This is a genomic window from Bacillus sp. FSL R9-9530 (assembly GCF_038008145.1).
In the GTDB taxonomy this organism is placed as follows: Bacteria; Bacillota; Bacilli; order Bacillales; family Bacillaceae_G; genus Bacillus_A; species Bacillus_A mycoides.
In genome coordinates this window covers 2,249,188-2,306,858 of the sequence record NZ_JBBOYO010000001.1, presented here as the reverse complement: position 1 = coordinate 2,306,858, position 57,671 = coordinate 2,249,188, and the positions used below count along the sequence as shown (strand labels likewise).

60 protein-coding genes and 2 pseudogenes (2 of these 62 only partly in view) are annotated in these 57,671 nt (G+C 35.7%); 53 read left to right on the top strand and 9 right to left on the bottom strand.

Annotation, left to right across the window (positions count from 1 at the left end; all coding sequences use genetic code 11):
- The 31 genes and pseudogenes from flgC to MKX66_RS11275 all read left to right on the top strand — a co-directional run.
- Nucleotides 1-408, top strand: partial view of a flagellar basal body rod protein FlgC gene (gene flgC / locus MKX66_RS11425; RefSeq protein ID WP_002030933.1) — the 3' portion only. Its footprint begins 6 nt before the window's first position; 408 of the gene's 414 nt are visible here — the last part of the coding sequence; its start codon lies beyond the left edge, outside the window; its stop codon occupies nt 406-408.
- 17 nt (nt 409-425) lie between these two features.
- Entirely contained in the window at nt 426-725 is a 300-nt protein-coding gene (fliE, locus tag MKX66_RS11420) for a flagellar hook-basal body complex protein FliE (RefSeq protein ID WP_215587558.1), read from the top strand.
- A 22-nt stretch (nt 726-747) separates the two neighbouring features.
- The gene (gene fliF, locus MKX66_RS11415; protein ID WP_002086489.1) at nt 748-2,322 is read left to right on the top strand and encodes a flagellar basal-body MS-ring/collar protein FliF; all 1,575 of its coding nucleotides are present in this window, start codon (nt 748-750) and stop codon (nt 2,320-2,322) included.
- A 13-nt stretch (nt 2,323-2,335) separates the two neighbouring features.
- A complete protein-coding gene (fliG, locus tag MKX66_RS11410; RefSeq protein WP_002030936.1) occupies nt 2,336-3,340 on the top strand; it encodes a flagellar motor switch protein FliG in 1,005 nt (334 codons plus the stop codon).
- Nucleotides 3,327-4,013, top strand: coding sequence for a FliH/SctL family protein (locus tag MKX66_RS11405; RefSeq protein WP_033706611.1), 687 nt, complete (start codon nt 3,327-3,329; stop codon nt 4,011-4,013). Before fliG ends, MKX66_RS11405 begins: the two co-directional genes overlap by 14 nt.
- Nucleotides 4,010-5,314, top strand: coding sequence for a flagellar protein export ATPase FliI (gene fliI / locus MKX66_RS11400; protein WP_002086485.1), 1,305 nt, complete (start codon nt 4,010-4,012; stop codon nt 5,312-5,314). The genes MKX66_RS11405 and fliI overlap by 4 nt, the downstream gene beginning before the upstream one ends.
- A 122-nt stretch (nt 5,315-5,436) precedes the next feature.
- Nucleotides 5,437-5,847 carry a cytoplasmic protein gene (locus MKX66_RS11395; protein WP_193652546.1) on the top strand — a complete coding sequence of 137 codons (411 nt, stop codon included), beginning with the start codon at nt 5,437-5,439 and terminating at the stop codon, nt 5,845-5,847.
- Between the two features lie 10 nt (nt 5,848-5,857).
- Complete coding sequence (locus MKX66_RS11390) at nt 5,858-6,967, top strand: flagellar hook-length control protein FliK (protein WP_215591081.1); 1,110 nt, start codon at nt 5,858-5,860, stop codon at nt 6,965-6,967.
- 3 nt (nt 6,968-6,970) lie between these two features.
- Nucleotides 6,971-7,549 carry a flagellar hook assembly protein FlgD gene (locus tag MKX66_RS11385; protein ID WP_002012033.1) on the top strand — a complete coding sequence of 193 codons (579 nt, stop codon included), beginning with the start codon at nt 6,971-6,973 and terminating at the stop codon, nt 7,547-7,549.
- A 16-nt stretch (nt 7,550-7,565) separates the two neighbouring features.
- Nucleotides 7,566-8,789: a flagellar hook protein FlgE gene (locus tag MKX66_RS11380; protein ID WP_215591082.1), complete on the top strand. Its 1,224-nt coding sequence runs from the start codon at nt 7,566-7,568 to the stop codon at nt 8,787-8,789.
- A 49-nt stretch (nt 8,790-8,838) separates the two neighbouring features.
- Nucleotides 8,839-9,174, top strand: coding sequence for a DUF3964 family protein (locus MKX66_RS11375; RefSeq protein ID WP_002012031.1), 336 nt, complete (start codon nt 8,839-8,841; stop codon nt 9,172-9,174).
- Nucleotides 9,175-9,538: 364 nt separating this feature from the next.
- Nucleotides 9,539-10,024: a hypothetical protein gene (locus MKX66_RS11370; protein WP_012260675.1), complete on the top strand. Its 486-nt coding sequence runs from the start codon at nt 9,539-9,541 to the stop codon at nt 10,022-10,024.
- Between the two features lie 141 nt (nt 10,025-10,165).
- Complete coding sequence (locus tag MKX66_RS11365) at nt 10,166-11,074, top strand: chemotaxis protein (protein WP_002030950.1); 909 nt, start codon at nt 10,166-10,168, stop codon at nt 11,072-11,074.
- A gap of 491 nt (nt 11,075-11,565) precedes the next feature.
- On the top strand, nt 11,566-12,513 hold the full coding sequence (locus MKX66_RS11360) for a DNA-binding domain-containing protein (protein ID WP_341087642.1): 948 nt from the start codon (nt 11,566-11,568) through the stop codon (nt 12,511-12,513).
- Between the two features lie 95 nt (nt 12,514-12,608).
- Nucleotides 12,609-12,838 (top strand): annotated as a pseudogene (locus MKX66_RS11355) (Ger(x)C family spore germination protein); the annotation flags it as partial.
- A gap of 448 nt (nt 12,839-13,286) precedes the next feature.
- The gene (locus MKX66_RS11350) at nt 13,287-14,519 is read left to right on the top strand and encodes an N-acetylmuramoyl-L-alanine amidase (protein WP_061675181.1); all 1,233 of its coding nucleotides are present in this window, start codon (nt 13,287-13,289) and stop codon (nt 14,517-14,519) included.
- A gap of 545 nt (nt 14,520-15,064) precedes the next feature.
- A complete protein-coding gene (locus MKX66_RS11345; protein ID WP_341087641.1) occupies nt 15,065-17,800 on the top strand; it encodes a sensor domain-containing protein in 2,736 nt (911 codons plus the stop codon).
- Between the two features lie 156 nt (nt 17,801-17,956).
- Nucleotides 17,957-18,733: a TerC family protein gene (locus tag MKX66_RS11340; protein ID WP_002086470.1), complete on the top strand. Its 777-nt coding sequence runs from the start codon at nt 17,957-17,959 to the stop codon at nt 18,731-18,733.
- A 104-nt stretch (nt 18,734-18,837) separates the two neighbouring features.
- A pseudogene (locus MKX66_RS11335) lies at nt 18,838-19,030 on the top strand (hypothetical protein).
- Entirely contained in the window at nt 18,999-21,947 is a 2,949-nt protein-coding gene (gene fdhF / locus MKX66_RS11330; RefSeq protein ID WP_341086202.1) for a formate dehydrogenase subunit alpha, read from the top strand. Before MKX66_RS11335 ends, fdhF begins: the two are co-directional and overlap by 32 nt.
- Nucleotides 21,948-22,105: 158 nt before the next feature.
- Entirely contained in the window at nt 22,106-22,588 is a 483-nt protein-coding gene (locus MKX66_RS11325) for a DUF1641 domain-containing protein (RefSeq protein ID WP_341086201.1), read from the top strand.
- A gap of 150 nt (nt 22,589-22,738) precedes the next feature.
- Entirely contained in the window at nt 22,739-23,083 is a 345-nt protein-coding gene (locus MKX66_RS11320; protein ID WP_002012015.1) for a DUF2294 domain-containing protein, read from the top strand.
- Between the two features lie 16 nt (nt 23,084-23,099).
- Nucleotides 23,100-23,897, top strand: a complete 798-nt coding sequence (gene fdhD, locus MKX66_RS11315; RefSeq protein WP_002086466.1) for a formate dehydrogenase accessory sulfurtransferase FdhD — start codon at nt 23,100-23,102, stop codon at nt 23,895-23,897.
- A 20-nt stretch (nt 23,898-23,917) separates the two neighbouring features.
- Nucleotides 23,918-24,934, top strand: a complete 1,017-nt coding sequence (gene moaA, locus MKX66_RS11310) for a GTP 3',8-cyclase MoaA (RefSeq protein ID WP_341086200.1) — start codon at nt 23,918-23,920, stop codon at nt 24,932-24,934.
- A 207-nt stretch (nt 24,935-25,141) separates the two neighbouring features.
- Nucleotides 25,142-25,936: a formate/nitrite transporter family protein gene (locus MKX66_RS11305; protein WP_341086199.1), complete on the top strand. Its 795-nt coding sequence runs from the start codon at nt 25,142-25,144 to the stop codon at nt 25,934-25,936.
- 42 nt (nt 25,937-25,978) lie between these two features.
- On the top strand, nt 25,979-26,995 hold the full coding sequence (locus tag MKX66_RS11300) for a molybdopterin-synthase adenylyltransferase MoeB (RefSeq protein ID WP_341086198.1): 1,017 nt from the start codon (nt 25,979-25,981) through the stop codon (nt 26,993-26,995).
- 19 nt (nt 26,996-27,014) lie between these two features.
- Complete coding sequence (locus tag MKX66_RS11295) at nt 27,015-28,328, top strand: molybdopterin molybdotransferase MoeA (RefSeq protein WP_341086196.1); 1,314 nt, start codon at nt 27,015-27,017, stop codon at nt 28,326-28,328.
- Nucleotides 28,309-28,773 (top strand): molybdenum cofactor biosynthesis protein MoaE, encoded by a 465-nt coding sequence (locus MKX66_RS11290; RefSeq protein ID WP_256491142.1) that lies wholly within the window; start codon nt 28,309-28,311, stop codon nt 28,771-28,773. Before MKX66_RS11295 ends, MKX66_RS11290 begins: the two co-directional genes overlap by 20 nt.
- 4 nt (nt 28,774-28,777) lie before the next feature.
- Complete coding sequence (gene moaD, locus MKX66_RS11285; RefSeq protein ID WP_061688899.1) at nt 28,778-29,014, top strand: molybdopterin converting factor subunit 1; 237 nt, start codon at nt 28,778-28,780, stop codon at nt 29,012-29,014.
- 48 nt (nt 29,015-29,062) lie between these two features.
- Entirely contained in the window at nt 29,063-29,584 is a 522-nt protein-coding gene (gene moaC / locus MKX66_RS11280; RefSeq protein ID WP_341086191.1) for a cyclic pyranopterin monophosphate synthase MoaC, read from the top strand.
- Nucleotides 29,585-29,724: 140 nt separating this feature from the next.
- Nucleotides 29,725-30,777, top strand: coding sequence for a P-loop NTPase (locus MKX66_RS11275; RefSeq protein WP_341086189.1), 1,053 nt, complete (start codon nt 29,725-29,727; stop codon nt 30,775-30,777).
- An 86-nt stretch (nt 30,778-30,863) separates the two neighbouring features.
- Here the strand turns inward: MKX66_RS11275 and MKX66_RS11270 are convergent, their stop codons facing one another.
- Both MKX66_RS11270 and MKX66_RS11265 read right to left on the bottom strand, forming a co-directional pair.
- Nucleotides 30,864-31,664, bottom strand: coding sequence for a flagellin N-terminal helical domain-containing protein (locus MKX66_RS11270; protein WP_341086188.1), 801 nt, complete (start codon nt 31,662-31,664; stop codon nt 30,864-30,866).
- A gap of 177 nt (nt 31,665-31,841) precedes the next feature.
- Nucleotides 31,842-32,987 (bottom strand): flagellin N-terminal helical domain-containing protein, encoded by a 1,146-nt coding sequence (locus MKX66_RS11265; RefSeq protein ID WP_341086186.1) that lies wholly within the window; start codon nt 32,985-32,987, stop codon nt 31,842-31,844.
- Between the two features lie 256 nt (nt 32,988-33,243).
- Between MKX66_RS11265 and MKX66_RS11260 the strand changes: the two genes are divergently transcribed.
- The 17 genes from MKX66_RS11260 (at nt 33,244) to MKX66_RS11180 (ending at nt 46,894) form a co-directional block, all read left to right on the top strand.
- Nucleotides 33,244-34,035, top strand: coding sequence for a lytic transglycosylase domain-containing protein (locus MKX66_RS11260; RefSeq protein ID WP_002141145.1), 792 nt, complete (start codon nt 33,244-33,246; stop codon nt 34,033-34,035).
- A gap of 65 nt (nt 34,036-34,100) precedes the next feature.
- A complete protein-coding gene (locus MKX66_RS11255; protein WP_000775712.1) occupies nt 34,101-34,325 on the top strand; it encodes a flagellar motor switch protein FliN in 225 nt (74 codons plus the stop codon).
- Nucleotides 34,326-34,339: 14 nt separating this feature from the next.
- Complete coding sequence (gene fliM, locus MKX66_RS11250; protein WP_002141147.1) at nt 34,340-35,326, top strand: flagellar motor switch protein FliM; 987 nt, start codon at nt 34,340-34,342, stop codon at nt 35,324-35,326.
- Between the two features lie 10 nt (nt 35,327-35,336).
- Nucleotides 35,337-35,696 carry a flagellar motor switch protein FliN gene (gene fliN / locus MKX66_RS11245; protein ID WP_002141148.1) on the top strand — a complete coding sequence of 120 codons (360 nt, stop codon included), beginning with the start codon at nt 35,337-35,339 and terminating at the stop codon, nt 35,694-35,696.
- 12 nt (nt 35,697-35,708) lie between these two features.
- Nucleotides 35,709-36,029 carry a hypothetical protein gene (locus MKX66_RS11240; RefSeq protein ID WP_000121176.1) on the top strand — a complete coding sequence of 107 codons (321 nt, stop codon included), beginning with the start codon at nt 35,709-35,711 and terminating at the stop codon, nt 36,027-36,029.
- Nucleotides 36,026-36,784 carry a flagellar type III secretion system pore protein FliP gene (locus MKX66_RS11235; RefSeq protein ID WP_002126633.1) on the top strand — a complete coding sequence of 253 codons (759 nt, stop codon included), beginning with the start codon at nt 36,026-36,028 and terminating at the stop codon, nt 36,782-36,784. Before MKX66_RS11240 ends, MKX66_RS11235 begins: the two co-directional genes overlap by 4 nt.
- A 33-nt stretch (nt 36,785-36,817) precedes the next feature.
- A complete protein-coding gene (locus MKX66_RS11230) occupies nt 36,818-37,093 on the top strand; it encodes a flagellar biosynthetic protein FliQ (RefSeq protein ID WP_002011993.1) in 276 nt (91 codons plus the stop codon).
- A 15-nt stretch (nt 37,094-37,108) separates the two neighbouring features.
- Nucleotides 37,109-37,870 carry a flagellar biosynthetic protein FliR gene (locus MKX66_RS11225; protein ID WP_001055697.1) on the top strand — a complete coding sequence of 254 codons (762 nt, stop codon included), beginning with the start codon at nt 37,109-37,111 and terminating at the stop codon, nt 37,868-37,870.
- A gap of 10 nt (nt 37,871-37,880) precedes the next feature.
- Nucleotides 37,881-38,927 (top strand): flagellar type III secretion system protein FlhB, encoded by a 1,047-nt coding sequence (gene flhB, locus MKX66_RS11220; protein WP_002141149.1) that lies wholly within the window; start codon nt 37,881-37,883, stop codon nt 38,925-38,927.
- 23 nt (nt 38,928-38,950) lie between these two features.
- The gene (gene flhA, locus MKX66_RS11215; protein WP_113938407.1) at nt 38,951-41,017 is read left to right on the top strand and encodes a flagellar biosynthesis protein FlhA; all 2,067 of its coding nucleotides are present in this window, start codon (nt 38,951-38,953) and stop codon (nt 41,015-41,017) included.
- Nucleotides 41,018-41,031: 14 nt separating this feature from the next.
- Nucleotides 41,032-42,342 carry a flagellar biosynthesis protein FlhF gene (gene flhF / locus MKX66_RS11210; RefSeq protein ID WP_341086182.1) on the top strand — a complete coding sequence of 437 codons (1,311 nt, stop codon included), beginning with the start codon at nt 41,032-41,034 and terminating at the stop codon, nt 42,340-42,342.
- A 43-nt stretch (nt 42,343-42,385) separates the two neighbouring features.
- Nucleotides 42,386-43,159 carry a flagellar basal-body rod protein FlgG gene (locus MKX66_RS11205; RefSeq protein WP_341086180.1) on the top strand — a complete coding sequence of 258 codons (774 nt, stop codon included), beginning with the start codon at nt 42,386-42,388 and terminating at the stop codon, nt 43,157-43,159.
- Nucleotides 43,160-43,328: 169 nt separating this feature from the next.
- Entirely contained in the window at nt 43,329-44,627 is a 1,299-nt protein-coding gene (locus MKX66_RS11200; RefSeq protein ID WP_341086179.1) for an NtaA/DmoA family FMN-dependent monooxygenase, read from the top strand.
- Between the two features lie 177 nt (nt 44,628-44,804).
- The gene (locus tag MKX66_RS11195; protein ID WP_341086178.1) at nt 44,805-45,641 is read left to right on the top strand and encodes a TrmB family transcriptional regulator; all 837 of its coding nucleotides are present in this window, start codon (nt 44,805-44,807) and stop codon (nt 45,639-45,641) included.
- A complete protein-coding gene (locus MKX66_RS11190) occupies nt 45,631-46,359 on the top strand; it encodes an AzlC family ABC transporter permease (protein WP_002126646.1) in 729 nt (242 codons plus the stop codon). The genes MKX66_RS11195 and MKX66_RS11190 overlap by 11 nt, the downstream gene beginning before the upstream one ends.
- Complete coding sequence (locus MKX66_RS11185; protein ID WP_002086437.1) at nt 46,350-46,661, top strand: AzlD domain-containing protein; 312 nt, start codon at nt 46,350-46,352, stop codon at nt 46,659-46,661. The genes MKX66_RS11190 and MKX66_RS11185 overlap by 10 nt, the downstream gene beginning before the upstream one ends.
- Before the next feature lie 62 nt (nt 46,662-46,723).
- Complete coding sequence (locus MKX66_RS11180; protein WP_002011981.1) at nt 46,724-46,894, top strand: DUF3951 domain-containing protein; 171 nt, start codon at nt 46,724-46,726, stop codon at nt 46,892-46,894.
- 82 nt (nt 46,895-46,976) lie between these two features.
- Here the strand turns inward: MKX66_RS11180 and MKX66_RS11175 are convergent, their stop codons facing one another.
- The 6 genes from MKX66_RS11175 to MKX66_RS11150 form a co-directional block, all read right to left on the bottom strand.
- Entirely contained in the window at nt 46,977-47,564 is a 588-nt protein-coding gene (locus tag MKX66_RS11175) for a VanZ family protein (RefSeq protein ID WP_033716326.1), read from the bottom strand.
- Between the two features lie 74 nt (nt 47,565-47,638).
- On the bottom strand, nt 47,639-48,049 hold the full coding sequence (locus tag MKX66_RS11170) for a hypothetical protein (RefSeq protein WP_002011979.1): 411 nt from the start codon (nt 48,047-48,049) through the stop codon (nt 47,639-47,641).
- A gap of 651 nt (nt 48,050-48,700) precedes the next feature.
- Nucleotides 48,701-49,024, bottom strand: a complete 324-nt coding sequence (locus tag MKX66_RS11165) for a hypothetical protein (RefSeq protein ID WP_002141165.1) — start codon at nt 49,022-49,024, stop codon at nt 48,701-48,703.
- A gap of 11 nt (nt 49,025-49,035) precedes the next feature.
- Nucleotides 49,036-49,371 (bottom strand): antibiotic biosynthesis monooxygenase family protein, encoded by a 336-nt coding sequence (locus MKX66_RS11160; RefSeq protein WP_002141167.1) that lies wholly within the window; start codon nt 49,369-49,371, stop codon nt 49,036-49,038.
- Between the two features lie 183 nt (nt 49,372-49,554).
- Nucleotides 49,555-49,734, bottom strand: a complete 180-nt coding sequence (locus tag MKX66_RS11155; RefSeq protein ID WP_001025736.1) for an H-type small acid-soluble spore protein — start codon at nt 49,732-49,734, stop codon at nt 49,555-49,557.
- A gap of 66 nt (nt 49,735-49,800) precedes the next feature.
- Nucleotides 49,801-51,015 carry a helix-turn-helix transcriptional regulator gene (locus tag MKX66_RS11150; protein WP_341086176.1) on the bottom strand — a complete coding sequence of 405 codons (1,215 nt, stop codon included), beginning with the start codon at nt 51,013-51,015 and terminating at the stop codon, nt 49,801-49,803.
- 117 nt (nt 51,016-51,132) lie between these two features.
- Between MKX66_RS11150 and MKX66_RS11145 the strand changes: the two genes are divergently transcribed.
- Both MKX66_RS11145 and MKX66_RS11140 read left to right on the top strand, forming a co-directional pair.
- Nucleotides 51,133-52,401: an MFS transporter gene (locus tag MKX66_RS11145; RefSeq protein ID WP_341086175.1), complete on the top strand. Its 1,269-nt coding sequence runs from the start codon at nt 51,133-51,135 to the stop codon at nt 52,399-52,401.
- Nucleotides 52,402-52,510: 109 nt separating this feature from the next.
- Nucleotides 52,511-53,035 (top strand): hypothetical protein, encoded by a 525-nt coding sequence (locus tag MKX66_RS11140; RefSeq protein ID WP_341086173.1) that lies wholly within the window; start codon nt 52,511-52,513, stop codon nt 53,033-53,035.
- Nucleotides 53,036-53,075: 40 nt separating this feature from the next.
- Here MKX66_RS11140 and MKX66_RS11135 read toward each other — a convergent pair whose 3' ends face one another.
- Entirely contained in the window at nt 53,076-53,969 is an 894-nt protein-coding gene (locus MKX66_RS11135; RefSeq protein ID WP_341086170.1) for a LysR family transcriptional regulator, read from the bottom strand.
- Between the two features lie 161 nt (nt 53,970-54,130).
- Between MKX66_RS11135 and MKX66_RS11130 the strand changes: the two genes are divergently transcribed.
- The 3 genes in view from MKX66_RS11130 to MKX66_RS11120 are tightly spaced (at most 12 nt apart) and all read left to right on the top strand, a layout consistent with a single transcriptional unit that may run on beyond the window.
- Nucleotides 54,131-55,123, top strand: a complete 993-nt coding sequence (locus tag MKX66_RS11130) for an ABC transporter ATP-binding protein (RefSeq protein ID WP_341086167.1) — start codon at nt 54,131-54,133, stop codon at nt 55,121-55,123.
- On the top strand, nt 55,101-56,126 hold the full coding sequence (locus tag MKX66_RS11125) for an ABC transporter substrate-binding protein (protein WP_002086426.1): 1,026 nt from the start codon (nt 55,101-55,103) through the stop codon (nt 56,124-56,126). The genes MKX66_RS11130 and MKX66_RS11125 overlap by 23 nt, the downstream gene beginning before the upstream one ends.
- Nucleotides 56,127-56,138: 12 nt before the next feature.
- On the top strand, nt 56,139-57,671 hold the 5' portion of the coding sequence (locus MKX66_RS11120; protein ID WP_002031009.1) for an ABC transporter permease. Its footprint extends 138 nt past the window's final position; the window shows 1,533 of its 1,671 coding nt (coding positions 1-1,533); the start codon lies at nt 56,139-56,141; the stop codon falls past the right edge of the window.

Here is a 57,671-nt window from a genome sequence, read left to right as displayed (position 1 = left end):
CAGGCAATTAATGCAAGTGGTTCAGGGCTAACTACAGCGAGAAAATGGATGGAAGTTACTTCTAACAATATCGTAAATGCAAATACGACGGGAGCACCGGGTGCAGAGCCGTATCACCGTCGAAGTGTAGTATTAGAATCAAATAATAGTTTTGCAAGTATGCTAGATGGAGCTCCTACTAACGGAGTGAAAATAAAAAGTATTGAAACGGATCGAAATGAAAATCTTGTGTATGATCCGACACATCCGCATGCAAATGAAGAAGGATATGTACGTTATCCGAACATTGATGTGACAGCTGAGATGACGAATGTAATGGTTGCTCAAAAAATGTATGAAGCAAATACAAGTGTATTAAATGCGAACAAAAAAATGCTCGATAAAGATTTAGAAATCGGCCGAGGATAAGAGGGAAGAGGGGAAATATGAAAATTCAACCAATGTTAAATACACAGCCATTTGGAGCGATTCAGCCGATTGGCACACAGAAAACTTCAGAAAAATCTGTAGTTGAAGGCAAAAAGTTTATTGATTTATTGGAAGATATGAATCAAACGCAAAATAATGCCCAAACAGCAGTATATGATTTACTGACAAAAGGGGTAGGAGAAACGCATGACGTTTTAATTCAGCAGAAGAAAGCTGAATCACAAATGAAAACAGCTGCTCTCGTACGCGATAATCTTATTGAAAATTATAAGTCACTAATTAATATGCAAATTTAGGAAAATGGACGGGTGTATTTAAATGGAAAAGATAAAAAATGTTTTCCAATCGTTGAAAACGTGGCATAAGTTAGTGATTGGTGCTGCGCTTTTAGCGATTGCAACAGGAGCACTTTTATACTTCACCTTGCCAGATAAATATGTTGTTGTATATCAAAATTTAAATGATACAGATAAGCAAGAGATTACAGCAGAATTATCGAAGCTAGGTGTTGATTACCAATTAGCAGCCGATGGTTCGATTCGAGTGCAAAAGAACGATGCTCCATGGGTTCGAAAAGAAATGAATGGAATGGGCTTGCCGTTTAATTCAAAAAGCGGTGAGGAAATTTTATTAGAAAGCTCACTCGGTTCAAGTGAACAAGATAAGAAAATGAAGCAGATTGTCGGCACGAAAAAGCAATTGGAGCAAGATATTGTACGAAACTTCGCGACAGTTGAAACGGCAAATGTGCAAATTACATTACCTGAAAAAGAAACAATTTTTGATGAGGAAAAAGCGAAAGGGACAGCGGCAATTACTGTTGGTGTGAAACGTGGACAACTATTAACAGCTGATCAAGTTGCGGGTATACAGCAAATGATTAGTGCGGCAGTTCCTGGCGTGAAAGCAGAAGAAGTAAGTGTTATTGATAGTAAAAAAGGTATCATCTCAAAAGGAACAGATGAAGCGCATTCTAACAGTTCCTCTTCTTATGAAAAAGAAGTAGAGATGCAGCATCAAATTGAAGGTAAATTAAAGCAAGATATTGACGCAACGTTAATGACGATGTTTAAATCAAATGAATATAAAGTGAATACGAAAGTGTCTGTAAACTACGATGAAGTTACACGTCAGTCAGAAAAATATGGCGATAAAGGTGTACTTCGCAGTAAACAAGAGCAAGAGGAAAGTTCTACTGCGCAAGAAGGAGCAGATACGAAGCAAGGTGCGGGTATTACAGCGAACGGTGAAGTGCCGAACTACGGTACGAACAATAATCAAAACGGTAAAGTTGTCTACGATAATAAAAATGGTAACAAAATTGAAAACTATGAAATAGATAAAACAGTTGAAACAATTAAGAAACATCCGGAATTAACAAAAACAAATGTTGTTGTATGGGTAGATAACGATACGTTAGTAAAACGAAAAATTGATATGACAACATTTAAAGAAGCGATTGGCACAGCAGCTGGGCTTCAAGCTGATCCGAATGGAAACTTTACAAACGGTCAAGTTAACGTTGTAACTGTTCAGTTCGACCAGCCGAAAGTTGAAAAAGAGAAAGAGCCAGAAAAAAGTGGTATGAACTGGTGGTTATTCGGTGGAATTACAGCTGGCTTGCTAGCAATAATTGGCCTAGTATGGTTCTTCTTAGCAAGACGTAAGAAAAAGAGAGAAGAAGAGGAATATGAAGAATACTTAGCAGAAGAAGAAATTGCTGCTAGTAGTGAAAGTATCCTGGAAATTCCTGAAGAAAAAATAGTACCAGAGCCAAAGCCAGAACCGGTAGAACCATCAGAACCTACATTAGATGATCAAGTGCAGGAAGCTACGAAAGAGCATGTAGAAGGTACTGCAAAAGTAATTAAAAAATGGTTAAACGGACAGTAAGGGAGGAAAAACAATGTTAGATGAAATCTCCTCCAAAGAGAAAGCTGCCATCCTCATTCGTACATTAAACGAAGAGGTGGCAGCAAAAGTCATTGAATATATGACGGCTGAGGAAAAAGAAGTGTTACTTCGCGAAATCGCGAAGTTTCGTGTATATAAACCAGAAACGTTAGAAAATGTACTAGGGGAGTTTTTGTACGAACTAAATGTAAAAGAGTTGAATTTAGTAACTCCAGATAAAGAATACATTCGTCGTATATTTAAAAATATGCCAGAAGACGAGTTGGAAAAATTATTGGAAGACCTTTGGTATAACAAAGATAATCCATTTGAATTCTTAAATTCACTTACAGATTTAGAGCCACTTCTTACAGTGCTTAATGATGAATCGCCACAAACGATAGCGATTATTGCTTCTTATATTAAGCCGCAACTTGCTTCTCAATTAATTGAGAGATTACCAGATCATAAACGTGTAGAGACGGTAATGGGTATTGCAAAGCTTGAACAAGTAGATGGTGAATTAATTAATCAAATTGGTGAGTTATTAAAAGCAAAATTAAATAATATGGCATTTAGTGCTATTAATAAAACAGATGGATTGAAAACAATAGTGAACATTTTAAATAATGTTTCACGAGGTGTTGAAAAAACAGTCTTTCAAAAGCTGGATGAAGTCGATTATGCGTTATCTGAGAAAATTAAAGAAAATATGTTTGTCTTTGAAGACTTACTTGGTCTTGAGGATCTTGCGCTTCGCCGTGTATTAGAGGAAATTACAGATAACGGTGTTATCGCGAAAGCACTTAAAATTGCAAAAGAAGAAATTAAAGAGAAACTATTTACATGTATGTCTTCAAACCGTAGAGAGATGATTCTTGAAGAGTTAGATGGCTTAGGACCGCTTAAGATGACGGATGCTGAAAAAGCACAACAAACGATTACAGGTACGGTGAAAAAGTTAGAAAAAGAAGGAAGAATTATCGTTCAAAGAGGTGAAGATGATGTCCTTATTTAAAAACAGAATTCCGAAGAATTCTGTTTCTTTTTCTGAAGAAACGTATGAATTACAATTTCCGAAACCAGTATCAGTTCACATTGAAGAAGAGATACAAGTGGATCATGCAGAACTTCTTGCACAGCAAGATGCATTACATATTGAAATGAATCAACTAAGGCAGCAGCAGCAAATGCTAGAACGAGAGCGTCAGCAGTTGTTGCAAGATAAAGAACAGTTTCAAATGCATATTCATGAACAAATGGAACAGATGGAAGCAGCGCGTATACAGTTTCAAAAAGAACAACAAGAAACAGCATACGAATGGACAGAGTTATTATGGAATCAATCTTTTCAGTTAGCAGAAAAAGTAGTGAATCAAGCGGTAGATTCGCGCTTATTAGACGTTTTGCCGATTTTAACAGGCATCGTGCAAACATTGCCTACTTCATTTGAAAAATTAATTATAACGGTTCATCCAGAAACATTTGAACGTATACAAGAAGAGAAAGAAAATACGAAAGAGTATTGGCTACTACAATTAGTAGAATGGAAGTATGATTTTTCTTTACAGTTTGGCGAATTTGTTCTGGAAGAAGAGAAAGAGTTTTTTGAGTTTAAATTTGCGCCTATATTTGCGAAGCTTCGTCATAAGTGGGAAGAAGAGAAGTTGTTTGAGGAGCAAAATGTATGAACAACGAGCTAATGAATGAACATAATAAATGGAATACATTTATTGAAACACCGTTTTATACGAAAGTTGGCAAAGTTCATAGTGTACAAGAGCAGTTTTTTGTAGCGAAAGGTCCGAAAGCAAAGATTGGAGATGTTTGTCTCGTTGGAGAACATAGTGTCTTATGTGAAGTAATTGCGATTGAAAAAGAAAATAATATGCTACTTCCATTTGGACAGACAGAAAAAGTATGTTACGGAGATGCAGTTACATTAATTACAGAAGATGTCGTTGTTCCCCGTGGTAATCATTTACTTGGTAAAGTGTTAAGTGCAAATGGAAAAGTGTTAAACGAAGATGCCGAGAACATTCCACTGCAAAAAATAAAATTGGATGCACCGCCGATTCATGCATTTGAGCGTGAAGAAATTACAGATGTATTTGAAACGGGAATTAAATCAATTGATTCTATGTTAACGATTGGGATTGGTCAAAAGATAGGTATTTTTGCTGGATCAGGTGTTGGTAAATCTACTTTACTTGGAATGATTGCGAAAAACGCAAAAGCTGATATTAACGTTATTAGTTTAGTAGGTGAGCGTGGCCGGGAAGTAAAAGACTTTATTCGAAAAGAGTTAGGCGAAGAAGGTATGAAAAAAAGTGTCGTTGTTGTAGCAACGTCAGATGAAAGTCACCTTATGCAACTTCGTGCGGCTAAGCTTGCAACATCTATTGCTGAATATTTCCGTGACCAAGGTAATAACGTATTACTTATGATGGATTCTGTTACTCGTTTTGCTGATGCACGCCGAAGTGTTGATATTGCGGTAAAGGAATTACCGATCGGTGGTAAAACACTGTTAATGGAAAGTTATATGAAAAAGTTATTAGAACGATCAGGAAAAACGCAAAAAGGGTCAATAACAGGTATTTATACAGTGTTAGTTGATGGTGATGATTTAAATGGTCCTGTACCAGATTTAGCTCGTGGTATTTTAGATGGACATATTGTATTAAAACGTGAGCTCGCAACTCTTAGTCATTACCCTGCCATTTCTGTATTAGATTCGGTAAGTCGGATTATGGAAGAAATCGTATCGCCGAACCATTGGCAGGTTGCAAATGAAATGAGAAAAATTTTATCTATTTATAAAGAAAATGAATTGTATTTCAAATTAGGAACAATTCAAGAGAATGAAGAAAATGCCTATATTTTTGAATGTAAAAATAAAGTAGAAGGTATTAATACGTTTTTAAAACAAGGTCGAACGGATAGTTTTCATTTTGAAGATATTGTCCAAGCGATGCACCATATTGTATAAGACCTCATGCTCATGCCTTGGGGTCTTATTTTTTTGTTTTTTAATATTTCACAGATTTTTTTGTAAAAAAACTATATAATAGAAAAAGGTAACGTTATAATAGGAAGGAGCTATGAAAACAGGTGAATAAACAGCAGTACGACACGATTAAATTGCAGATTAATCAAGAGAAAGAACATATCTTGAAAGAAGTGTACGAACTAACAGCTGAAAAAAGAAAAATAGAACGAAAAAAAGAATATGATCTATATGTTGTGAAATCACGCAATAAGGTTGTACAAACGGGACAACGTATTATGGCTGGTATGCTGTCTTCACATACATTTTCACCTGAAAGAATAGAAGAATGGAATCGAAAAATTAAAAAAACAGAAGGTTTTATTCAAAAAAATGAAAGCCTTTTAGAGCAAATAAAAGAAAAAGAACGTGTCATTGATGAAATGTATGAAGAAGATTGTAAGAAGCTTGCGAAAGTAAAAGAAAAGCTGGAAGAAAAAATGCTTCTTGATTTAAAAATGTGTATGAACGGATGAGGTGGATGTAGTGATACAGTTTGTATTACCGGTGCAGCAAAGTTTACCTCCGCAAAAAGAAAACGGGCTAGAAGTACAATCGAAAAATGAAAATTCTTCATTCGATAATACAATGAGAATTGAAAATAAAAAACAGCCGAAAACGGAGAAAACGAAACGAGAAGAAGCACCAGAAGAAGAGAAGAAAGAATATATTCTCGCAAAAAAAACGGTAACGAAAGAAGAGCCGATTGTAAAGAAAGAAGAAAAGAAAGAGACAGAACAGTTATTGTTAGCTGTATCTGAGCAGATGGTTGCAATTGAGCAATTGCGTGTGCAGCCAGAATTGTTATATCAATACATACAAAAAATACAGGCGTTATATAAAGAATACGGAAATATTAAACTGAATGAATTGCCCGCAGCTGAATTACAGCAATTACAAGAGCTTTTTTCTAACATGAATATTAAAAATGCCATATGTTTAGAAGATACAATGCAAATGGCGCTAGACAAGGTGACGATGCCAGAGCAAACGTTGCAAGTATTAAAAGTCGTAGAATCAGAAACTTGTAATATCGCAAAGAAACAAGAGGAGTCTAAGGAAGTAGAACTCCAGAAAGCTGAAAGCGATGATGTGAAGTTAGAGTTACCAGAAGTCGATCAATTAAACGATTCAAGTTCGGCCGGAGCTGAGTTATTAAATAAAGCAACGGGTACTGATCAAATAGGAAAACAAAATAGTGGAGCTGAAAAGGTTACATTACCTGACTTAGGCAAGAAAATGGAAGCACAAGTAGAGGCTCTGCAAAAGTTTGTAGTGAAACAAGAACGTGTTTTATTCCAGCTAAATCCAGAGAAACTTGGTTCATTAACTGTATTTATGAAAAAGCATGGAGATCAAATTGAAGTCCATGTAGAAATGGAAAAACACGATGCGAAAAAGCGTGTTGAAATAATTTTTGACGAATTGAAGCTGAAATTAAAAGAAAAAGAAATTAATATTCAAATAAGTTATTCAGAAAAAGATGAACAACGTAAAGAACAGCGAGAACAAGAGCAAAGGCAAAAACAAAAATTTGCAAATACGAAACATGAGAAACAACAATCAAAAGAATTTGCGGGATTATTGGAGGAATAAAGCGTGCCAACAGTTGGATTAAATACAACGAGTACAAATCATATTCCGTTACAAGCAGGAGCGCAAAAAAGTAATGTACCTGTTAACGGTGTACAATCGCCAGTTCAACAAACAAATGGAGTTTCAGCAGGAGAGCAAAAGACTCCTGGTGTAATGGGGAAAGATGATTTTCTAAAATTATTTTTATCAAGTTTTCAGCACCAAGATCCATTCAATGCGATGGATATGAATCAAATGATGAATCAGACAGCGCAGTTATCTCTTATGGAACAAGTGCAAAATATGACAAAAGCAGTTGATTCTTTAAGAACGACGATGTATTCGACAGCGCTTGATGGCGGAATGAAGTTTTTAGGGAAATACGTAAGAGGGATCGACGGTGACGGTAAAAAAGTAACTGGTCAAGTAGAGACAGTTCGCCTTGCGGAAAATAACGATGTACAGCTCGTTATTGATAATAAGATTGTATCTCTTCGCTTTGTTGAGAGGGTGTCTGATAAACCGATTGGAGAAACGAATCCAGAAGATGCAAAGAAAGACGATCAAAAAGTAACTGAAGAAGTAAAAACTACCAATTCATAAGGAGTGTACATACGTTATGATTAAAGCGTTATATACAAGTATTACAGGAATGAACGCAACACAAAATGCATTAAGTGTAACTTCAAATAATATTGCCAATGCACAAACGGTTGGTTATAAAAAACAAAAAGCAATGTTTGATGATTTACTATATAACAATTCAATTGGTGCAAAAGGTGACGGTAAATATGCAGGAACGAATCCGAAAAGTATCGGTAACGGTGTGAAAATGAGTGGTACGGTTACGGATTATAGTGATGGTACAATTACGTTAACAGGTGGCAAAACACAAGCTGCAATGGAAGGTAATGGTTTCTTCGTTGTAGGTGATTCAAAAGGCGGAAACATGGAATTTACGCGTAAAGGTACGTTTGGAATATCTTCAGATTATTATATTACGAACACAGAAGGTCAATACGTATTCGCATACCCTGCTAATGAGGCGACTGGTGAAGTTGATTTATCTGGTATTCCAGGCCCATTGCAAATTCCAATGGGGACGGCAATTGGTGGTATTCGAACATCGCAAGGGACAATTAAAGGGAATATTCCAACTGGTGAAAAACAAATTACGCAAGACTTACCTGTATACGATAATGCCGGTAATACATGGACAATGCGTGTAGAATTTACACAAACAAGCGAACACAATTATACATATAAAGTACAGATGCGTAATGACTCGAAAAAGGATACAAAGTTTGAGGATGTTCCAGGTGCAGGTGGTAATATGACATTTGATGCTGTTGGAAATCCAACTCCGAAAGAGCAAGGGGCCAATATTCCATTTGATGGTGGCTCTATAAAGTTAGACTTAAGTCATTTAACGAATCATCCGACAGATAAAACATTATCAGTAACAAACGTAGATGGTAGAGCGGCGGCGACTGTTAAAGATTGTTTTATTGCTGACGGTGGATATGTGATGGTAAAATATTCTGATGGAAGTATGAAATCTGCTGGTCAATTAGCCGTTGCGATGTTCCCGAATGAAGGCGGTTTGATGAAAACTGGAAATGGTAACTATACAGCGACGAATACAACTGGTATTTTAGCGTTAGGTGCATCTGGCCAAAACGGTGCAGGAAAAATACGTGGTGGTGCACAAGAAGGTGCAAACGTAGATTTATCTGTAGAATTCGTTGATTTAATGTTATACCAACGCGGATTCCAAGGAAATGCGAAAGTAATCAAAATTTCAGATGAAGTATTAAATGAAGTTGTGAACTTAATTCGATAATAAATCGTAAAGAAAAATTGTAACGTAGTAGAAAGGGTTTTATATTCGTATGACAAGACAAGAGCGAATTTTACAATTGCCTTTTTTCGAAAATAAACGTGAGCTTGCTGAGCAAGTGTTAAAAATAGAACGAGAAGAGCATGTATATTTACCAGATCAATTTGAAATCAAACAAGTGCCTCCATATTCGTTTGGTGAAAAGCAAGCAATCATTGGCCGTATACACGAGTTTTATTTCGTAAGTATTGGTAGCGATAGTGTTTGGAAGTATCAACTGTTTAAAGATGAGATGAAGTGCCGTGAGTTTTTCGTTATGTTGCCGGATATTACGGATCAGCAGCTTGCTTTTTGGTTCAATAACATTGAGCTGTTGAAAGGGGCTTAAAAGCTTTCTTTTAAGGTTTTGAGAGAGGGCCTAGCGATGAGTAGTAGCGGTTAGTGCTTATGAGTGGCTCGCGCATTGTGAGAACAGAGATATGGAGTGGTTCTAGGTTAGTTGAAGAGGGGCGAGGACCTAGCTGAGTGTAGTAGCGGTCAGTTGCCTATGAGTGGCTCGTACATTGTAAGACGAGAGGTGTGGAGTGGTTCTAAGGTAGTTGAAGAGGCCAAAAGCCAAGTGTAGGTGGTGCCTCTTCACTTTTGGGAGAGAGGATTTATCCGAGTCTAGAAGCATTGATTTGAAATAGATTTAGATTAATTAAGATATTGTACAATTAGACTAAGTTTATATAAAAGGAGAGGTGAGGAGGATGGCGCAGAATAAGTATCGCGTTACATTCATTTCGCCAAGTGAGGTTGAGCAACGTACTGTAATGGCGGCGAGTAGTTTACCTAATTTAATACGTCAAGTAGAGAGTATTATTGCAGATCCGAACGGTTATTTTGTAAATGATAAAAAAAATAATTGCTATTTTAAAGTTATTAAAGAAAATGTTACGTATATTCAATATGAGTTACTATTTTCTGATAAGGAAATTCACATTGAAAAATTAAAGCATATGGCGCCTAGTGTACTGAAGAAATTATTTGAGAAAATAAATGATCCTGAACTATACGCTCTTTCGCTTATCGATGTTGATATAGCGACGAAAGAATATGTGCTAGGAGAAATGGGTCCAGAGCTAAGAATGAGAGTGGAAACAGAGCTTTCAAAAAAATGGGAAGCGATGCCGACAGAAATTGTAGGAGCACAAGAAGTGTTACTAGAGGCACTTGCTTCGTTTATACAAGATTAAGTTTTACCGGTAGTATTTCTACTTTAAAACTGTGAGAATCACTCAACTATCTATATTTTTCATATAGGTAGTTGACTTTTCGGTTTTAATAAAGCTTAATAATTAGATATACGGAATTAATGGAAGGGGAGCGACACCTTTATGTCACAAGCACAAAGTATTTTATTAGAAAGCGGAACAAACGAATTAGAAATCGTAACGTACACTGTTGGTGAAAATTTATTTAGTATTAATGTAATGAAAGTGCGTGAAATTATTAATCCATTCCCTGTTACAACTGTGCCAGAATCTCATCATGCAGTTGAAGGTGTTGTTCAAGTACGTGGTGAAATTTTACCTGTTATTAACTTAGCAACGGCTCTTAATTTAAAATCTATAAAACCACTTGATCAAACGAAATTTATCATTTCAGAATTAAACCAAATGAAAGTTATTTTCCGTGTTGATGAAGTGCATCGTATTCAACGTATTTCATGGGAACAAATTGATGAACCAGCTTCATTATCTATGGGACTAGAAGAAACGACATCTGGTATTGTAAAACTAGATGGGAAAATCATCTTATTATTAGATTATGAAAAAATTGTATGTGAAATTAGCGGTACTGGTTATGACAATAAATCACTTGCAGGATTAGAGCAAAAAACAGATCGAGCTGAAAAAGTTATTTATATTGCAGAAGATTCAGCGATGCTTCGTCAAATACTAGAAGAAACATTATCATCAGCTGGATATACGAAAATGAACTTCTTCAGCAATGGTGCAGAAGCATTAGCTCAAATTGAAAAATTAGCAAAAGAGCAAGGTGAAAAAATGTATGAACATATTCACCTGCTTATTACAGATATTGAAATGCCGAAAATGGATGGACACCACTTAACGAAAGTAATTAAAGATAGTGAAGTAATGAATCAATTACCAGTCATTATTTTCTCTTCATTAATTACAAATGAATTATTCCATAAAGGTGAAGCAGTAGGAGCGAATGCTCAAGTAAGTAAGCCAGATATCCAAGAATTAATCGGGCTAGTTGATAAGTTAGTACTATAAAGCTTCTTTTAGTTGGAAGAGAGGAGCCAGCCATGTGTGTAAAGACAGAAAGGTAGAGTGTTTCTGAGATATTTTTGTTTTTCTGTAGCCACGGTGGTAATAATGGTCATTCTTTCGGTTAATTAGTTAGCGTTGTGTAAAACCCTCACCTTTATAGTAAAGGTGAGGGTTTTTTTACATGATGTTCAATTATTTCATCTATAAGATTTCGTGGTGGCGCAAACTTTTTCGGTGAAAATATATTAGGAATACCATATAATATAATTAAGTAGAATTTTTCTGATATAATATTTTGCTTAGCTATTTTTTATTTTTTAATATTTGTTAAAAATCATTTTTTATTTCGATACTTTTTATACCTTTTTATATGTTAATTATTTGACAGATAATTTCGAAATGTTATAATATGGATATGTAAAAATTTCTATTTTCTTAAAGGGCATGGGAGTCATATGAGAATTGTGAAAGGATGAGGGGGAGTGACACAGATTATGTATCACCACACAGCAATCAATGTATTAAGTCTTTTACAAAACATGTCAAATAATAAAACGAACGATATGAAATTAGAGGCGGAATTTAAAAAAATAGAGAAACAATTCCAAGTCAGGTATGAAGAGCTAATCGATTTATATAATAGAATGGTATTATTTCAAATAGATATAGAAAAAAATGGCGGTATGCGAGTATATGAAAAATCAGCGATTACTTGGTTGAAGTCTGAACTAGAACTATTGTATGAAGTGTATCAATTTTGTCAACGTCATGGCTTAAACATCGCAAATATTTCAAAATATGTTAGTAAAAATGAATTGAATCTTTTTCGAAAAACGGAAAGTCAATTACAAAATACGTATTATAAATTAAAAAAACAAGAAATCCCGTTTGAAAATATTGAAAAACAAAAGCCGGGGCGAAAACGTAAATATGCACCTGTAAAAGAGACAATTGCTGAGACAAAACAAGAAAGCAAGCAGGAAGTAAATGAAGACGTTCGAAATGAAGAAGATGAAAAAAGCCTCGTAACAGTTATGTCTGGCATCGTGGATAACTTTGAAACAATTAGTCAATGTAGTGACAAGAAAGAACACGAATTGCATCAGTTCATGGAGGGAATCTATAAGCTTTCTAGCATGGCGGCAGAGCGTTCGAAGGATGAGAAGAACGCACGTGGTCTTGAAGGCGAATTACATTCATTACGAGCTGAAAAGGAAAGATTAAAACGAGAGAAGGCAGAGCTCGTTCATGATATTAAAGAAATGACGCATCATTTAATTCATTTCATTACGAGCTCGGATATCGATCAAATTCGTACATTGCCTTACTTCGTAAAAGAATGCAAACAAGATCTACATAAGCTAGGGTTATATAACGCTCAAGACGGAAAAATGAAAATTATGGTTGACCATAGTGGACAAGTTATGACCGTAACACAATAAAAAAATTGGGTACAAAATAAAAGGGAGATACATAGTGTATATGTATTTCCCTTTTGTTTTGTATGGAATCATTTCGGGCAGAGGAAAAGTTATAATTAATTTTAGTAAATCAAAAATTTGTACAAAAGGAAGGAGCTAGGTCTTACTTTGTAGTATTGTGATCCGAAAAATACTGGGAATATGCGTATTGTCACTGTGAAAGGGCTTAATACATAATGATTTTAAAGATAAACCGACTCTTCCTCAATATTTAACTGATTTAATTGAGGTGAATAAGTTGTATAATCGTACAGTTGTTATTACATTTCATCAACAAACTTTTAATACGGAGAATTGAAGAGTAAAGTAGGATTCCAAAGCATAGCCAAAAAGGTGGCTGTTATAAGTTATTTGCCGACCAAAATAATCAATATTTGTTTAAAATATAAGATTACTATTTTATTATACCGAGTAATTATTCACATTATATAATAATTACTTACTACATAATTAACATGGTTATCTTACAAAAATGTAAGGTTTTTTTAATTGACACTCATACATATAAGTAACTATACTGGTTACACGATGTTGGTGAATATATTTAATAGTCTCTATCTATAAGTGTATGTCTCAGGATTCTTTTCGGAATAATAGTTAGATTTAAATTTATTATCTGTAATATATTGATAATACATATTTAATCTGTTCTTTATTCTAGGTCGTATTATTTAAAGATTAACTATAAATGATATATTTACCAAGTTGTAATAATTTTTTAGAGGTGTTACATTTTGAAATACAAATTAATTGCTACAGGAATTCTTGCTGGAAGTCTACTATCCTATTCATCTAGTGCATTTGCAAATACTCATAAATTCCCAGATGTTCCTGCATGGGCTGACAAATCCGTTAATTATTTAGTTGATAAAAAAGTATTGAGTGGTTATCCAGATGGAACTTTTGGTTCAAGTGATACATTAGATAGGGCTTCTGCGGCAACAATTATGACAAAGGCCCTTGGTATACATATTGACTTAAATGCAAAACCATCTTTTACAGATTCACAAAACCACTGGGGAACGCCGTATATTGCTGCTGCTGAAAAAGCAGGAATAATTAAAGGTGAAGGAAATGGAATATTTAATCCTTCTGGAAAAGTTACTCGTGCTGCAATGGCAACAATGTTAGTAAATGCATATAAGCTACAAGATAGAACAAATAGTAATGGGCAAAGTAAATTTGATGATTTAAAAGGACATTGGGGTGAAAAATTTGCCAATATTTTAATTGATTTAAAGATTTCTGTTGGTACTGATAATGGTTGGCAACCAAATAAATTCATAACACGTGCAGAAGCCGCACAACTTACTGCCAAAACAGATACCCTTCAATACAGTCCGAAAAACCCTTTAGAAAGTAAAACAATCATTATTGATCCTGGACATGGTGGTGCAGATCCCGGAAAGTCCACAAAAGGATTGCCTGAAAGTAAAATCGTATTAGACACTTCCTTACGCCTACAACAATTGCTCGAAAAACATACACCATTTACAGTTTTACTAACTCGTGAATCTGATACTAGACCTGGACATGACCAAAAAAGCTCTTTACAGGAACGTGTTAAATTTGCTAAGCAAAATGAGGGGGATATCTTTATAAGCATTCATGCAAATGCTTTTAATGGTAATGCAAAAGGGACAGAAACATACTACTATAAATCTTCTGAATCCGAAAAAACAAATCCTCATGTGGAAGAAAGTCGTGTGTTAGCGGAAAAAATTCAAACACGTTTAGTAGAGGCTCTTCAAACACGTGATAGAGGCGTTAAACACGGAGATCTTCATGTTATAAGAGAAAACGACATGCCAGCTGTGTTAACGGAACTGGCTTTTATAGATAATGGTATCGATTACAGTAAACTATCTACGGCAAACGGCAGACAGATTGCAGCAGAAGCCATTTATGAAGGGGTTTTAGATTATTATGAATGGAAAGGAAATAATGTATCTGAATATAGATTGTAATAGGTAAAAGAAAGTTTAGTAATTCTAGGAATATGAAATTTATAAATTGCTAAAGTATAGTTTTGTTATTTGAAATGTGTTTTAGTTTTATAGTGTATACTAGCACCGATTTATTAAGGATTATAAATAAGTCGGTGTTTAAGTTAGCGTACTTAATGAATACTATAGAAGTTATGAAGAAAAAAAGATAAATAGATAGGGGCATACACCTACATTCATTATTTTTACGTGAAATTTTAATTTAAAAATAGTTAAGTTATATGATTCAGATGGGCAGTATACAATTAGTTCAAAGAAAACATTCTTTGAACTAATTAGCTATTAAATCTACTTGTTACATAAATAGATCGTATAACAATAATTGATATTGTTAAGGACATAGCTGCAGATATTTGTTGTAATTCCTATTATGGAATTTTTAAATATCTGCAGGTGTAATATAAGGGTGCTTTATTTTGAAAGAAATCTTTTGAAATGGTCATAATATGAATAATAATTAGATACAAATTTTAAAAAATGATGAAAGACTTAAGAAGGTGAATATATTGCTTAAACATTCACATTTGCAATTTATCTTATTAACAATAGCTCTAATATTCTATATAAGCTTTTGCTATATATTTTTATTTGTTTTTCCGAATCAATATTTCGTATCAGATTTTAATATCCGACTATCATCCTTAGTTGTTGAAACTACTGTATTTATCTCATTACTGTATTCTATATTATCCAGAAAAATTAAGTTAGGAGTATTCTGGGTTTGCATTACTATTGCAATAGGGTGTTTCTTGATAGGGAATTTTATATCCGCTTTTCAAGTGCTTAATGTAGAATTACCAATACAAAATTTTAATATCTCTGATGTGTTTTTGTTGTTTTTCTTATTCTTCTTTCTCTTTGCATTCTTTTATAAAATCATTATGGAATGTAACAAGTGGGAAAAGGCGTATTTACTTTGTGATTTATGTATTGTTGTTACTGCTATTTTTACATTAGAGTGGTACCTATTTAATAAACCTTCTGCAAATATCTTATTCTTATCAATTGGAGATGTTTTTCTTTCATTTATTTTTCCGATTATAGATTTATTGCTTCTTTTACTAGGAATTAGCCTGATCTTTCGACCAGCTATTTTTAATGCGAAAAGTAAATTATTTATTTTTATTCTCGTATTAACTGGATTGGCTATTACGGACTACTTGTATTTTTACTTACAAGATGATTTGTCAGATCGTTCACTTATATTATTAAGGTGTTTGTATAGAGTTTTCCTATTATTAATTGCTATTGCTGCTTCGATCTCAAAGAATGCATCTTCTAGAAGGAATTATTTCATTATCGATCCCACATTTGGGAAGAAACTTCTTGTTATATTTCCTTATTTTGCAGTTGCGGTATTAATTGGCTTTACTTTAAAAGAGCAAACTTCCTCGGCTACACTTATTACTGGGAATTGTATTGCATTTGTATTTGTGCTGATTCGTCATACTATCGTACGAATGCAAAACAGAGATTTAACCGAAATGTTAAAAGTGTTTAATAATCAATTAGAACAAAAAGTATCTCAAAGAACAGAAGATTTAATAAACAAATCCAATGACTTGGTCAAAAATCAAGAGAGATTTAAGTCATTATATGAGTATCATCCAGATCCTATTTTAACGATTAATTCAAATGGTACTGTGTTAAATATAAACCAGGCTGGAAGTATGTTATTAGGAAAAAACAGTGATGAATTAATAGGTAAAGAGTGCTTCTCGATTTTTTTAGACGAAGATAGATCTGAATTGGAAGCAGCTCTACAGGAAGGGAAACGATGCAGTTCGACTTCGTTACAATTACGTGTGAAAAATAATAATGAGAAGGACATTCATTTTTGGTACGTCACCATTGTTCCTATTATGATAGAAGGACAAACTTTTGGGAGTTATGTAATGGTAAAAGACATTACGAGAATGAAGAAACAACAAGATGAGATAAACTATCTAGCATTCCATGATACAGTGACGGAGATTGGAAATCGAATATTCTTCCAAAAAGAATTAGAAAAATCCATTGAGCGTGCACGAAAAACGCAGGGTGAATTTGGACTCTTGTATATAGATTTAAATCGTTTTAAAACCATTAACGATACACTGGGACATTCAATTGGTGACAGTGTTTTAAAAGAAGTTACTAAACGTTTTAGGACATGTCTGTCACTGGCTATTCCTCTAGCGAGAATAGGGGGAGATGAGTTTGCGATCATAGTCCATAACCACACAGAGCAACAGCTATTGGATTTGTGTGAAACTCTATTTCGTATAACTGAAGAACCATTTGTAGTTAATCAACATAGTTTTTATTTATCTCTTAGTATAGGAATAGCGGTGTATCCGTTTGGAGGAATAAATACTACTACACTTTTACAACATGCTGATATTGCTATGTATAGTGCAAAGGAAAAAGGTAATAATGCTGTTTGCATGTATGACGAGGCATTATCAAAAAAAATAACAAGACGATTACGATTAGAACAGGATTTACCGAAGGCATTAGAAAATAATGAGTTGTTTTTATTATATCAACCACAAGTTGACAGTAAGACTGGTATGGTTATTGGTGCAGAGGCTTTAATTCGTTGGCAACATCCAGAACTGGGACTTATTTCTCCTTTTGAATTTATACCTATCGCGGAAGAAACGTCGCAAATTATTCCAATTGGGAAATGGACGTTACAGGAAGCGTGTCGACAACTGAAAAAGTGGCATTCTGCAGGCTATGCAAATCTAAAAATGGGGATAAATTTATCAGCTATAGAGTTTGAACAGAAAGATTTTGTTCAAGCAATCATATCTACTATAGAAGAAGTAGGGGTACCTGCTAATTCGATTGATTTAGAATTAACAGAGAGAATAGCAATGGTAGATGAAAAAGAAACCTTATCGAAGTTAAAAGCATTAAAATCATATGGTGTACATTTATCAATTGACGATTTTGGTACAGGGTATTCTTCATTAGCATATCTCCCTTTGTATCCAATTGATACCTTAAAAATTCCAAGAGAATTTGTTAATAGGATCGGAAATTCTACTGATGGAAATGAAATTATTCATACCATTATTTCACTAGCGCATACTTTAAACATGAAAGTGATCGCAGAAGGGGTGGAAACGAAGGAACAATTAACAGTGTTACAACGTAATGCATGTTATCTAATTCAGGGCTATTACTACAGTAAACCTGTAAGTGAAGATGAATTCATCAAGTTTTTAAGCACAATGTCGCGTCACCTTTTCTAAGAAAACCACAATCTAGATTTGTTTTTTGTTGAAATTATAACAAATAGAGGACAGCAAAGTAACTGTCAAAATGTTTTAGCATTTAATTTGGCTTAATAGGAAATTCTAATGAGCAAAGACCTTATCTGATTTTAGTTTTAGAAAGGAGAGAAGCGGATGGATTCAATATGGCTAGAGTATGCTTGGGCATTATTAATTTTAATCGGATTAGAAGGATTGTTATCGGCTGACAATGCCCTTGTACTAGCAGTTATAGCCAAGCATTTACCCGAAGAAGAGAAAAAAAGAGCTATAAATTACGGAATTATTATGGCCTTTGTTTTTCGATTTGCAGCCCTGTTTGCGATTTCATTTATTGCAAATGTTTGGCAAATACAGGCGATAGGAGCAGCTTATCTTCTTTACTTAGGATTAAAGCATGTCATTCAGGCGCAATTCGGAAAAAATAATCAAAATATTCACAAGGAAGATGAAAAGGAAGCAGCAGGAAAAAGCTACTGGTTCACAGTAGGAAAGATTGCATTAGCTGACCTTGCCTTTGCGATTGATTCAATATTAGCCGCAGTTGCTCTTGCTCTGGGGCTTCCGGATTCTCCGCTTGATGATTTCGGAGGTATGGATGGAGGACAGTTCATTGTTGTACTTCTTGGAGGGATAGCTGGACTTATTTTAATTAAATTTGCGGCAACTTGGTTTGTACAATTACTGGAGAAACGTCCAGCACTAGAAACAACAGCATATGCAATTGTTGCCTGGGTCGGCGTCAAACTTGCTGTAATTACACTTGCCCATGAGGATATAGGTATTTTAGATCATGATTTTCCACACAGTACAACTTGGACTTTAATCTTCTACGGAGTATTAGTTGCCATCGCACTAATTGGTTGGTTTGCACCGGGAAGTAAGTCATCTCAGAATAATCCTAAAATGTAATACAAAGGTCAGAGCATTATGTGCTTTGTCCTTTGTAATGATAATTATATTGTGTATTTTTCGATTTAACGCTATAATTACAGTGTTAAAGATGGAATCGTGATATGACCTGTTATGAATCTATCATTTTATTTATGAATAAATGGATTGGTATTTTAGCAAGATGTGCTAATAAACTACTCCACCATGATGATAACGTGCCAAAAATGTGGTGCGTATATTTTCGTGGTGGAGTTTTTTTTATTCTCAAAAAGGGGGAGTAACCATGAACGACAGCATGGTTCATATTACAATTAACGGCAAAGAGTATAATGCTGAGCCTGGTTCAACTATACTGGGCATTATTAATGAGAACGGAATTGAACATCCACAAATTTGTTATGTGCCGGAAGTGGATCCTATTCAAACGTGTGATACTTGTATTGTAGAAGTTAACGGAAAGCTTGTGCGATCCTGTTCTACTGTAGTGACGAGCGGTATGAATATTGAGCTGTCCTCTACTAGTGCGAAGGCAGCACAACATGAGGCGATGGACCGTTTACTAGAAAATCATTTACTTTACTGTACGGTTTGTGACAACAATAACGGGAATTGTAAACTGCATAATACGGCAGAATTAATGGAAATTGAGCATCAAAAATATCCTTATGAGCCAAAAGTTGATGCAAGCGAAGTTGATATGTCTCATCCATTTTATCGCTATGATCCGAATCAATGTATCGCGTGCGGTCAATGTGTAGAGGTGTGTCAAAACTTACAAGTTAATGAAACGTTATCTATTGATTGGGAGGCAGAGCGCCCACGTGTTATTTGGGATGAAGGAGTAGATATTAACGATTCTTCATGTGTAAGCTGCGGTCAATGTGTAACGATTTGTCCTTGTAATGCTTTAATGGAGAAATCGATGCTCGGTGAAGCTGGATTTATGACTGGGCTGAAGCCGGATATTCTTGAACCTATGGTCGATCTTATTAAAGAGGTTGAACCTGGATATAGCGGTATTTTCGCTGTGTCAGAAGTAGAAGCTGCGATGCGCGACACTCGTACGAAGAAGACGAAAACAGTATGTACGTTTTGTGGTGTAGGTTGTTCATTTGAAGTATGGACGAAAGGGCGCAAAATTTTAAAGGTGCAACCAACTTCTGAGGCACCAGTTAATGCAATTTCTACTTGTGTAAAAGGAAAATTCGGTTGGGATTTCGTTAATTCTGAAAAACGACTTACGAAACCTTTAATTCGTAAAAATGGAGTGTTCGTTGAATCGACTTGGGAAGAAGCGCTTCATGTAGTGGCGAATAAATTGGGCTCTATTAAAGAAGAGTACGGTAAAGGCTCTATCGGCTTTATTTCTTCTTCTAAAATTACGAATGAAGATAATTATGTTATTCAAAAATTAGCGCGTCAAGTGTTCGAAACGAATAACGTTGATAACTGCTCACGTTATTGTCAATCACCAGCGACAGATGGATTGTTCCGTACAATTGGTATGGGCGGAGATGCAGGGACGATTAAAGATATCGCACAATCGGGTCTTGTTATTATCGTCGGTTGTAATCCAACAGAAGGTCACCCAGTATTAGCAACTCGTGTGAAACGTGCGCATAAACTTCACGGTCAAAAACTAATTGTTGCAGATCTTCGTAAAACTGAAATGGCAGAGCGTTCGGATATCTTTATTAGTCCAAAGCAAGGAACGGACCAAGTATGGTTAATGGCTGTTACGAAATATATGATTGATCAAGGTTGGCACGATCAGCAGTTCATCAATGAGAATGTAAACTTCTTTGATGATTTCAAAGATAGTCTCGCGGAATATACGCTTGAATATGCAGAAGAGATTACAGGTATTTCAAAAGAAACGCTCGTTAAAATGGCAGAAATGATTCGTGATGCAGATGGTACGTGTATTCTTTGGGGAATGGGGGTAACGCAAAATACTGGTGGTTCAGATACTTCCGCTGCAATTTCAAACTTACTTCTTGCAACAGGAAACTATCGCCGTCCAGGTGCTGGTGCATATCCGCTTCGAGGTCATAATAACGTACAAGGTGCTTGTGATATGGGAACACTTCCAGGTTGGCTTCCAGGATATCAGCACGTTACTGACGATGTAGAACGTGCGAAATTTGAAATAGCTTACGGAGTAAAAATTGATAACAAACCAGGTCTTAATAACATTGAAATGCTTCACGCAATTGATGAAGGAAAAATGAAAGCTATGTATCTTGTTGGAGAAGATATGGCTCTTGTAGACTCTAACGCAAATCACGTACATGAAGTGTTATCAAGCCTTGAATTCTTTGTCGTTCAAGATGTGTTCCTTTCTAAAACAGCTCAATACGCTGATGTAGTATTACCAGCAGCGCCATCTCTTGAGAAAGAAGGTACTTTTACAAATACAGAGCGTCGTGTACAAAGATTATATCAAGTGCTTCCAACGCTAGGAGATGCGAAACCAGACTGGTGGATCGTGCAGGCAATTGCTAATAAGTTAGGCGCAAACTGGAGCTATAATCACCCAAGTGAAATCTTTGCGGAAATGGCAAGCTTATCACCACTATTTGCACACGCAAACTATGAAGTGCTTGAAGGATGGAACAGTTTCCACTGGGGAAGTTTTGATGGTACGAATACGCCGCTTCTATTCAAAGATGGATTTAACTTCCCGGACAAAAAGGCTCGTTTTGCGATAGCTGATTGGGTACGTCCTGCTGAATTCCCAGCAGAATACGATCTTCACATTAATAACGGCCGTATGCTTGAACATTTCCATGAAGGGAACATGACAAATAAATCAACTGGTATTCAATCGAAAGTACCAGGTGTTTTCGTCGAAGTTTCTCCAGAACTTGCAAGGGAACGTGGAGTGAAAACTGGTTCGTTAGTACGCCTTGTTTCTCCATTCGGAGCACTAAAATTACGTGCACTTGTAACGGATCGTGTAAAAGCGAATGAACTGTATTTACCGATGAACTCGACGGATAAAGAATCGGCAATTAATTTCTTAACAGGTCCTGCCGTTGACTTGCGTACAAACACGCCGGCATATAAGCAAACGAAAGTACGTATGGAAGTGTTAGAAGTTGATGGCGAAAATCCGATGCCAAAAACGAACCCGCGTAATAAAAAGCGTCACCCTCAAAACGGTATTGAGGTAAATCGTAAGTGGGATCGTCCAGGATACGTACATTTAACGGATAAAGTGAAACTTTAATCAGTGGGGGTTTTCTTTATTACCCACTGATTATTAGTTGAACCAATCGGGCGTTTACGGGCAGTTGATCCCCCACCTAAATTCTTTGCTTTCGCTGAATTTTGAGGTAGGGTTCTTACTGCCCGTTAATGCGGGATAACTAAGGGGGAGAAAAGAATATGGCAGCACCTATTCAAGCGATCCAGAAACAGGAGCTAACTGAGGAAGAACTTAAACAACAAAAACTCGAAGCTTTAAAAGAACTGCTAGCTAATAATGAAGATGCTTTAAATCAAATGTTTAATATAGTAGGTGAATTAAATGACATGGGGATGCTGGAAGCAGCAAATTCTATGCTGAAAGCGAAAGAACCAATCGCAAAAATCGTTCTAGACCAAGTCACTCGTGAACCAGTTACAAATTTAATTAATAATATGATGGGCGCTGCAGGAGCTTTAACAGAACTTGATCCGGAACTTACGAAAAAGCTTATAGGTAGCGTATTGACAGGTATGGATGAAGGAAACCAGCATCTGCAAAGCAATAAAAAAGTAGGAATATTAGACCTTATGAAAGTACTGAAAGACCCAGATATTAATCGTGCTATCGGATTTGGTCTTCATTTCTTAAAAGGTATGGGTAAAGGGTTAAAAGAAGAATAGATAAGCAACAATAATAGTATTTCATATGTTGTTTGCGTACTTGAGATAATTGTAAAAGATGATCCATTTCGTCTCATTATTAAATAGTTTAGGCGAAATGATCATTTTGTTAAAATAGTTGTGATGGAATAACTAGGAAGGAATGAGAGTATGTCAAAAATGGTACATGAATTTAATGATATGATCCGAAAGCTTCGAAAAGAGTTGTTCGGGAAAGGGCCGGAAAGAATTCATACTGTATTTACCGAGAACATGGCTATTGCAACACTTTATGGGAATTTAACACCTACTGAGAAATTTATTTCGGGAACTACGGATGGGGCGGAAATGGTTCATATGGCTCGAACGAAAATGATTCAAGAAGTGTATGTGGCTAATCCTCATGAACATTTAGAAGAACTTGTTGGTGCGAAGTTAGTTCATCTGTTTTCTGATATGAAAGTAGATGAGGATATTGCAGTTTCCGTGTTTGTTTTTGATAAAAATATAACGTGAGAGAAGGATGCTCATCGTGAAATCGATTCAGGTGGAACGGAAAATTTTTAAATATGAGCAAGGGGAATTTAAACATATAGAGGACAGCATTGTAACAGAGTTTCCTGTTACGGTTAAAATTAACGGCCAGGAATTTGTTACAATGGTTAGTACTCCAGAGTATATTGAAGATATGGTAATTGGCTTTTTAGCCTCTGAAGGCATTATCCGAAAGTATGAAGATATTGATGAAATATGGATGCAAGAAAAAGAAGGCTATGTACATGTAAAAACGACGAAAATCAATCCTTATTATCGTGACATACAAAACAAACGTTATATTACTTCGTGTTGTGGAATGAGTAGGCAAGGGTTTGTTTTTGCGAACGATGCGCTGACTGCGAAAGAAATGAATGATATTCGCGTAAAGATCTCTGCCGAGGATTGTTTTCGGTTAATGAATGATATGCAGCAATCTGCGTCTACGTTTCAACATACAGGCGGCGTTCATAATGCAGCTTTATGTAATGTGAGTGGAATTGTTTTAAGCCGCATGGATATAGGAAGACATAACGCTTTAGACAAAATTTACGGATATTGTTTAAAAAATAACATTTCGATTGGTGATAAAATTATTGTTTTTAGTGGACGTATCTCTTCTGAAATTCTATTAAAAGTTGCGAAAATTGGCTGTGAAGTAATATTGTCAAAATCAGCTCCAACTGAGTTAGCATTAGAACTAGCGGAGCAGTTAGGGATTACTACAATAGGCTTCATTCGTAATAAATCTTTAAATGTATATACGCATCCAGAGCGGATTATAAATATAAAATAAGTAGAAACGAGGCAATAATCATGAAATCTGTTACATTAGACAAATTAGATCGTCCTTTAAAGGATTTACGTATTTCTGTTACTGATCGCTGTAATTTTCGCTGTCGATATTGTATGCCAGAAGAAATATTTGGTCGTGATTATTCTTTTTTGTCTAATGATAAAATTTTATCTTTTGATGAAATTGAAAGGATTACACGTATTTTCGTTTCTTTAGGTGTAAGAAAGTTACGTATTACAGGAGGAGAGCCTTTACTTCGAAAAGACTTACCTGAACTCATACAGCGGTTAAACGAAATTGATGGAGTAGAGGATATCGGTTTAACGACAAATGGATCATTACTTAAAAAGTTTGCTCCAGATTTATATAAGGCGGGTTTATCTCGTGTAACAGTTAGTTTAGACTCGTTAAATGAAGAACGATTCTCTTATTTAAATGGGAATAGAAGTAAAGTAAAAACGGTTCTTACGGGAATACAGGCTGCAGCGGAAGCCGGAATGAAAATTAAAATGAACATGGTTGTCCAAAAAGGGAAAAATGAAGAAGACATCGTTCAGATGGCAGAGTACTTTAAAGAGAATAAGCATATCCTTCGATTCATTGAATATATGGATGTCGGAAATTTTAACGGCTGGGAATTAGGTGAAGTAGTTTCTAAGCAGGAAATAGTAGAGATGATTCATAAAGTGATGCCGCTTGAACGTATTGAGGCGAACTATCCTGGTGAAGTTGCAACACGTTATCGTTATGTTGGTAGCGAAGAAGAAATAGGAATTATTTCATCTGTAACGGATTCGTTCTGCTCATCATGTACAAGAGCGCGTATTTCTGCAGAAGGAAAATTGTATACATGTTTGTTTGCTTCTAAAGGAAACGATCTTAAAGAATTACTTCGCTTTGGATATACGGATGAGGAGATTACTAATGTTATTCGTGACATTTGGAGTAATCGTTCAGACCGTTATTCAGACGAACGGTTAAGCAATACGAATAAAAAAGCAATGCCGAAAATTGAAATGTCGCATATCGGTGGCTGAGAAGCTACTAAGAATGTAGATTCTCTTTGTTAACGTAAATAGTGGGAAATGTGCAAGTTTTGTACACTTTCTATGAGTATAGTAAAAATGATGATTGATATTTCTGTAAGAGATATGCAGAGAGATTAAGCAGCATTCAAAAATCCTTACGATGTTAAGGGTTTTTGGTGCTGCTTTTTTTAGATGAGAAAAATGGAGGAATTGGTTATGGCATTTCATAAACCGGAACAAATTGCTGCGCTTGTGATTGAATCCGGTGTTCAAAAGGTGGAGCAACCGCTATCAGCGATGCTTATTCTTGGTTTTTTAGGAGGAGCATTCATTTCATTAGGATTTTTACTTAATATTCGTGTTCTAGGTAATGTACCGGAGCAGTGGGGAAGTTTAGTCAATTTTATAGGAGGAGCGGTTTTTCCTATTGGACTTATGCTCGTTGTTTTAGCAGGAGGAGAATTAATTACGGGAAATATGATGTCGATGGCCATGGCACTGTATGCACGGAAAATTTCATTGAAACATGTGTTAAACAATTGGGCGTGGATCACTTTAACGAACTTCGCAGGTGCACTTTTCGTAGCGTATTGTTTCGGTCACCTTGGCGGGTTAACTGAAGGTGCGTATTTAAATAAGACGATAGCGATAGCTCAAGATAAATTACATGAATCTTTCGGGAGAACTTTAATTTTGGCAATTGGCTGTAACTGGCTCGTTTGCCTTGCAATTTGGTTAGCGTATGGAACGAACGATTTAATCGGAAAGATTGTTGGGATTTGGATTCCGATTATGGCGTTTGTCGTAATTGGGTTTCAGCAAGTAGTAGCAAATATGTTTGTCATTTCAGCAGTTATTTTTGCTGGTCACCTTACGTGGATGGATCTTGCGAAAAACTTTGTGCCAGTCTTTATCGGAAATGTAATTGGCGGAGCTGGATTTGTTGGATTCGCTTATTTTTCTTGTTATCAGAAACAAAGTGCTACCGAAGAAGATGTATTGAAAAAATAACAGTATTTGAAGCTGATTTTTACATGAAAGGAAGGTTACCTCATGATAGAGCGGTATTCACGACAACAGCTGTTCACTCCTATTGGAAAAGAAGGGCAAGAGAAGATTAGAAATAAGCATGTATTAATAATAGGGGCAGGTGCGTTAGGAAGTGCAAGTGCAGAGGCGTTTGTACGTGCAGGTATCGGGAAATTAACGATTATTGATCGCGATTACGTAGAATGGAGCAATTTACAGCGGCAACAACTTTACGCTGAACAAGATGCGATAGAAAAATTGCCAAAAGCAATCGCAGCGCAGAATCGTCTCAAACAAATTAATTCAGACGTGCAAATTCAGGCGCTAGTAATAGATGCAAGAGTAGATAATATGGAAGCTTTATTAGGTGGTGTCGATGTCATTATTGATGCCACAGATAATTTCGATATTCGGTTTGTAATCAATGATATATCACAAAAACATAATATCCCTTGGATTTACGGTTCTTGTGTCGGAAGTTATGGCATGAGCTATACAATTATTCCGAAGAAAACACCGTGCTTACATTGTGTACTGAAAAGTGTTCCTGTCACAGGGGCGACGTGTGACACAGTTGGAATTATTAGTCCAGCTGTTCAAATCGTTGCAGCGTACCAAGTGGCAGAAGTTTTCAAAATTTTAGTAGAAGATTACGCAGCAATTAGAAAAACTTTTTTAATGTTTGATATATGGAGTAATCAATATCATTCTATCAAACTAGGGAAAATCAAATCGGAAGACTGTCCTTCGTGCGGAACAAATAGAACTTATCCTTATTTATCATACGAAAAGCAAACGAAGACAGCTGTGTTATGTGGAAGAAATACAGTTCAAATTAGACCAGCGCATAATAGACATTACAACTTTGATGAGTTAGAAAAAGTATTAAAGAATCACGGGAAAGTTGATCGGAATCCGTATTTGCTCTCTTGCCAATTAGAAGAGTATCGCATCGTCATTTTTCATGATGGTCGTGTATTTATTCATGGCACGAATGAAATTCAAAAAGCAAAACAACTATACTATCGGCTATTAGGCTAATAGAAAGGGATTGGTAATGATGGAAAGAAGGGTACCGATTACAGTTGAAGAGGCTGTTCGTAAAGTGATGGAATTTGCTAATTGTGGTGTAAAAGAACTAGTACCACTGGAATTAGCATATGGGCGTACGTTAGCAGAAGATTTAGTGGCGGATCACGATGTGCCTTCTTTCAATCGCTCGCCATATGATGGATTTGCTATTAGGGCAGAAGATACTTCGCGAGCAAGTCGTGAGAATCCGATCGTATTTGAAGTAATTGGTGAAATTGGAGCAGGTTCCGTATTTCCTACAGAAGTAGGAGCGTTTCAAGCAGTTCGAATTATGACAGGGGCACAAATTCCGAAAGGATGTAACGCGGTCGTCATGCTAGAACTGACTCGTCATCGTCAATATGAGAATATCGGAAAAAGCTATATGGAAGTGAGACGCTCATTTAAAGAAGGGGACAATATATCCTTTCAAGGTGAAGACGCACGTAAAGGAACCGTTCTCGCAAAAAGGGGTTGCTACATTAATCCAGGTATTTCTGCTCTTCTTGCTACATTCGGTTATAGTGAAGTGCCAGTAGCGAAAAAGCACATAATTGGACTATTAGCGACTGGGAGTGAACTTCTCGATGTAAATGCAGAACTACAACCTGGGAAAATTCGAAATAGTAATACGCATATGATATCGTCTCAAATTCGAAGAGCAGGTGGAAGAGTAAAATACTTTGGGAAGTTTAGCGACGATTTGAATACGTGCTACGAAGCAGTGAAAAAAGTGTTAAGCGAAGTGGATATGTTAATTACAACTGGTGGTGTTTCGGTAGGCGACTATGACTATTTGCCAGCTATATACGAAAGGTTAGGCGCATCAGTTCTTTTTAATAAAGTAGCCATGCGGCCGGGTAGCGTCACGACTGTAGCGCAATTAAACGGAAAATTATTATTTGGATTATCAGGTAATCCATCTGCTTGCTACGTAGGCTTTGAATTATTCGTAAAACCTAGCATTCGTGCGTATATGTTTAGCGAAAAACCACATGTAAAACGAGAAAAAGCAATGCTCGGAGAAGATTTTCTAAAACCGAATCCATTTACAAGATTTGTACGAGGTAAGCTTCAGTATAACGAAGGACAACTAATCGCTTATCCATCAGGATTTGATAAATCTAGTTCCGTTTCTTCATTAGCAGAATCAAACGTTTTTATCGTCTTACAGGGCGGAACGAGAGGATATAAGAAAGGGATGTTTGTAGATATTCTTTTATTAGAAGATAACGAAGGTAGTGAATGGCCTTGGACATTCCGTAAAGTGGGGAGAGGTTTTGATGGGACAAGCACGATTTGAAATTGTCGATAATCCGATTGTAGTTGAAGAAGTAACGAATAAAGTAGCAAGACGAGAAGCAGGAGCAATTACAACTTTTATTGGAACAGTAAGGGAATTAACGAAAGGAAAACGAACGTTACATCTTGAGTATGAAGCATATAAACCGATGGCGGTAAAAAAGCTTACTGCAATTGGAGAAGAAATTAAGAAAAAGTGGCCGGATGCGAAAATAGCAATCACACACCGAGTAGGACGATTAGAAATAATGGATATCGCAGTTGTTATTGCAGTATCGTCACCACATCGTAAAGTAGCGTACGAAGCGAATGAATACGCAATTGAACGTATAAAGAGAATTGTCCCAATTTGGAAAAAAGAATTTTGGGAAGATGGAACGGAGTGGATAGGAGATCAACTTGAAAATACTCCGTATCCAGAAGGAAAGCCAGAGAAAGAAGAATGAGAGAATGATAACAATTTTACTGTTCGCAAATTTACGAGAAGAAGTCGGCTCAGAGAGATTAGTAATAATAGAAAAACGAGAGATGAACGTTCATCAATTGAAAAAATGGTTGAAAGAAAACTATCACTTACAGACGCTAGAAAAAGTTATGGTAGCAATCAATGAAGAATTTGTAACGGACGAAGATATTGCAAAAGCCGGAGATACTGTCGCGTTTATCCCAGCTGTAAGCGGAGGGTAATTTTTTCTATTCGAGTATTAAATCTTTCATACGTTAAGGAGGATCATTATGAGTGAATTTTCGCACTGGAATGAAGAGGGCAGAGCCAAAATGGTTGATATTTTTCAAAAGGATATTTCAACACGCACAGCTGTTGCGCAAAGTACGATTTCTTTATCAAATGAATTATTTGAGGCAATTCAAAGTGGTGGATTGAAAAAAGGAGACCCGCTCCAAGTAGCGCAAGTTGCTGGCATAATCGGTGCTAAAAAAACAGCGGATATAATCCCGATGTGTCACCCGATATTAATACAAGGAACAGACTTTACGTTTCATTATGAAAAGACAACTGATGGGTATGAGTTAATCATACGAGCGACAGTAAAGTGTAGTGGGAAAACAGGTGTAGAAATGGAAGCATTAACTGCCGTATCGATTGCCGCCCTTACTTTTTACGATATGTGCAAAGCGGTTGATAAAACGATGGTTATGAAAGAAACATATTTAGTTCAAAAAACGGGTGGGAAAAGCGGAGACTTTTTTCATCACACATTAACGGGCAGTAAGACTCCCACCTCAAAATTCGGCTGAAGCAAAGAAGTTAGGTGGGAGTCTTACTGCCCGTAAAAGCCCGATTGGTTCAACTAATAATCAGTGGGGGATGGACAAAAACCCCCACTGATTAAAGTTTCACTTTATAACGTGAAATAATTACAATGGAAGGAATGTGTATGATGATTACTCACGAACAGATTATAAATGCTTTAAGCCATGTAGAAGATCCAGAATTACACAAAAGTATTGTGGAATTAAACATGGTAAGAAATATACAAATTGATGGTACAGAAGTTGGGCTAGAAGTAGTTTTAACGATACAAGGTTGTCCGTTGAAAGCAAAAATTCAACAAGATATTGAAGAATCTCTTCGAAATATTGGGGCATCAAAAGTTTCTTTAACATTCGGTTCTATGACACCAGAAGAACGCGCGGTATTAACAGCGTCTTTAAAGAAAGAAGCTAGAACAGAAACAGGAATGCCTAGTATGCTGCGACCTGATTCAGGTGTGCGTTTTATTACTATAACGAGCGGAAAAGGAGGAGTTGGTAAATCAACTGTGACGATTAACCTTGCTACTGCGTTAGCTCGTATGGGGAAAAAGGTTGGGATTTTAGATGCAGATATATACGGATTCAGTATCCCAGCTATGATGGAAACGAATGAAAAACCAACAATGATCGATCAAACAGCAATTCCAGTCGTTAGTCACGGTGTTAAAATTATGTCGATGGGATTCTTCACAGAAGGAAACAACCCAGTTATGTGGCGCGGACCGATGTTAAACAAATGGATTCAAAACTTCCTTGCGAATACGCACTGGGGAGAATTAGACTATCTTCTTCTAGATTTACCACCTGGAACAGGAGACGTTGCGATAGATGTCGCAGCGATGATTCCACAGGCGAAAGAAATTATCGTTACGACACCTCATAACGTAGCTTCATTTGTCGCATCTAGAGTAGGAGTAATGGCAAAACATACGAAACACGACATTTTAGGTATCGTTGAAAACATGGCATATTACGAAGAACAAGACGGCTCAAGAAACTATCTCTTCGGAAAAGGCGGGGGCGAAATGCTAGCAGAACAACTGAAAACAGAAGTAATTGCCCAAGTACCTTTTGCGAAACGTGAAGAAAATAATGATTCATGTGTATATGATGAAGATTCACTCGTTGGGGAGATATTTACTTCTTTGGCGGAGGATCTAATTTATAACGGATAGGTTGATAGAAAAGTGGGATGCATAGCACGTATGTATCCCGCTTTTTATTTTTTATAGAGTTATTTCAATAGTTTTAAAGGTTATATTTAAGATTGTAGTAATTTCGAAACCATTTGCGGAATTTGATTTGCTTGTGAAACCATACTAAGTGCAACTTCAGTTAACAATTTAAACTTTAAGAAGTCACTCATCTCTTGCGCCATATCCGCATCCTCAATTCGAGAAGCAGCATCTGTTAACGCCATACTTTGGCTATTTAAATTTTCAATATTAAATTGTAAACGATTCATCATAGCACCGAGGTCGGCACGATGAAGTGATACACTTTGCAAAGCCTCTTCAATTTTACGAATCGCCGCTTTTGCTTCTTGTTCTGTTGAAATCTTGATGTCATGTTGTGTAGGGGAAGGGGGAATATGTTTCGCGATATCTATCGTATGACCGATATCGTCTAACGTAATAGGACGGTTTTGTCCGTCAAATACAGATAAATCGTTAAACTCAGTCGTCTCACCGATATAGCCAATTTGTTCTGTTAAAGATTGAAACTCTTTATTCAGCGAATCACGGTTTTTATTTAAATTTGTACCGTTCGCAGATTGAACAGATAAATCACGCATACGCTGTAAAATATTCGTAACAGTTTGAAGGGCAGCTTCGGCTGTACGAAGCATCGATATCGCATCCTCATTATTACGAATCGCCACACGCATACCACTTGCTCTCGCATGCATACGAGTTACAATCGCAATATTAGCGGGATTATCAGAAGCATTATTTAATTTCTTACCAGTCGCCAAATGCTCCATCGCAACATTCATACGTTTCTCATTCTCATACAACGACTGCCTAGCATTCAAGCTCAAAATATTCGTACCAATACGCATAATAGACACTCCTTATTTATATATGGTCTTAATGCCCAAAAACGGTTATGAAAAGAAAAGGGACCTATGCTCTCCTCCACCTAAAAAAAGAAAGGTTTTACAAATAATTCATCTATATAGAAAAAATGAACCTCTCCGCAAGCAGAGAGGTTCATTCATGAAGCTAAATCAAATGGCTTATTGTAATAATTTAGAAACCATTTGTGGAGTTTGGTTTGCTTGAGAAAGCATGCTGATACCAGCTTCGTTCAAGATTTTGAACTTAGTCATTTCAGACATTTCTTTCGCCATGTCAGCGTCTTCGATTTGAGAAGCAGCTGAAGCCATAGAAGAAGATTGGCTCTTCAGGTTGTTTACGTTAAAGTCAAGACGGTTTAATGTAGCACCTAGAGTTGCACGATTAGATGCGATACTTTCTAATGCAGCATCAATTGATGCAATTGCACTAGAAGCATTTGATACATTTTTTGAATAAGTTTGATCTTTAGCAATTGTAGTAGCTAAATCAGATGTAAGGGCATCACCGATTGCTTTTGCGTTAGCAAGACTTTGATCACCATCAAATTTTGTTAATGCTTTTTCAATATTTGTTACTTCTGTAGAACCCATAAAGCCTTTTACTTTATCAAAGGCCGCTCTAAAGTCTTGAACGTCTGTTTTAGCAGCAGTTAAATCACCTGTAGCAACATTTAACGCTTTTAGTGTTCCGGCTTTAGTCTTTGCTGTAGCATTTGCAGTACCAACTGCTAGCATATCATCAGCTGTGATAGTGAATGTTTTAGAAGAACTTCCTTCAATACTTAACGTATCAAGTTTTAGTTCTTTCGTAGAAACATTGGATAATTGAATATCAATTTGTTTGTTTGTATCAGCATTGTCAAGTGTTTGAATTGCGATAGATTTTTTAGAACCATCTAATAATTTTTGATCGTTAAATTCAGTGTTTTTAGAAATGTAATCAATTTGATCTTTTAATGCAGCAAATTCTTTATCTAATGCTGATTGGTTTTTATCTGTGTTCGTACCATTCGCAGATTGGTTAGAGATGTCACGCATACGAAGTAAGATGTTAGATACTGAGTTCATTGCTGAGTCAGCTGTACGGATTAATGACATACCGTCTTGAGTGTTGTTAGCAGCTACTCCTAGTCCGCTTTCACGAGCACGCATACGAGTTGCGATTGCAAGACCTGCTGCATCGTCAGAAGCGTTGTTGATACGTTTACCGCTTGATAAACGGTCCATAGCGTTGCTCATTTTTGCTTGGTTTTGGCGCATGTACTCTTGAGTACGCATGCTGTTAATATTTGTATTGATTCTCATGTTAAGAACCCCCATTTTTTTATATTGACTTTTCTGCAAATTGAAAAACGGTAATATGCGAAAAAATCGATTTCGAGATTTATTGTAATCCTTGCTACAACGGGTGTCAACTAAAAATTCGAATTAATGAATATAAAAAAATAACAGTTTAACAATCTATTCATTTTTTTATTAAAATATTATTAAAAGGATTATTGCAAACTTTTTAAAAAAACTCTAATATTAGATTATCTTTGTTTACCGAAAAGGTGATATTATGGTAGTTGGAAATATAGTAAAAGAAGTTCTTGCATATAAAAAAGGACAAATTCAGCAAAAGTTAAGTAGTCCGCAGGCGTTCGTTAGTAGTCGTTTTCAAGATCAATTGCAGAGTGAACCTGCGAAGGAGACGAAGGTTACTCCGCAAACGGCAAAAGTAGAGGATATGAGTCAGCCGGTACAATCTACGAAAATAGAAACGGTTGTTAATAAACCGGAAGAATCTATTAATAGAGTAGAGGAAGCGAGTAAGCCTGAGGAGACGGAGAAAGCTGAAACGAAGAAAGTAGATGAAGTGCAAGTTGCACAAAAAGAGTTTGAACGACGTTTCCCCGAAACGAAAAATGAGCCTGCTGATACGTGGGGATTAACGAATAAATATAATATTCAGAAAATACGTTCTTCAAATGAAGGTAAGTATGAGGATATTATTGATCGCGTAAGCAATACATATGGAATTCCGAAAACGTTAATTCAAAAAATGATTGAAGTAGAGTCTAATTTTAATCCGAAAACGGTGTCACATGCAGGGGCGATGGGGCTGATGCAGCTTATGCCAGCGAATGTGAAAGAGATGGGTGTAAAAAATCCATTTTCACCAGCTGAAAGTATTGAGGGCGGTGTGAAAGAGTTAAGCGGTTATTTAAAGAAAAATAACGGTGATCTCGTATTGGCACTTGCTTCTTATAATGCTGGTCCTGGTAATGTGAGAAAGTACGGAGGCGTACCACCATTTAAAGAAACGCAAGGATATATTAAAAAAATATTAAATATCGACGTTTCGAAATAGAAAATTTCATTACATAAATAGAGAACATGAAATTTTTGTGAACATGATATGGGAGTTGGCTAGATTTGAAATTACAAGATGATATTCCGTTAACAATTTATTTTGAAATCGGAAATACGAAAAAGAAAATTGAAGATCTGCTTCATATTACGAAAGGTACATTGTATCGTCTTGAAAATTCAACGAAAAATACGGTGCGTCTTATGCTTGAGAATGAAGAGATTGGAACCGGAAAGATTTTGACGAAGAATGGGAAAATGTACGTTGAAATCGTTGAATTGAAAAGGTAGGGAAGGGGATTGTCATGAGTGGCGAAAAATTAAGCCAAGAGCAAATTGATGCCCTGCTGAAGGCGGTAAATGAAGGCGAGGAAATGCCAGCTTTCGCACAAGAAGCAGGGAAGCAAGATAAATTTCAAGAGTATGATTTTAATAGACCGGAGAAGTTTGGTGTTGAGCATTTACGTAGTTTGCAGGCAATTGCGTCTACGTTTGGAAAGCAGACGTCGCAGACGTTGTCAGCGCGTATGCGTATTCCGATTGAACTCGAGCCTTCGACTGTTGAGCAAGTTCCATTTACGAGTGAGTATGTAGAGAAAATGCCGAAAGATTATTATTTATATTGCGTTATTGATCTCGGTTTACCAGAGCTTGGAGAAATTGTTATTGAGATTGATTTAGCGTTCGTCATTTATATTCATGAATGCTGGCTTGGCGGAGATAGTAAGCGTAACTTTACGATGCGCAGACCGCTAACAGCGTTTGAGTTTTTAACGCTTGATAATATATTCTTGCTTCTTTGTAAAAATTTAGAGCAATCATTTGAAAGCGTTGTTGCGATTGAACCGAAGTTTGTAACGACGGAGACAGATCCGAATGCGCTTAAGATTACGACGGCGAGCGATATTATTTCATTACTGAATGTAAATATGAAAACAGAGTTTTGGAATACGACGGTTCGTATTGGAATTCCGTTCTTATCTGTTGAAGAAATTATGGATAAGTTAACGTCTGAAAATATTGTCGAACATTCTTCGGATAAGCGTAAAAAGTATACGTCTGAAGTAGAAGTGAAAGTAAATCAAGTGTACAAACCTGTTCACGTTGCGATTGGTGAGCAAAAGATGACGATTGGTGAGATTGAGAAAATTGAAGAAGGCGATATTATTCCGCTTCATACGAAAGTTTCAGATCAACTACGTGGTTATGTAGATGGGAAACATAAATTTAATTGTTTTATTGGGAAAGATGGAACGCGTAAGGCGCTCCTATTTAAAAGTTTTATAGAGTAGGAGGATCCATATGAAGCATGAAGTATCTCCTGTGTCATTAATGGGATTAGAAGAATTTGCAGGGAAGCGAAATGAAGTAGGTAAAGCGCATATTGATACCGTTTCGGATATTTCGATTGAACTTGGTGTAAAGCTTGGGAAGTCATCGATTCAGCTTGGCGATGTGAAACAATTAAAAGTTGGCGATGTTCTTGAAGTAGAGAAAAATTTAGGACATAAAGTAGATGTATATTTAAGTGATATGAAAGTCGGTATTGGTGAGGCAATAGTAATGGACGAGAAGTTTGGCATTATTATTTCTGAAATTGAAGCTGACAAGAAACACGCGGCGCTTATGAAGGCGCAAAATCAAATGCAGGATAAAGAGTAGAGGAGGAGTCATATGTCGTATATGACGACCTTATTTCAAGTCGTTTTACTGTTTGGTGCGCTCGGTTATGGTGCATATTATATGACGAAAAAGACGCGCAAACAGCAGTTTTTTAAGCAAGGTGAAAACGGCCATATTCAAGTGAAAGATGGTGTTTATTTAAATCATCAAACGAGCGCCTTTTTATTTGAAGTGGACGGGAAGCAAGTGTTTACTGTTATTAGTAATAATGGTGTGCAGTCTGTGCAATTAACAGGAACAGGAAATCAGTTTCAACAAGCGCTAGAAGACGCGGTGAAGAGTGAAACGAAAAAAGTAGAGGATCCATCATGAGAATAAAGAAACAGTTATCGTTATTTGCCGTTATTTTCGCATTTTCTATAATTTTTTCATTTGTTTTTGTAAATCCAGCGTATGCAGCCCCGAACGGTTTTATTAATTTCGAAAATGGAAAAGAGTTTACGAGTAATTCAAGTGTACAACTATTCGCGCTCGTTACCCTTCTATCATTATCTTCTTCTATCGTTCTATTATTTACGCATTTTACGTATTTTATGATTGTTCTTGGGATTACTCGTCAAGGGCTTGGGGTAATGAATTTACCACCGAACCAAGTGCTAGTTGGGCTCGCTTTATTTTTATCGCTATTTACGATGCAGCCAGTACTTGGTCAGTTAAAGAGTGACGTGTGGGACCCGATGACGAAAGAAAAAATAACAGTAAGTCAAGCTGCGGAGACGACAGCTCCGATTATGAAAGATTATATGTCGAAGCATACGTATAAGCACGATTTGAAAATGATGCTGAAAGTGCGCGGAGAAGAGTTGCCGAAAGATTTAAAGGATCTTTCATTGTTTACGCTTGTGCCATCCTTTACGTTAACGCAAATTCAAAAAGGTTTACTTACAGGGATGTTCATTTATTTAGCGTTTGTCTTTATTGATTTAATTATTAGTACACTTTTAATGTACCTTGGGATGATGATGGTACCGCCGATGATTTTAAGTTTACCATTTAAAATACTCGTTTTCGTATATTTAGGTGGATATACAAAAATCGTCGATATTATGTTTAAAACAGTCGCCTGAAGTGTTTGATGCTATGTGATAGGAGTCATATAAATGAATACGTCACCAATTATAGATATTTTCCAAACCTTTTTTTATAAAGGGGTTATGATTTTAATGCCGATTGCCGTTGTAAGTATGATTGTCGTTATTATTATCGCCGTTATTATGGCGATGATGCAAATTCAAGAGCAAACGCTGACGTTTTTACCGAAAATGGCGAGTATTGTGCTCGTTATTATCATTTTAGGTCCGTGGATGTTTCAAGAATTAACGATGCTCATTTTAGATTTATTTGATAAAATCCCATCGCTATTGCGTTCGTACTAAGATAGGTGAACTGAAATGAATATGGAATTATGGGCGGCGACGTTTTTTGCGTTTTGTCGCATTACTTCATTTTTATATTTTCTACCGTTTTTCTCAGGCCGATCAATTCCGGCGATGGCAAAGGTTACATTTGGACTCGCTCTTTCGATTACAGTGGCAGATCAAGTGGATGTCTCTCACATAAAGACAGTTTGGGATGTAGCAGCTTATGCAGGAACGCAAATTGTAATTGGATTATCACTTTCAAAAATTGTAGAGATGCTGTGGAACATTCCAAAAATGGCAGGGCATATTTTAGACTTTGATATCGGTTTATCGCAGGCGAGTTTATTTGATGTAAATGCAGGGTCACAGTCTACTTTACTATCAACAATTTTTGATATATTTTTTCTTATTATTTTTATTTCACTGGGCGGCATTAACTATTTCGTTGCCACGATTTTAAAGTCGTTTCAATATACAGAGGCGATTTCAAAATTGTTGACGACTAGTTTTTTAGATAGTCTACTCGCAACGTTATTATTTGCAATTACATCAGCGGTTGAAATTGCTTTGCCACTTATGGGCAGTCTATTCATTATTAATTTCGTCCTTATTTTAATTGCAAAAAATGCACCACAATTAAACGTTTTTATGAATGCGTACGTAATTAAAATAACGTGTGGTATTTTGTTTATTGCGATGAGTGTACCGATGCTCGGTTATGTGTTTAAAAATATGACAGACGTATTACTGGAAGAGTATACGAAACTATTTAACTTTTTCTTAACGAAGTAGGGGGACGCGCATGGCAAAGGATAATAAAACAGAAAAGGCCACCCCGCAGAAGCGTAAAAAATCGCGTGAAGAAGGGAATATCGCCCGGAGTAAAGATTTAAATAATTTATTTTCCATTCTTGTATTAGCAGTTGTCGTTTACTTTTTCGGAGATTGGCTCGGTTATGAAATCGCACATTCCGTAGCGGTACTGTTTAATCAAATTGGAAAAAATACAGATTCGACCGAGTATTTTTATTTAATGGGCATATTACTTCTGAAAGTATCGGCTCCTATATTAATACTTGTATATGCTTTTCATTTGTTCAATTATATGATTCAAGTTGGTTTCTTATTTTCTTCTAAAGTACTTAAGCCGAAAGCATCACGTATTAATCCGAAAAACTATTTTACGAGATTGTTTAGTCGTAAAAGTTTAGTAGATATTTTGAAATCACTATTTTATATGGGATTAATCGGTTACGTTTCGTACGTTCTCTTTAAAAAGAATTTAGAGAAGATTGTTAGTATGATTGGATTTAACTGGACAGCGTCACTTACTGAAATTATTAGCCAAATTAAATTTATCTTTTTAGCCATTTTAATTATTTTAATCATTCTTTCTATTATTGATTTCATTTATCAAAAATGGGAGTACGAACAAGATATTAAGATGAAAAAAGAAGAAGTGAAAAGGGAGCATAAAGATAATGAAGGGGACCCGCAAGTAAAGGGGAAACGAAAAAACTTTATGCATGCCATCTTGCAAGGGACAATTGCGAAGAAGATGGATGGCGCAACGTTTATTGTGAACAACCCGACGCACATTTCAGTTGTGCTTCGTTACAATAAACAAGTTGATGCAGCGCCTATTGTCGTTGCAAAAGGGGAAGATGAGCTCGCATTATATATACGAACGCTTGCCCGTGAACAAGAAATACCAATGGTAGAGAACCGTCCGCTCGCTCGTTCTTTATATTATCAAGTCGAGGAAGATGAGACGATTCCAGAAGATTTATATGTAGCTGTAATTGAAGTTATGCGTTATTTAATTCAAACGAAAGAACTTGAAGTATAATAGCGCGTTTGGAGGGGATCTCTTTGTTTAAGATGGATTCTGCAAGAACCTATTTTTCTATCTTTTTAGCAGCGTCATTCGTTGTGGCGCTCTTAATTCCACTTCCACCATTTATACTTGATATCGTTATCGTTTTTCTACTAAGTATGTCAGTGCTTATTTATATGCGAGCTACAAGTATTAACGAGTGGGATGAATTAAAGTCATTTCCGACGATGTTGTTATTAATCGGGATTTTCCGCGTATCGATTAACGTTTCGACGACGCGAGCGATTTTAACAGACGGAAATGCGGGTCATGTTATTGAAGAGTTCGGCCAGTTCGTAATTGGCGGGAACTTATTAATTGGTATCGTTATTTTTATAGTATTAATCATATTCCAGTTTATCGTTGCAAACGGTGCGTCTCGTACAGCTGAAGTAGCAGCTCGTTTTACACTTGATTCTTTACCAGGGAAACAAATGTCTATCGATGCTGACTTGAATCAGCGTCTTATTACAGAAAAAGATGCACAGGCGAAACGAAAAAAATTAAATATGGAAACAGAGTTTTACGGAGCGATGGATGGTGCCGGAAAGTTCATTAAAGGGGACGTTATTTTCGGGATTGTCATTTTATTCGTAAACATTATTTTCGGTTTAATTGTCGGTATGATGCAGCAAGGAATGAGCTTTGCAGATGCGGCTATTCACTATACACAGTTAACTGTCGGTGACGGAATTGTAAACCAAATCGGTTCGTTAATGCTTGCGATTTCAACAGGTATTATCGTAACGCGTGTATTTGACGGTTCAGCAGATACAGTAACTGAAGGAATCTTTAAAGAGTTATTAGCGCATGAAGTTGTTGTATATGCGCTTGGTGGTTTATTTATCGCAATGGGTGTTTTTACCCCGCTACCATTTTTACCATTTGCTCTCGTTGGTGGAACAATTATCTTCTTAGGAATTCGCAATAAAAAGCGAATAAAGAAAGAAAAAGAAGACGAGCTTCAAAAAGAATTAGAAATGATTCAAGGCGAGGATGAGCAATTACAGCAAGTGGAAGATTCATTCGGAGTCTTTACAGATAAATATCCAATTATCGTAGAGCTCGGTTTAGATTTAGCGGCACTTGTAAAGCAGAAAATTAACGGGGAAACAGCTCGTGATAAAGTTGTTCTAATGAGGAAGTCGATTATTACCGACCTTGGTATTAACGTTCCTGGAATTAACTTTAAAGATAATACGAGCTTTAGACCACGCGGACGTTACATTATTCGTATTAAAGGTGCGAAGGCGGCTGAAGGTGTTTTAAAATCAGGTTATTTATTAGCACTGAAAACACCGAACGTAATGGCTGATTTAGATGCAGAGCCAGCGAAAGATCCAATTTTCGGCGAAGATGGATATTGGATTTTGGAGCATATGGTACAAGATGCACAAATGAAAGGCTATCAAGTGTTAGAGCCACTCAGCATATTAATTACGCATTTAGATGTTGTCGTTAGACGTAATCTTCATGAGTTAATTCAGCGTCAACATGTGAAAGACTTGATTCACTCGCTTGAAACTGATAATGGCGTTTTATTAGAAGAGATTAAGAAGAAAGAAATTGATTTATCACTCGTGCAAAATGTTATTAAACAACTGCTAAAAGAAGGAATTTCAATTCGTGATTTACCGACAATTATTGAAGGTATTATTGACGGGAAAGAAATTTATCAAAACCATGTTGATGGTGTCACTGCATTTGTTCGTGAATGTATTTCAAAAGTTATTTGTGAGAGTGCGAAAAATCCTGATGGGAAAATTTATGCAGCGCTTTTCGCTGATTCAATCGAGTTAGATGCGGATGTTGTTAATAATTCATACCAAGGCTATTTATTAAACTGGGATTTAGATTTAGAAACGCGAGTAGTAGAGCAAGTACAACGCGTTTTCAAACAAGCTCGTTTAATGGGAAGAGAGCCAGTATTATTAACACGCAGAAAAGATTTCAGGTTTGCGATTGTGAGACTTCTTGAACGTTATCAAATAGAAGCTAAAGTATTATGTATTAGTGAATTGGCACCAGAAATTGTTGTAGATCAAATTGCTTATATTGAATAGTAGGAGGTGAAGTAATGGAAAGTACAGAAAAAAAAGAAGCGTTAATGCGAATAAAAGCAGCTTCGAAAAATGAATTGTATCGAAAGTTATTTGACCAATATGGTACAGATTATTACTACGTTGTCGATGAAAGTGTAAAACGAAACATCCCGTTTTTTTGGAAGAAGAATTATGAAATGTTAGTCGCTTTTCCTGAAGATAAACAGGATGAAAATAGCGAAGGAACAACTCAATTTCATGAACAATTAATGGATGTTGTAAATGAACCTTCAGAAGAAATTGTGAAGGCAAATGGAATTCAATCGGTACTGCACAATTTAGAAAACGTAACGACTTCTATGCCGTACGCAGCGATGCAAACAGGAAATAGTGAAGAATGGGCAAGAAAAAAAGAGAAACTATTACAACTGTTTGAAAAAGGGATTGTCGTTGTGAAACATACGGAGGCGACGAAAGTAACGAAAAAACAGCCTGCTGTGAAACAAGCTGTTCCTGTAAAGAAAGAAGAAGTAGTTGTTAAAAAAGAAAAGCAGGAATCTGTGCCATTTATTATTCAAAAAGTAATTCGGATGTTAGAACAAAACGATGTGGAACAATATTTCATTCATGCATATGCTGAAAAATTAAAAGTGAAGTTTGAGAATGCAACGATGATTACAGAAGAGGAAGTCATCGGATACATATTGGAAGATATGAGATCTCATTTCAATACTGAAAACGTATTTGAAAAAGAAGTACAAACGATTGCATTAATAGGTCCAACTGGCGTTGGAAAAACGACGACACTTGCGAAAATGGCATGGCAGTTTCACGCTAAGAGAAAAACAGTTGGTTTTATTACGACGGACCACTCTCGCATTGGAACAGTGCAGCAATTACAAGATTACGTAAAAACAATTGGGTCAGAAGTAATCGCTGTGCGAGATGAAGCAGCTATGACAAGGGCACTCAGTTATTTTAAAGAAGAAGCGCGCGTCGATTATATATTAATAGATACAGCCGGGAAGAATTATCGTACGTCAGAAACGGTTGAAGAAATGATTGAGACGATGGGACAAGTAGAGCCAGATTATATTTGTTTAACATTATCAGCTTCTATGAAAAGTAAAGACATGATTGAAATCATTACGAACTTTAAAGATATTCATATTGATGGTATCGTGTTTACGAAATTTGATGAAACAGCGAGCAGCGGTGAATTGTTGAAAATTCCAGCTGTATCATCAGCTCCAATTGTATTAATGACAGATGGACAAGACGTGAAGCAACATATACATATCGCTACAGCTGAACATTTAGCAAAACAAATGTTACAAACATCGTAAGAAAAGAGGTGAAGAATAAGGCGCTTGCCTTATTCAAATGAGTATGAACGGTCTTTATATAGGCTCTATGGGTATGATGAATTACATGCAGCATATTAATGTTCATTCAAATAACGTTGCAAATGCCCAAACGACAGGATTTAAAGCAGAAAACATGACTTCTAAAGTATTTGATGTGCAAGACACATATCGCCGCGGTGACGGTGCGATGACAAATATCGGTTCGGTTGATTACGCTGTCGTACCAGCTGCAACACATGTGAACTTAGTACAAGGAAATGTACAAATTACAAATAGTGCTACAGATTTCTTTTTAGACGACGGTGCGGCTGGCACATCATCATTTTTCGTTACATCTAAAAATGATGAAACATTTTTAACGAGAGACGGTAGTTTTACATTAAATAGTGATCGTTATTTACAAACAGCATCTGGTGCTTTCGTAATGGGTGAGAATAATGAACGTATTCGTATTCCAGAAGGAGCAAAGGTAGCTGTACAAGCAGACGGTACATTATACGATGAAGTAACACAAAATAATATTGGCCGCTTGCAAACGAAAACAGTAGATGCAGAAACGAATGCTCGCCTTGTGCAACGAGAAAATAAAAGTTTTACACTAGCAGAAGGTAACCTCGCTGATTTACCGAACGGAACAGGAATAGTAAAAAATCATATGCTAGAAAATTCAAATGTGGATATGACGAAAGAGATGGCTGACCTTATGTCGAGTCAAAAAATGATTCAAGCATCGCAACGTATTATGACTTCATTTGATAAAATTTATGAAAAAGAAGCAAATGAAATATTGAGATAAAGGACTCCCATTAGCGGGAGTCTTTTTTGTTATTGCATTTATTTCAGTAACATCATAAAATGATATTGATAATCATTATCATTTTATGTGTTGTAAAAAATACAAGATGTGATGGTCGCATCACTTGTTTAACTAGGTGAATTAAAAACTAAGGGGAAGGTGTGTACATATGTCTACAAAAAAACAGCTTTGTATTGGACTATGTTTGATTTCTAGAAAGAAAGAACAAGAGAATGAGTTTGATTCGGGAATTGATGAGCAAGTAGAGTTAGCGAAGCAAGCAGAAAAATCGAAGTTAGATTTTGTTTTTAAAGCGGATTATTTAGTGGCACATCCAGATTTAATTGCACGTAATAAGGGGAATGTAATTTTAGATCCAACATTACTTTTTACTGCAATTGCTTATGCGACAGAAAAGATTGGAGTGGTTACGACCGCTTCAACATCATTTTATCCACCATATATACTAGCGAGGCAACTACAATCTTTAAATTGGATTAGTAACGGCCGAGTAGGTTGGAACATTGTCACATCAATTGATGGTGCTGAAAACTTTGGTGAGACAGGGATGCGACCATCTGAGGAACGATACGCGAAAGCGGCAGAATGTACAGAGTTAGTAAGAAAACTTTGGAGGAGTCATCCTTATGAAGTTTTGAAAGAAGACAACGCAGATGTAATTAGAGAGATGGTACAGCCAATTGAGCATCGTAGTGAGCATTTTGAGGTGAAAGGTCCACTTAATATCCCGCAACATATTTCTGGGGAAATGCCTTTATTTCAAGCTGGTGCTTCAGAGTCTGGCCGGAATTTCGCTGCTTCTGTTGCGGATGCGATTTTTGCCGCAATGCCAGATGTAGAATCAGGAATCGAACTTCGTCAAGATTTAAGAAGAAGAGCAGAAAAGCATGGCCGAAAGCAAGAGGATATACGTGTATTGCCAGGTTTATATTTCTTTATTGGTGATTCATATGAAGAAGCACTAGAAATGCACAGGCAAGCTCATCAACACCTTACAAAAGAGAAGAGGTACGCTTTACTCGAAATGGTTCTCGGATTAGACGTTAGAGGGCTTCCATTAGAAAGTAAGGTTACTGAACATATGCTACCAAGTAGAAATCAAGCTGTACGTAGTAAAACACATGCCGAATTATTACGGAATTTCATCATGAAAAATGAACCAACTGTTGAGCAAATACTAGAACGACCAGAAGTTGTTGGTTCTGCTCATTGGGTCGCTATTGGCACACCACAAGACGTTTTCAAACAAATTATGGAAAGGTTTGAAGCAGGAGCACTAGATGGATTTATTGCAATTCCAGGCGGTCCTCCAAAATCATTGGATTTATTCTTTAGTGAAGTCATTCCTTTATTCGTGAGAGCAGGTGTATTTCGAGAAGAGTATACAGGTTCAACCTTACGTGAGCATTTGGAGGGTAATATATCAAATGCTCTACAGTTGAAATAATTCATTATGCACAAAAAGCCTTTCAAAAGAAGGCTTTTTATTTCGAATAAAAATTCGGAATTATCAGTTGACTTGTAGAGGCTTCTTTTTTATATTAGTAGGTATAGCAATAACTACTAATGGAAAGTGAAATCGTAGTTTTGAAATTAGAGCTATATAAATTGTGAGGGGTTACCGATGGATGAAATAATAAAGGAGTTACAAAAGTTAGGTTTTTCCCAGTACGAATGTAAAGCGTATATTGGACTATTAAAACATTATCCAGTAACAGGTTATGAAGTTAGTAAACAAACAGGCGTACCTCGTTCGATGATTTATGAAGTACTTGGCAAGTTGATGGATAAAGGAGCGGTGCATATCGTTCCTTCTGAACCAGTGAAATATGTACCAGTGCCAGCTACGGAATTAATGGATCGAATGCGAAAAGATTTTGAAAAGTCCTTTGAATTTCTAAACCGAAAATTAAATTGTTTAGAACAAGAGCGACAAATTGATGTAATTTCGCATATTCGCTCAAATGATCGTGTTTTGAAAGAAATATGCAATATAATTAATAGAGCAAAAGAAGAGTTATGGATTTCTGTATGGGAAGATCAAGTGCAAGAGATTGAGCCATTCATTCATCAAAAGGAAGCGGAAGGCGTACGTATTTTTTCAATTTTATTTGGTGCTCCAGAAACAAAAATAGGAGCGACATTTCACCATAATTATATGACACCTCACGTCGTTGAAAAGAGAATGGGTGGTCATTTAACTGTTATCGCGCGTGATGGGGAAGAAGTATTAATTGCTAACTTTTCAAATGATAGCACTTCATGGGCCGTTACAACGTACGATCCAGCTTTAGTTCTCGTCGCTACAGAATATGTTCGGCACGACATTATGGTGGAAGAGATTACGAAGGAGTTTGGAGCTGATAAATTAGATACATTATGGCGTGAAAACATAGATTTAGTTCATGTCGTAACAGGAAAACGTACTATAGAAGAAATGGAGGGAGATAATGGTGAATAAAGCTCAAGCACATATGACACTGCAGAGCGATGATTCATTTCAGCAAGGTGTAAAGGATTGTTTACCAACTGTATTTGGATATTTGAGCATCGGTATAGCGGCTGGTGTTATTGCGAAAACAGCAGGTTTCTCGATCATAGAAATTGCTTTTATGTCCACATTAATTTACGCAGGTTCTGCTCAGTTTATATTAGCAGGTATGTATGCAGCGGGTGCCCCAGCCTCGGCAATTATTTTTACTGTGTTCTTTGTTAATTTACGTCACTTATTAATGAGTGCTGCACTCGCACCTTACTTTACCAAGATACCTCTTTTTAAAAATTTAATAATTGGTTCGCAAATTACAGATGAAACTTTCGGCGTTGCAGTGCAACAAGCAGCACAAAAAGGCCATTTAGGCGAGAAATGGATGATGGGACTTAATGTAACAGCATATTTAAATTGGATTTTAGCTACAGTTCTCGGAGGGCTTTTTGGAGAGTGGATACCAGATCCTCATACGTACGGAATGGATTATGCGTTACCAGCGATGTTTATCGGATTATTTGTACTTCAGCTAATAAGTAGTAAACCGAAACTAGCCATTCATCTAAGTGTTGCAATTGTAGCGATTATTATCGCATACGTTTCACACTTATTTATGCCAGATAGTATAGCAGTTATTATCGCAACACTTTTAGCTGCGACAATCGGGGTGGTGATTGAAAAATGGAAGTAAGATTGGACGTATTATTCCTTTTACTAGCAGCCGGAGCTGTCACACTCGTACCACGTATTTTACCTCTTCTCGTATTTAGTAAACTACAAATTCCAGACTGGGGTTTAAAATGGTTAAATTACATACCAATTGCGATATTAGCAGCACTTTTAGCACAAGTATTATTTATGCATGAGACAGTGCAGTGGGATTATATCATTGCGGCAATCCCAACATTCTTCGTAGCGATATATACTCGTAGTTTATTAGGAACAGTATTAACAGGAGTCATTGTAATTATTTTGTTACGTTTATTTTTCTAAAAAGGATTCAGCTCATATAATAGCGAAAGGTGTAATAACATGAAATATATAGGGGTGGTGTTATGATACTTTTAACGATAGGAGCAATATTGTTAACGTTGTTTATTTTTTTTATTATCGGTTTTATTACGTTTATGATGTTTGTTGATAAGGCGACACCTCAAATTTATTACACACCTTGTGAAACTATGACAATAAAATCTAAAGGTAAAAATAGAAGGAAGAAAAGTTGAATGAAGGCTTTTCTTTCTTCTATTTTTCTTGCTTTATAATGTTCTATAAAACGTTATAGAACATGCTAATGTAAAAGGGAAGTCATGTTGAGGAATTGTTCGTTTCATAAATATATCTTAAAAAGGAATTCAATTTAATATCAAGTTTGTGTATAAATGTTCTATACACAAGGGTAAAGCCTTTTGATATACCATACCCTAAAATGACACCCATACAATTAAAAATTACATCGTTTATATCGACATATCGAAAAGTGAATCCGGCATAAAGTGCTGATAAAAGTTGTAGAATTTCTAACAAGAATCCTAAGAAAATTCCTGATAAAACAACTTGTTTGAAATTCGTCTTTTTTATGTAAGGAAAACCAAAGCCAAAAGGAATTGTTAGTAGTATATTAAGTAATGATGTTGTGATAGCGAAATGCTCCGTGTTGAATGGTATAAAATTAGCATCTCTCCAAACATTTTGTCCAATTTCTTTTTTCATATTTTCATCTATAATAATTGGGAATTGGGTATAATTAAGTACTACACAAAGGTACAAATAAAATATTGAAAAAAATAGTAAGTACATGTTCCTCTTTTTTAGGTGTAACTTAAAAAAGAGGAGTAAAAATAACCATATAATAAATGCTCCAATAAGAATAAAACCATCAAAGTCAATTAGCATGTTTAAAATCCCTCATATTTTCATATTTAAACTATGATGTCTATTATTAGACATCATAGTTTAGTAGCAATATTTTAATTAGATATTTTTCCGTTCCCTTTTACATTCTGTCCATCGTCATTTGTTTTCCAAATAAATAAGTAGTATTCATTTGAATTTGTATCAACATTGTATGCACCAGAGAAAGATTTATTTATGCCACCATTAACTGTTCCATAACTAGGGTCCGAACCCCATGCAGATCTGTACAGAGTATATTTTACATCGTAAGGTCCCATCGCTCCTCCATCAGTAGAATATACATATGCGCTCCCATTGATATATACACTTCCTTTAGACAGTGTGTGGAACTGTTTGTTTTTACTACCATCCACCACTCGATAGTCCATTTTAAAACTGTAACTACTAGATGCTGCTAATGTTGGTATAGCGAAACATGTCATTAAAGTTAAAGCTGTAATAATAGAAAAAATTTTTGTTTTCATGTTTTTCTCCCTGTTATTTTATTATTGAGAGGCCTTCTCAATAAAGATAATAATCCAATTAACTGTACGTGTGAATAATAAGATATAAAGATTTATAATTTTTACAATGGTTTTACAATCATTAAGAAAATGCCATATAGTTTCAATTTGTTTAAGATAAGATAGTTCAATTGTTAAAAAGTGATTAATGAATTCATTAAAATTGGTATGATTATATGGGGATCATGAATATACGACTTCAAAAGTATATTGAGGAGAATGAAGCAGCTGAACAATTCCTTGATACTATGAATTTCTAAGTTTAAAAGACTGTGGAATGATTTCAAGAAGAGAGTGTAAAATAGATGAGATATAATAATTACATAAAAATTAAGGAGAAATTAATAGACCTGAACTTGGTATTATACCAAGTTCAGGTCAAAGCTGTTAATGAAATAAAGTGATTAGGTTTTTACTACCATTTCACAGTCACATTCCCGAAAGAACTAACAAAAATAACCCAAATAGAAAACTAATAAAGTGAAACTTTAATCAGTGGGGGGTATCCCCCACTGATTATTAGCCTTCACCAATCGGGCGTTTACGGGCAGTTAATCTCTCACCTAACTTCTTTGGTTCAGCCGAATTTTGAGGTGGGAGTTTTACTGCCCGTTAATGCGGGATAAAAGAAAGAAAACCGATAGATATGGAAAAAACACGATTGTTTTTCCATTCGCGTGTGAAAACGATTAAACCTAAAACGCAAAGGAAAAACCAAATGGGTAGGAATATAAATTGACTAACTTTCTCAGGTAGTAATGAATAAAAATTTGTTAAATATAATATCCAATTCGTAAAGAATAGAGTGCATACGATGAATGATTGTAAGTGTGGTCGGTTTAGAAAAGTTCCTTTTTTAACCGTCATAAAAATGAGAGCTAATGCTGAAATGAAGGGAATTATTATGAATATGAGTAATAGTAATGTTAGTGGCATATGAAACTCCTTTACAAGATTTCTCTCTGAAACTTATATTCTTTCTCAACAAGGCAGATGCGCAGGTGGAAATTTTCATACCATTGCTCACGGCCTCTTTTTTTCGCTTCTTTATGTAAGGCGTTCCTTTTCCAATTTTCAATTGCTTCAAGTGACTCCCAATAAGAAATTGTAATTCCGAGTCCCGAATTATCACGTGCACTTTCGACACCTAAAAATCCAGGTTGCTGTTTCGCAAGGTCTTCCATTTTTTCAGCAACGGTACTATAGTCTGTTGTATCATTGGATAGATTTGAAGTGAATATAACTGCATAATAGGGCTTGTTTTTTTCTAAATCATATTTCATTATTTTCCCCCCTTAATGTATAGTGCGAATAATTAATTCATAGTTTGTATTTTAGCAGGTTAAAAAAAGAAGTAGAAGATTCTTTTTTTTTTTTAGGTGTTGTAAAACAGAGGATAGAAGGGATTTATATTAAGTAATCTAAAGTAAGAAAAACGCCACTTCAAAAAAAAGAAGTGGCATTTTTTATATTTCCTCTAAGCTATTAACTGGAACAGTTAATTCGCGTTTTGGATTTGTTACTTCATATATGCGGGCGGTTTCGTTGCTTTCATCGACGTGTTGAATCATAACAGGCATGCCTTGGAAACTGACATTGGCTTCTTCAGATGACTCGGAAAGCTCTTTTGCGCGTTGTATATTCATTTATATTCCTCCCATCATTATTATCTTTGCAAAAAAGGAGGAATAATATACCATTTCGAGACATTTTTAAAGTTTTTGTATTATTTGTAATGTTTCTTTAATAAAAGAAGAAAAGATGGAATCTGGATAGCTATCTATCGCTTGAACTGCTTCTTTTGCTTCTTTCAGAGCAGATTTTTTATCTTGAAGTTCTATATAGCAAAGAGCACGATAAGATCCAGCTGTTAATAACCACGATTGATCAAGTGGATGACTCATATAATCCGGTATGATAGCATGCTCTAATACTTCTAAAGCTTCCTCGTAACGTTTTAAACCATACAAATATTTTCCTTTTTCAAGATAATACAATCCATCGTCTTGAAAAATTGGTTCATCTTTTAGTTTTTCTCGAAATTGTTCTAAATGTTTTAATGCGATTGTATAATCATTCGTAATTGTATTGTAGTAATAAGCTTTTAATATATCTATATTTGCAGCGGATAAAGTATCTTCTGTAAAAATAGCAAATTGCTCAGATTTTTTTATGTAATATAAATATCTTTCTTTATCCGCCGTAATGATTTTTTGATAAGATAAAATACGATAAAAATCATCTGTTTTATAATACACTTGATGTTTTTTGGAAAAGGCAAGTGCATCTAAGATGACTCTTTCACATTTTTCATAATTGCCATATGCGAGTAAAATAATTGCTTCTTTTAAGTATAACTGTATATGTGTAATAAGATCCATTTCTAAATTCTTCGTTTTATATTCATCACGAATAATGGTAATCATCTGTAAACATTCTTTATATTTTTTACGTTTGAAGAGCATATAGTAAAACAGTAGTTTCGTTTCAGTGCTTTCTCGATATAAAGTATATTTTTCAAATATAGAAATAGCGGTTTCGACGTAATATTCAATATTATAATCGTTCATAATAGCTGCCCCAGTTATGAACTGTTTATATATACGAGCCGTATTTAAAGTAGAAGGTAGCTCTTTTTGAACAATAGGTAGTAAAGTATCATATACTTCATCGCATTTATTTGTCTTTATTAGTTCCTCCATTTTTTGAATGAGTTCTACAATTTCTCCATCATCTTCTTCTAGTAAAAAACTCATTTCACATCCAAGTTTATTAGCGATGTATTGTAATGTTTTCATGGAAGGTGTAGCTTTTCCATTTTCAATTTGACTTAACATACTTTTTGTCAGTTCTGAACCTGCTAATTCAGTTTGAGTAAGCTTTTTTTCTTTTCGTAACGTTTTAATTTTCTCGCCGAGAGTAGCCATCATATGCTCCTTTATAACCAAAAAGTTAAATGTAATTAAACTTTTCGTTGTAAAAATTGGAAAGTTGTATATATAATAAGTTTAACACAATTTAACTTTTAAAGGGAGAGTGTCATAATGGGGGATGTAAGTATAGGTCAAAATGATTCGAAAATGAAGATTGCAACGAGAAATATTATTTTAATGATGATTGGAAAAATGACGTCCTTGTTAGGGGCGGGTATTTATACGTTTGCAATGGGATTATACGTATTAAAGACAACTGGTTCAGGAATGGGGTTTGCAACTACTCTTATTTGCGGATCAATACCAAGAATGATCTGTGGCCCAATTGCAGGTGCTGTAGCTGACCGTGTGAACCGAAGATGGCTTGTAATTGGCACTGATTTATTAAGTAGCTTAACAATGCTTATCATGTTTATTCTTGCTACTATATTTGGACCATCACTTCTGTTTATTTATGTATCAGCGGCGTTATTATCAATTTGTGCAAGTTTTTATTCTGTTTCATTAACTTCGTCTATTCCTAATTTAGTAGATGAGGAGCGTATTCAAAAAGCGAGTGCTTTAAATCAGACGGCATCATCTTTATCGAATATTTTAGCGCCGATTATTGGAGGAGTTGTATTTGGTTTCTTTTCAATCAAAACATTTTTCCTGTTAAATAGTATTACATTCTTTTTAGCAGTTATTGTACAATTATTCATCGTATTTGATTTATATAAAAAAGAATTGGCCGAAAGTAAAGAGCATTTCTTGACGAGTATAAAAGAAGGTTTTTCATATGTGAAACGACAGCATGAAATATATGGTTTAATGAAAATTGCAGTAGGGGTAAACTTTTTTGCGAGTGCACTTTTCGTTTCGCTTCCATATATTATTATTAAAAATTTGCATTTATCCTCGAAGCAGCTCGGTGTTGTAGAGGGAATGTTAGCAGTCGGGATGCTAATTGGTGCAATTGTTTTATCAGTACGTAAAGAAGTGAATAATCCGTTTCGCTCTGTTTATATTGGACTGTTTTTATTTGCGGGCTTGAGTTTATGCACAGTCTTTCCGTTGTTAGTTATCATTCCGAAAGTAGCAAGTTTTATTTACTATATCACTTTTATGATTTTAACTGGTATATCAATGATGGTTGTAAATATCCCAATGCAAGTACATATGCAAAAGACGACAGATCCAAACTATTTAGGACGTGTATTCGGTCTACTTGAAACAATTTCTACTGCAATCGCACCGCTTGGAATGATTGTATATGGATTATTATTAGATATGTTACCGACTAGCATTGTTATGATGACATTAGGTGGAGGATTATTGTTAGTTGTATTAGTTGGAGTAAAGCAGCATATGGCGAAAAAACAAGTGGATGTATCGGTTTAAAAGAAAATTTTAATAATATAAAAATGACCATATTAGTATTTTAGTTTTTGAAACTCCTTTTCATGTATGTTACAGTAAAGTGAGCAGGCAAAGAAAAGGAGAAAACATCATGAGAAAATTAAGTTTTGTAATGCTTTTTCTGTTAGTCGTAATGACTGGATGTAGTAATTATGACACGTATATTGAAACAGGTATGCAATCATTGAAAAATGAAAAATATAGTGATGCGATTATGTGGTTTGAAAAAGCGGAAAAAGAGAAATCAGGAAATGAAGCGAAGGCATATAAAGAAGTCGCTCAGTTACTAGATCGCGGTGCGACAGCATTAAAAGACGGTAAGTATTTAGAAACGAAAGATATTGCAAATGAAGTGTTACAAAAGAAAAAAAATGATGCACTTGAAAAAGCTGTGACATCAAATGCAGAGAATATGCTTCAAAAAGCAAAAGATGTGGAAGAGAAAGTAAATGAAAGAGTAGCGAAACGAAAAAAGGTAAATGAAGAAGGAATCGATAAATTAATTAAAGCTGTTGATAGTATAGATGATGTAAAAGAAAAAGAGAAAAAAGTTTCAGAAGCATTAGATAAGGCTGAAGAGGCACAAGCAAAAATTGAGGATAAGAAAAACAAATAGAGTTATAGTTTAAAAGGCTGTCGTGTATAACGACAGCCTTTTAATTTTTTTCTGCAAAAGAAGTAATGCTGTGTAGTAAAAAAGAAATTATTTTAGAATTCCATCTGTCCTCATGATGAATGGTATAAATATTACGCTGAAATTCAAAATCAGGGATCGGTATATAGCATAGCTCATTTCGTTGTACTTCTTGCTCAATAGCAAGTTTTGAAATAAAGGCAACCCCATTACCATATTTTAAAATTTGTTTCATCGTTTCTAATGAATCTAGTTCAATTTCTGATTGGAATGTAATGTTATGTGCTAACGTCCATTGTGTAAGTAAATCTCTCGTTGTAGATGGGTTACGATGCAATAATATACGTTCTTTTTCGATATCTTGTAATGATACATTTGTTCTTTTAGAAAGATGATGTTCTTTGGAAAAGGCAAGAACAAGTGTATCAGGCATTACATTCATTTGTTTTAGAAGTGTTTCGTCAAACGGTGCCGCAGAAATTACCCCGAGATCAATTTCATGATTTTGTAGCATCGTTCGAATTTCAGGAGCTGTTTTTACTATGAGTGTTATTTTTATATTTGGAAATTCGCATTGAAATTGGTGAACAACTTCTGGTAAAAGATAAGTCGCGGGTACATAACTAGCACCAATTGTTATGGCGCCTTTATTAAAATCTTTAAACTCTTGTGTGACCCGCCTAGCTTCTTTCATAAGTGCATCTATTTTACAAGCATAATGATGCAATGCCTCGCCAGCTTCTGTTAAGAAATACCTTCCGGAACGTAATTCAAATAAAGGCACACCAAGTTCCTCTTCTAAGCTTTTTATATGAAACGTAATAGTAGGTTGTTTAACGCCAAGTTTTTCTGCAACAATAGTAAGCTTTTTGTATTTCTTAATAAGCACTACAATTTCTAATTTTAAGAGATTCATGATAAGTTGGCCCCTTTTTCTTCTAACTATAGAAAAAATCTATAGAAATAAATAGTTTATTAGAGATTTTTTAATTTAATCTTTACAGTACATTAACATTCAGTATAAAACTTCCAGATAGAATGAAAGCAGGTTAAGAATGAGGGGAGAGAGGTGAAACGATGGATATTAAAATTCATGGATTAGAAAAGGCATTTGGGAAAACACAGGCGTTAAAGCCGTTACAGATTGTAATGAAAAAAGGGGAATTCACCACACTTTTAGGACCTTCAGGATGCGGGAAAACGACTTTACTTAGAATGATTGCAGGGCTTGAGGAACCGGATAAAGGTGAAATATATTTTGGAGATAAGTGCATGTATTCTTCTGCTAAAAAGATAAAAACATCTCCTAATGAGCGGAATATCGGCATGGTATTTCAAGATTTTGCTTTATGGCCGCATATGACTGTATTTGAAAATGTTGCATTTGGTTTAAGGGCTACAAAGCAAACGAATCAATTAAGAGAAAAGGTAGAAGATGCGATAAAGCGAGTTCGTTTGCAAGGTATGGAGAAAAGATATCCGCATGAACTCTCAGGTGGACAGCAGCAACGTGTCGCATTTGCTAGAGCAATTGTAACGAAACCTCATTTTATTTTGTTCGATGAACCGTTAAGTGCACTCGATGCAATTTTGCGAGAAGAAATGCGATTAGAACTTATGGACATCGTTCATTCAATTGGTTTAACGGCATTGTATGTAACACATGATCAAACAGAAGCTATGTCAATGTCAGACCAAATTATTGTCATGAAGCAGGGTGAAGTATTACAAAAAGGAACACCAGAAGACATTTATGTGAAACCGTCTCATGAATTTGTTGCAAAATTTGTTGGTAAGGCAAATTGGCTTGTAGAGGGGAAAAAAATGATTCGTCCAGAGAATGTGAGCTGGACAAAAAATGACTTATGCGAAATGTATACAGGTGAAGTTCAACACGTTACATATGTAGGAGAACGTTATGAAGTGAAAGTAAACATGGGGACACTCGGTGTATGGACAGCTTATCACAATAGTAAGCTAAGCGTTGGTAAACCGGTATCGTTATATGTACCAAAAAAATGTATTCATCATATAGGGGGAGAATCGTATGAAGAAATTCAGTTCGCTTAAGTCTTTATTTGTATGTACTTTACTATTTTCTGCTGTAGTAACAGGTTGTAGCTCAAAGACAGGCAGTGTAGATGCAAAAAATAAAAACGCTAATGAAAAGAAAATCGTTGTATATAGTGCAGGACCAAAAGGATTAGCAGAAAAAATTCAAAAGGACTTTGAAAAGAAAACAGGGATAAAAGTAGAAATGTTTCAAGGAACAACAGGTAAGATTTTAGCAAGAATGGAGGCTGAAAAGAAAAATCCAGTCGTTGACGTTGTCGTACTTGCTTCTTTACCAGCGATGGAAGGATTAAAAAAAGATGGGCAAACGTTAGCTTATAAAGAAGCAAAACAAGCTGATAAGCTTCGTTCTGAATGGTCGGATGATAAAGGACATTATTTTGGATATAGTGCTTCAGCATTAGGAATTGTGTATAACACAAAAAATGTGAAGACAGCACCTGAAGATTGGAGCGATATAACGAAAGGAGAATGGAAAGGGAAAGTGAATCTTCCAGATCCAGCACTTTCAGGTTCAGCTTTAGACTTTGTAACAGGATATGTGAAAAAGAATGGACAAGATGGATGGAATTTATTTGAACAGCTTAAGAAAAATGAAGTTACAGTAGCTGGGGCAAACCAAGAAGCGTTAGACCCAGTTGTAACAGGTGCGAAAGATATGGTAATTGCGGGTGTTGACTATATGACGTACAGTGCAAAAGCAAAGGGTGAACCGGTTGATATCGTATATCCAAAAAGCGGAACAGTCATTAGTCCACGTGCAGCAGGCATTATGAAGGATAGTAAAAATGTAGAAGGTGCAAAAGAGTTTATTGATTATTTATTATCAGATGATGTGCAAAAACAAGTTTCTAAAGCGTATTTGTTGCCAGGTAGAAAAGATATAAAAGCTGAAAATAGACCGAATGTAGAAGAGATTCCAGTATTAAATATTGATTGGAAAACAGTTGAGAAAGAACAAGATGAAATAGCAAAACAATTTAAGAAAGTATTTCAATAAGATGGTGATTACATGGTAAATCGATTCGTATCAGTAAGACAAGTTGGAATGACAGTAGCGTTGTTACTTGTGGCGATGTTAATCGTCATTCCGCTTTTTCTCATTTTATTTTCTAGTGTATATGAAAATAGCAGTTGGAATTTTTTAAAGCCTTTTGAGGTCATGCAGAGTGGTGGATTAGCTGGGATTTTTCTAAATTCGATGCTTCTAGGTGTACTCGTTGTAATAGGAGCTACAATATTTGCGTTTCCATTGGCGTTCATTATGAGCAAAACAGATGTAGGAAAGTATAGTAAGTTAGATATTGTTTTTATGATCCCATTTATGACCCCGCCCTATATCGGATCGATGGGATGGATTTTGTTCATGCAACCTAACGGTTATTTTGAACAATTTTTTCCGGCTTTAAAGCCGATTTCATCATCGTTTTTTAGTTTAGGCGGTATGGTTTTAATTATGAGTCTGCATTTATTCCCATTCCTTTACTTCATGTTGAAAAACACGTTACTTCAGATTGGGAGTAGTAAAGAAGAAGCGGCAGCAGTTCATGGTGGAAGTTTTTTCTATCGTTTAAGAAAAATAATACTACCGTTATTGTTATCAAGTTATGTAATGGGTGCTTTACTCATTTTCGTAAAGACGATTGCTGAATTTGGAACACCAGCTACATTCGGACGTAGAATAGGATTCCATGTGTTAACATCTGAGATTCATAAATTTATCTCTAGTTGGCCGATTGATTTTGGCAGTGCCACAGCACTATCTTCTTTATTACTTAGTGCGTGTATGCTCATTTGGTATATGCAAAATGTATTGAATCGAAAGTATACATATGCAATGGTTAGTGGAAAAGGTGTGAAATCTAAAAGGTATACTTTGTCTATATTTGCGCGCGTTATAGCATGGGTTTATGTAATTGGCTTACTAATAGTAGCAATTGGAATCCCATACTTTTCTATACTTATTGCTTCTTTGTCGAAGTTAAGAGGCGGTGGCTTACATTTTAATAACTTTACAACAAGCCATTATGAAGCATTATTTACAATTGGTTCTCCGGGATTAGAAGCTTTATGGAACAGTTTTCTTTTTTCACTCGTAACGGCGATTGTTGCTGTAATTATTGGCGTATTTTTGGCGCTTATGATTCGAAAGGGGAAAAAGTCCTCTGAAAAATGGCTTGATATGTGCGGCATGTTACCGAATATGGTACCAGGAATAGTGATGGTTGTAGGGCTTATTTTATTTTGGAATTCACCCTATATGCCTATGTCAATTTACAATACACCAGTCATGGTTATCGTAACGTATGTGGTTCTCTTTTTACCTTATACGGTGCAGTATGTAAAAGCATCGCTCGGACAAATTGATGATTCTCTTGTACAGGCAGGAAGTATTTTTTCTGGGAATTATATTTATATTTTTAGAAAAATAATATTGCCGCTTATTATTCCAGGAATTCTTGCTGGATGGGCGATGACATTTACGATTTCGATAAGAGAGTTAGTAGCATCGCTTCTCGTACTACCTCCATCAGTAGAAACGTCA

Bases quoted from the DNA above. Each gene is read 5' to 3' on its own strand.
- fliE (WP_215587558.1), top strand. From the start codon at position 426: ATGAAAATTCAACCAATGTTAAATACACAGCCATTTGGAGCGATTCAG.
- fliF (WP_002086489.1), top strand. From the start codon at position 748: ATGGAAAAGATAAAAAATGTTTTCCAATCGTTGAAAACGTGGCATAAG.
- fliG (WP_002030936.1), top strand. From the start codon at position 2,336: ATGTTAGATGAAATCTCCTCCAAAGAGAAAGCTGCCATCCTCATTCGT.
- MKX66_RS11405 (WP_033706611.1), top strand. From the start codon at position 3,327: ATGTCCTTATTTAAAAACAGAATTCCGAAGAATTCTGTTTCTTTTTCT.
- fliI (WP_002086485.1), top strand. From the start codon at position 4,010: ATGAACAACGAGCTAATGAATGAACATAATAAATGGAATACATTTATT.
- MKX66_RS11380 (WP_215591082.1), top strand. From the start codon at position 7,566: ATGATTAAAGCGTTATATACAAGTATTACAGGAATGAACGCAACACAA.
- MKX66_RS11375 (WP_002012031.1), top strand. From the start codon at position 8,839: ATGACAAGACAAGAGCGAATTTTACAATTGCCTTTTTTCGAAAATAAA.
- MKX66_RS11370 (WP_012260675.1), top strand. From the start codon at position 9,539: ATGGCGCAGAATAAGTATCGCGTTACATTCATTTCGCCAAGTGAGGTT.
- MKX66_RS11365 (WP_002030950.1), top strand. From the start codon at position 10,166: ATGTCACAAGCACAAAGTATTTTATTAGAAAGCGGAACAAACGAATTA.
- MKX66_RS11360 (WP_341087642.1), top strand. From the start codon at position 11,566: ATGTATCACCACACAGCAATCAATGTATTAAGTCTTTTACAAAACATG.
- MKX66_RS11340 (WP_002086470.1), top strand. From the start codon at position 17,957: ATGGATTCAATATGGCTAGAGTATGCTTGGGCATTATTAATTTTAATC.
- fdhF (WP_341086202.1), top strand. From the start codon at position 18,999: ATGAACGACAGCATGGTTCATATTACAATTAACGGCAAAGAGTATAAT.
- MKX66_RS11325 (WP_341086201.1), top strand. From the start codon at position 22,106: ATGGCAGCACCTATTCAAGCGATCCAGAAACAGGAGCTAACTGAGGAA.
- MKX66_RS11320 (WP_002012015.1), top strand. From the start codon at position 22,739: ATGTCAAAAATGGTACATGAATTTAATGATATGATCCGAAAGCTTCGA.
- moaA (WP_341086200.1), top strand. From the start codon at position 23,918: ATGAAATCTGTTACATTAGACAAATTAGATCGTCCTTTAAAGGATTTA.
- MKX66_RS11305 (WP_341086199.1), top strand. From the start codon at position 25,142: ATGGCATTTCATAAACCGGAACAAATTGCTGCGCTTGTGATTGAATCC.
- MKX66_RS11300 (WP_341086198.1), top strand. From the start codon at position 25,979: ATGATAGAGCGGTATTCACGACAACAGCTGTTCACTCCTATTGGAAAA.
- MKX66_RS11295 (WP_341086196.1), top strand. From the start codon at position 27,015: ATGGAAAGAAGGGTACCGATTACAGTTGAAGAGGCTGTTCGTAAAGTG.
- MKX66_RS11290 (WP_256491142.1), top strand. From the start codon at position 28,309: ATGGGACAAGCACGATTTGAAATTGTCGATAATCCGATTGTAGTTGAA.
- moaD (WP_061688899.1), top strand. From the start codon at position 28,778: ATGATAACAATTTTACTGTTCGCAAATTTACGAGAAGAAGTCGGCTCA.
- moaC (WP_341086191.1), top strand. From the start codon at position 29,063: ATGAGTGAATTTTCGCACTGGAATGAAGAGGGCAGAGCCAAAATGGTT.
- MKX66_RS11275 (WP_341086189.1), top strand. From the start codon at position 29,725: ATGATGATTACTCACGAACAGATTATAAATGCTTTAAGCCATGTAGAA.
- MKX66_RS11270 (WP_341086188.1), bottom strand. From the start codon at position 31,664: ATGCGTATTGGTACGAATATTTTGAGCTTGAATGCTAGGCAGTCGTTG.
- MKX66_RS11265 (WP_341086186.1), bottom strand. From the start codon at position 32,987: ATGAGAATCAATACAAATATTAACAGCATGCGTACTCAAGAGTACATG.
- MKX66_RS11260 (WP_002141145.1), top strand. From the start codon at position 33,244: ATGGTAGTTGGAAATATAGTAAAAGAAGTTCTTGCATATAAAAAAGGA.
- fliM (WP_002141147.1), top strand. From the start codon at position 34,340: ATGAGTGGCGAAAAATTAAGCCAAGAGCAAATTGATGCCCTGCTGAAG.
- fliN (WP_002141148.1), top strand. From the start codon at position 35,337: ATGAAGCATGAAGTATCTCCTGTGTCATTAATGGGATTAGAAGAATTT.
- MKX66_RS11240 (WP_000121176.1), top strand. From the start codon at position 35,709: ATGTCGTATATGACGACCTTATTTCAAGTCGTTTTACTGTTTGGTGCG.
- MKX66_RS11235 (WP_002126633.1), top strand. From the start codon at position 36,026: ATGAGAATAAAGAAACAGTTATCGTTATTTGCCGTTATTTTCGCATTT.
- MKX66_RS11230 (WP_002011993.1), top strand. From the start codon at position 36,818: ATGAATACGTCACCAATTATAGATATTTTCCAAACCTTTTTTTATAAA.
- MKX66_RS11225 (WP_001055697.1), top strand. From the start codon at position 37,109: ATGAATATGGAATTATGGGCGGCGACGTTTTTTGCGTTTTGTCGCATT.
- flhB (WP_002141149.1), top strand. From the start codon at position 37,881: ATGGCAAAGGATAATAAAACAGAAAAGGCCACCCCGCAGAAGCGTAAA.
- flhF (WP_341086182.1), top strand. From the start codon at position 41,032: ATGGAAAGTACAGAAAAAAAAGAAGCGTTAATGCGAATAAAAGCAGCT.
- MKX66_RS11205 (WP_341086180.1), top strand. From the start codon at position 42,386: ATGAACGGTCTTTATATAGGCTCTATGGGTATGATGAATTACATGCAG.
- MKX66_RS11200 (WP_341086179.1), top strand. From the start codon at position 43,329: ATGTCTACAAAAAAACAGCTTTGTATTGGACTATGTTTGATTTCTAGA.
- MKX66_RS11195 (WP_341086178.1), top strand. From the start codon at position 44,805: ATGGATGAAATAATAAAGGAGTTACAAAAGTTAGGTTTTTCCCAGTAC.
- MKX66_RS11190 (WP_002126646.1), top strand. From the start codon at position 45,631: ATGGTGAATAAAGCTCAAGCACATATGACACTGCAGAGCGATGATTCA.
- MKX66_RS11185 (WP_002086437.1), top strand. From the start codon at position 46,350: ATGGAAGTAAGATTGGACGTATTATTCCTTTTACTAGCAGCCGGAGCT.
- MKX66_RS11180 (WP_002011981.1), top strand. From the start codon at position 46,724: ATGATACTTTTAACGATAGGAGCAATATTGTTAACGTTGTTTATTTTT.
- MKX66_RS11175 (WP_033716326.1), bottom strand. From the start codon at position 47,564: ATGCTAATTGACTTTGATGGTTTTATTCTTATTGGAGCATTTATTATA.
- MKX66_RS11170 (WP_002011979.1), bottom strand. From the start codon at position 48,049: ATGAAAACAAAAATTTTTTCTATTATTACAGCTTTAACTTTAATGACA.
- MKX66_RS11165 (WP_002141165.1), bottom strand. From the start codon at position 49,024: ATGCCACTAACATTACTATTACTCATATTCATAATAATTCCCTTCATT.
- MKX66_RS11160 (WP_002141167.1), bottom strand. From the start codon at position 49,371: ATGAAATATGATTTAGAAAAAAACAAGCCCTATTATGCAGTTATATTC.
- MKX66_RS11155 (WP_001025736.1), bottom strand. From the start codon at position 49,734: ATGAATATACAACGCGCAAAAGAGCTTTCCGAGTCATCTGAAGAAGCC.
- MKX66_RS11150 (WP_341086176.1), bottom strand. From the start codon at position 51,015: ATGGCTACTCTCGGCGAGAAAATTAAAACGTTACGAAAAGAAAAAAAG.
- MKX66_RS11145 (WP_341086175.1), top strand. From the start codon at position 51,133: ATGGGGGATGTAAGTATAGGTCAAAATGATTCGAAAATGAAGATTGCA.
- MKX66_RS11140 (WP_341086173.1), top strand. From the start codon at position 52,511: ATGAGAAAATTAAGTTTTGTAATGCTTTTTCTGTTAGTCGTAATGACT.
- MKX66_RS11135 (WP_341086170.1), bottom strand. From the start codon at position 53,969: ATGAATCTCTTAAAATTAGAAATTGTAGTGCTTATTAAGAAATACAAA.
- MKX66_RS11130 (WP_341086167.1), top strand. From the start codon at position 54,131: ATGGATATTAAAATTCATGGATTAGAAAAGGCATTTGGGAAAACACAG.
- MKX66_RS11125 (WP_002086426.1), top strand. From the start codon at position 55,101: ATGAAGAAATTCAGTTCGCTTAAGTCTTTATTTGTATGTACTTTACTA.